At 72.3% G+C, this 55,497-nt stretch carries 54 protein-coding genes (1 of these 54 cut by a window edge); 30 read left to right on the forward strand and 24 right to left on the reverse strand.

Annotated features, from left to right (window positions below; translation table 11 throughout):
* Positions 1–212 precede the first annotated feature (212 nt).
* Entirely contained in the window at positions 213–1,457 is a 1,245-nt protein-coding gene (locus EV284_RS03040) for an NADH:flavin oxidoreductase/NADH oxidase family protein (protein WP_130329955.1), read from the reverse strand.
* Positions 1,458–1,553: 96 nt separating this feature from the next.
* Here EV284_RS03040 and EV284_RS03045 point away from each other — a divergent pair, with 96 nt between their 5' ends.
* The 4 genes from EV284_RS03045 (at position 1,554) to EV284_RS03060 (ending at position 5,715) form a co-directional block, all read left to right on the forward strand.
* Positions 1,554–2,138, forward strand: a complete 585-nt coding sequence (locus EV284_RS03045) for a TetR/AcrR family transcriptional regulator (RefSeq protein ID WP_130329957.1) — start codon at positions 1,554–1,556, stop codon at positions 2,136–2,138.
* A 96-nt stretch (positions 2,139–2,234) separates the two neighbouring features.
* The gene (locus tag EV284_RS03050; RefSeq protein WP_130329959.1) at positions 2,235–3,194 is read left to right on the forward strand and encodes an NAD(P)H-quinone oxidoreductase; all 960 of its coding nucleotides are present in this window, start codon (positions 2,235–2,237) and stop codon (positions 3,192–3,194) included.
* 207 nt (positions 3,195–3,401) lie between these two features.
* Positions 3,402–4,991, forward strand: coding sequence for a molybdopterin-dependent oxidoreductase (locus EV284_RS03055; RefSeq protein ID WP_130329961.1), 1,590 nt, complete (start codon positions 3,402–3,404; stop codon positions 4,989–4,991).
* Positions 4,992–5,073: 82 nt separating this feature from the next.
* Positions 5,074–5,715, forward strand: coding sequence for a fasciclin domain-containing protein (locus EV284_RS03060; protein WP_130329963.1), 642 nt, complete (start codon positions 5,074–5,076; stop codon positions 5,713–5,715).
* A 223-nt stretch (positions 5,716–5,938) separates the two neighbouring features.
* On the opposite strand, the gene EV284_RS03065 is transcribed toward EV284_RS03060, so the two are convergent.
* The 3 genes from EV284_RS03065 to EV284_RS32590 form a co-directional block, all read right to left on the reverse strand.
* Positions 5,939–6,667 (reverse strand): anti-sigma factor, encoded by a 729-nt coding sequence (locus EV284_RS03065; protein WP_130329965.1) that lies wholly within the window; start codon positions 6,665–6,667, stop codon positions 5,939–5,941.
* A complete protein-coding gene (locus EV284_RS03070; protein ID WP_130329967.1) occupies positions 6,664–7,233 on the reverse strand; it encodes a sigma-70 family RNA polymerase sigma factor in 570 nt (189 codons plus the stop codon). The genes EV284_RS03065 and EV284_RS03070 overlap by 4 nt, the downstream gene beginning before the upstream one ends.
* A 102-nt stretch (positions 7,234–7,335) precedes the next feature.
* Positions 7,336–7,752 carry an ATP-binding protein gene (locus tag EV284_RS32590; RefSeq protein ID WP_165425446.1) on the reverse strand — a complete coding sequence of 139 codons (417 nt, stop codon included), beginning with the start codon at positions 7,750–7,752 and terminating at the stop codon, positions 7,336–7,338.
* 173 nt (positions 7,753–7,925) lie between these two features.
* On the opposite strand from EV284_RS32590, the gene EV284_RS03080 reads away from it, so the two are divergent.
* Complete coding sequence (locus EV284_RS03080) at positions 7,926–8,249, forward strand: hypothetical protein (protein WP_165425447.1); 324 nt, start codon at positions 7,926–7,928, stop codon at positions 8,247–8,249.
* A 55-nt stretch (positions 8,250–8,304) separates the two neighbouring features.
* Here the strand turns inward: EV284_RS03080 and EV284_RS03085 are convergent, their stop codons facing one another.
* Positions 8,305–10,350 carry an MMPL family transporter gene (locus EV284_RS03085; RefSeq protein ID WP_130329973.1) on the reverse strand — a complete coding sequence of 682 codons (2,046 nt, stop codon included), beginning with the start codon at positions 10,348–10,350 and terminating at the stop codon, positions 8,305–8,307.
* Positions 10,351–10,586: 236 nt separating this feature from the next.
* Between EV284_RS03085 and EV284_RS03090 the strand changes: the two genes are divergently transcribed.
* From EV284_RS03090 to EV284_RS03100, 3 genes are all read left to right on the forward strand, one after another.
* Positions 10,587–11,162 (forward strand): cysteine hydrolase, encoded by a 576-nt coding sequence (locus tag EV284_RS03090; RefSeq protein WP_130329975.1) that lies wholly within the window; start codon positions 10,587–10,589, stop codon positions 11,160–11,162.
* A 59-nt stretch (positions 11,163–11,221) separates the two neighbouring features.
* The gene (locus EV284_RS03095; protein ID WP_130329977.1) at positions 11,222–12,025 is read left to right on the forward strand and encodes a maleylpyruvate isomerase family mycothiol-dependent enzyme; all 804 of its coding nucleotides are present in this window, start codon (positions 11,222–11,224) and stop codon (positions 12,023–12,025) included.
* 67 nt (positions 12,026–12,092) lie between these two features.
* A complete protein-coding gene (locus EV284_RS03100) occupies positions 12,093–12,308 on the forward strand; it encodes an antitoxin (RefSeq protein WP_130329979.1) in 216 nt (71 codons plus the stop codon).
* 90 nt (positions 12,309–12,398) lie between these two features.
* Here EV284_RS03100 and EV284_RS03105 read toward each other — a convergent pair whose 3' ends face one another.
* Entirely contained in the window at positions 12,399–13,670 is a 1,272-nt protein-coding gene (locus EV284_RS03105; RefSeq protein WP_130329981.1) for a hypothetical protein, read from the reverse strand.
* Positions 13,671–13,897: 227 nt separating this feature from the next.
* On the opposite strand from EV284_RS03105, the gene EV284_RS03110 reads away from it, so the two are divergent.
* A complete protein-coding gene (locus EV284_RS03110) occupies positions 13,898–14,209 on the forward strand; it encodes a hypothetical protein (RefSeq protein WP_130329983.1) in 312 nt (103 codons plus the stop codon).
* Here EV284_RS03110 and EV284_RS03115 read toward each other — a convergent pair.
* Positions 14,197–14,622 (reverse strand): nuclear transport factor 2 family protein, encoded by a 426-nt coding sequence (locus tag EV284_RS03115; protein ID WP_130329985.1) that lies wholly within the window; start codon positions 14,620–14,622, stop codon positions 14,197–14,199. The genes EV284_RS03110 and EV284_RS03115 overlap by 13 nt on opposite strands.
* A 371-nt stretch (positions 14,623–14,993) precedes the next feature.
* Between EV284_RS03115 and EV284_RS03120 the strand changes: the two genes are divergently transcribed.
* From EV284_RS03120 to EV284_RS03130, 3 genes are all read left to right on the forward strand, one after another.
* The gene (locus tag EV284_RS03120; protein ID WP_130329987.1) at positions 14,994–15,170 is read left to right on the forward strand and encodes a hypothetical protein; all 177 of its coding nucleotides are present in this window, start codon (positions 14,994–14,996) and stop codon (positions 15,168–15,170) included.
* Positions 15,171–15,289: 119 nt separating this feature from the next.
* Positions 15,290–16,876, forward strand: a complete 1,587-nt coding sequence (locus tag EV284_RS03125; protein WP_130329989.1) for an FMN-binding glutamate synthase family protein — start codon at positions 15,290–15,292, stop codon at positions 16,874–16,876.
* Positions 16,877–16,963: 87 nt separating this feature from the next.
* Positions 16,964–18,691, forward strand: a complete 1,728-nt coding sequence (locus EV284_RS03130) for a thiamine pyrophosphate-dependent enzyme (RefSeq protein ID WP_130329991.1) — start codon at positions 16,964–16,966, stop codon at positions 18,689–18,691.
* A gap of 48 nt (positions 18,692–18,739) precedes the next feature.
* Here the strand turns inward: EV284_RS03130 and EV284_RS03135 are convergent, their stop codons facing one another.
* From EV284_RS03135 to EV284_RS03150, 4 genes are all read right to left on the reverse strand, one after another.
* A complete protein-coding gene (locus tag EV284_RS03135; RefSeq protein ID WP_130329993.1) occupies positions 18,740–19,492 on the reverse strand; it encodes an alpha/beta hydrolase in 753 nt (250 codons plus the stop codon).
* A 236-nt stretch (positions 19,493–19,728) separates the two neighbouring features.
* Entirely contained in the window at positions 19,729–20,181 is a 453-nt protein-coding gene (locus EV284_RS03140) for an SRPBCC family protein (RefSeq protein ID WP_130329995.1), read from the reverse strand.
* Between the two features lie 62 nt (positions 20,182–20,243).
* Positions 20,244–20,480: a hypothetical protein gene (locus tag EV284_RS03145; protein WP_130329997.1), complete on the reverse strand. Its 237-nt coding sequence runs from the start codon at positions 20,478–20,480 to the stop codon at positions 20,244–20,246.
* Between the two features lie 279 nt (positions 20,481–20,759).
* Positions 20,760–20,930, reverse strand: coding sequence for a hypothetical protein (locus tag EV284_RS03150; RefSeq protein ID WP_030805403.1), 171 nt, complete (start codon positions 20,928–20,930; stop codon positions 20,760–20,762).
* A gap of 144 nt (positions 20,931–21,074) precedes the next feature.
* Between EV284_RS03150 and EV284_RS03155 the strand changes: the two genes are divergently transcribed.
* Complete coding sequence (locus EV284_RS03155; RefSeq protein WP_130329999.1) at positions 21,075–21,248, forward strand: CsbD family protein; 174 nt, start codon at positions 21,075–21,077, stop codon at positions 21,246–21,248.
* Positions 21,249–21,698: 450 nt separating this feature from the next.
* Entirely contained in the window at positions 21,699–24,677 is a 2,979-nt protein-coding gene (locus tag EV284_RS32595) for an ABC transporter substrate-binding protein (protein WP_165425448.1), read from the forward strand.
* Here the strand turns inward: EV284_RS32595 and EV284_RS03165 are convergent.
* The gene (locus EV284_RS03165; protein WP_130330001.1) at positions 24,674–25,051 is read right to left on the reverse strand and encodes a hypothetical protein; all 378 of its coding nucleotides are present in this window, start codon (positions 25,049–25,051) and stop codon (positions 24,674–24,676) included. The genes EV284_RS32595 and EV284_RS03165 overlap by 4 nt on opposite strands.
* A complete protein-coding gene (locus EV284_RS03170; protein ID WP_130330003.1) occupies positions 25,044–26,000 on the reverse strand; it encodes a MerR family transcriptional regulator in 957 nt (318 codons plus the stop codon). Before EV284_RS03170 ends, EV284_RS03165 begins: the two co-directional genes overlap by 8 nt.
* Before the next feature lie 87 nt (positions 26,001–26,087).
* Here EV284_RS03170 and EV284_RS03175 point away from each other — a divergent pair, with 87 nt between their 5' ends.
* From EV284_RS03175 to EV284_RS03185, 3 genes are all read left to right on the forward strand, one after another.
* The gene (locus tag EV284_RS03175) at positions 26,088–27,575 is read left to right on the forward strand and encodes an alpha/beta hydrolase (RefSeq protein ID WP_130330005.1); all 1,488 of its coding nucleotides are present in this window, start codon (positions 26,088–26,090) and stop codon (positions 27,573–27,575) included.
* A 307-nt stretch (positions 27,576–27,882) separates the two neighbouring features.
* Positions 27,883–30,003 carry a glycoside hydrolase family 6 protein gene (locus EV284_RS03180; RefSeq protein ID WP_130330007.1) on the forward strand — a complete coding sequence of 707 codons (2,121 nt, stop codon included), beginning with the start codon at positions 27,883–27,885 and terminating at the stop codon, positions 30,001–30,003.
* A 27-nt stretch (positions 30,004–30,030) separates the two neighbouring features.
* Positions 30,031–30,798 carry a glycoside hydrolase gene (locus EV284_RS03185; RefSeq protein ID WP_130330009.1) on the forward strand — a complete coding sequence of 256 codons (768 nt, stop codon included), beginning with the start codon at positions 30,031–30,033 and terminating at the stop codon, positions 30,796–30,798.
* An 81-nt stretch (positions 30,799–30,879) separates the two neighbouring features.
* Here the strand turns inward: EV284_RS03185 and EV284_RS03190 are convergent, their stop codons facing one another.
* Positions 30,880–31,302 carry a hypothetical protein gene (locus tag EV284_RS03190; protein ID WP_130330011.1) on the reverse strand — a complete coding sequence of 141 codons (423 nt, stop codon included), beginning with the start codon at positions 31,300–31,302 and terminating at the stop codon, positions 30,880–30,882.
* 230 nt (positions 31,303–31,532) lie between these two features.
* Here EV284_RS03190 and EV284_RS03195 point away from each other — a divergent pair, with 230 nt between their 5' ends.
* Together EV284_RS03195 and EV284_RS03200 are read left to right on the forward strand one after the other, a co-directional pair.
* Entirely contained in the window at positions 31,533–33,875 is a 2,343-nt protein-coding gene (locus tag EV284_RS03195; RefSeq protein WP_130330013.1) for a discoidin domain-containing protein, read from the forward strand.
* Between the two features lie 191 nt (positions 33,876–34,066).
* Positions 34,067–34,774: an ATP-grasp domain-containing protein gene (locus EV284_RS03200; RefSeq protein ID WP_242625595.1), complete on the forward strand. Its 708-nt coding sequence runs from the start codon at positions 34,067–34,069 to the stop codon at positions 34,772–34,774.
* A gap of 25 nt (positions 34,775–34,799) precedes the next feature.
* Here the strand turns inward: EV284_RS03200 and EV284_RS03205 are convergent, their stop codons facing one another.
* Positions 34,800–35,255, reverse strand: coding sequence for a MarR family transcriptional regulator (locus tag EV284_RS03205; protein ID WP_165425449.1), 456 nt, complete (start codon positions 35,253–35,255; stop codon positions 34,800–34,802).
* 55 nt (positions 35,256–35,310) lie between these two features.
* Here EV284_RS03205 and EV284_RS03210 point away from each other — a divergent pair, with 55 nt between their 5' ends.
* Positions 35,311–36,105, forward strand: coding sequence for an SDR family NAD(P)-dependent oxidoreductase (locus tag EV284_RS03210; RefSeq protein WP_130330017.1), 795 nt, complete (start codon positions 35,311–35,313; stop codon positions 36,103–36,105).
* A 56-nt stretch (positions 36,106–36,161) separates the two neighbouring features.
* On the opposite strand, the gene EV284_RS03215 is transcribed toward EV284_RS03210, so the two are convergent.
* The gene (locus EV284_RS03215) at positions 36,162–36,602 is read right to left on the reverse strand and encodes a VOC family protein (protein ID WP_130330019.1); all 441 of its coding nucleotides are present in this window, start codon (positions 36,600–36,602) and stop codon (positions 36,162–36,164) included.
* Positions 36,603–36,706: 104 nt separating this feature from the next.
* Positions 36,707–39,349, reverse strand: a complete 2,643-nt coding sequence (locus EV284_RS03220; protein WP_165425450.1) for a phosphatidylinositol-specific phospholipase C domain-containing protein — start codon at positions 39,347–39,349, stop codon at positions 36,707–36,709.
* A gap of 298 nt (positions 39,350–39,647) precedes the next feature.
* Here EV284_RS03220 and EV284_RS32925 point away from each other — a divergent pair, with 298 nt between their 5' ends.
* Positions 39,648–40,610: a helix-turn-helix transcriptional regulator gene (locus EV284_RS32925; protein ID WP_242625537.1), complete on the forward strand. Its 963-nt coding sequence runs from the start codon at positions 39,648–39,650 to the stop codon at positions 40,608–40,610.
* A 7-nt stretch (positions 40,611–40,617) separates the two neighbouring features.
* On the opposite strand, the gene EV284_RS03230 is transcribed toward EV284_RS32925, so the two are convergent.
* Positions 40,618–43,167: a hypothetical protein gene (locus EV284_RS03230; protein WP_130330023.1), complete on the reverse strand. Its 2,550-nt coding sequence runs from the start codon at positions 43,165–43,167 to the stop codon at positions 40,618–40,620.
* 147 nt (positions 43,168–43,314) lie between these two features.
* Here EV284_RS03230 and EV284_RS03235 point away from each other — a divergent pair, with 147 nt between their 5' ends.
* Positions 43,315–43,842, forward strand: coding sequence for a hypothetical protein (locus tag EV284_RS03235; protein WP_130330025.1), 528 nt, complete (start codon positions 43,315–43,317; stop codon positions 43,840–43,842).
* Positions 43,843–43,857: 15 nt separating this feature from the next.
* Here EV284_RS03235 and EV284_RS03240 read toward each other — a convergent pair whose 3' ends face one another.
* Both EV284_RS03240 and EV284_RS03245 read right to left on the reverse strand, forming a co-directional pair.
* On the reverse strand, positions 43,858–45,111 hold the full coding sequence (locus EV284_RS03240; RefSeq protein WP_130330027.1) for an acyl-CoA dehydrogenase family protein: 1,254 nt from the start codon (positions 45,109–45,111) through the stop codon (positions 43,858–43,860).
* A gap of 92 nt (positions 45,112–45,203) precedes the next feature.
* Positions 45,204–47,183, reverse strand: a complete 1,980-nt coding sequence (locus EV284_RS03245; protein WP_130330029.1) for a heavy metal translocating P-type ATPase — start codon at positions 47,181–47,183, stop codon at positions 45,204–45,206.
* A gap of 93 nt (positions 47,184–47,276) precedes the next feature.
* Between EV284_RS03245 and EV284_RS03250 the strand changes: the two genes are divergently transcribed.
* Positions 47,277–47,663: a metalloregulator ArsR/SmtB family transcription factor gene (locus EV284_RS03250; protein WP_130330031.1), complete on the forward strand. Its 387-nt coding sequence runs from the start codon at positions 47,277–47,279 to the stop codon at positions 47,661–47,663.
* Positions 47,664–47,666: 3 nt separating this feature from the next.
* Here EV284_RS03250 and EV284_RS03255 read toward each other — a convergent pair whose 3' ends face one another.
* Complete coding sequence (locus EV284_RS03255) at positions 47,667–48,830, reverse strand: aromatic acid exporter family protein (protein WP_130330033.1); 1,164 nt, start codon at positions 48,828–48,830, stop codon at positions 47,667–47,669.
* Between the two features lie 111 nt (positions 48,831–48,941).
* Between EV284_RS03255 and EV284_RS03260 the strand changes: the two genes are divergently transcribed.
* The gene (locus EV284_RS03260; RefSeq protein WP_130330035.1) at positions 48,942–49,325 is read left to right on the forward strand and encodes a hypothetical protein; all 384 of its coding nucleotides are present in this window, start codon (positions 48,942–48,944) and stop codon (positions 49,323–49,325) included.
* Positions 49,326–49,331: 6 nt separating this feature from the next.
* Here the strand turns inward: EV284_RS03260 and EV284_RS03265 are convergent, their stop codons facing one another.
* The gene (locus tag EV284_RS03265; protein ID WP_130330037.1) at positions 49,332–50,021 is read right to left on the reverse strand and encodes an HAD family hydrolase; all 690 of its coding nucleotides are present in this window, start codon (positions 50,019–50,021) and stop codon (positions 49,332–49,334) included.
* A gap of 210 nt (positions 50,022–50,231) precedes the next feature.
* On the opposite strand from EV284_RS03265, the gene EV284_RS03270 reads away from it, so the two are divergent.
* Together EV284_RS03270 and EV284_RS03275 are read left to right on the forward strand one after the other, a co-directional pair.
* Positions 50,232–50,888: a class I SAM-dependent methyltransferase gene (locus EV284_RS03270; protein WP_130330039.1), complete on the forward strand. Its 657-nt coding sequence runs from the start codon at positions 50,232–50,234 to the stop codon at positions 50,886–50,888.
* A gap of 169 nt (positions 50,889–51,057) precedes the next feature.
* Positions 51,058–51,402, forward strand: a complete 345-nt coding sequence (locus EV284_RS03275) for a DUF3140 domain-containing protein (RefSeq protein ID WP_130330041.1) — start codon at positions 51,058–51,060, stop codon at positions 51,400–51,402.
* 90 nt (positions 51,403–51,492) lie between these two features.
* On the opposite strand, the gene EV284_RS03280 is transcribed toward EV284_RS03275, so the two are convergent.
* A complete protein-coding gene (locus EV284_RS03280) occupies positions 51,493–52,188 on the reverse strand; it encodes a class I SAM-dependent methyltransferase (protein WP_130330043.1) in 696 nt (231 codons plus the stop codon).
* 79 nt (positions 52,189–52,267) lie between these two features.
* Complete coding sequence (locus tag EV284_RS03285) at positions 52,268–52,747, reverse strand: DUF4396 domain-containing protein (RefSeq protein ID WP_130330045.1); 480 nt, start codon at positions 52,745–52,747, stop codon at positions 52,268–52,270.
* Positions 52,748–52,928: 181 nt separating this feature from the next.
* On the opposite strand from EV284_RS03285, the gene EV284_RS03290 reads away from it, so the two are divergent.
* From EV284_RS03290 to EV284_RS03305, 4 genes are all read left to right on the forward strand, one after another.
* Positions 52,929–53,381: an SRPBCC family protein gene (locus tag EV284_RS03290; protein ID WP_130330047.1), complete on the forward strand. Its 453-nt coding sequence runs from the start codon at positions 52,929–52,931 to the stop codon at positions 53,379–53,381.
* 159 nt (positions 53,382–53,540) lie between these two features.
* Positions 53,541–54,548: an acyl-CoA dehydrogenase gene (locus tag EV284_RS03295; RefSeq protein WP_207228894.1), complete on the forward strand. Its 1,008-nt coding sequence runs from the start codon at positions 53,541–53,543 to the stop codon at positions 54,546–54,548.
* The gene (locus EV284_RS03300) at positions 54,545–55,306 is read left to right on the forward strand and encodes a PIG-L family deacetylase (protein WP_130330049.1); all 762 of its coding nucleotides are present in this window, start codon (positions 54,545–54,547) and stop codon (positions 55,304–55,306) included. Before EV284_RS03295 ends, EV284_RS03300 begins: the two co-directional genes overlap by 4 nt.
* Positions 55,303–55,497, forward strand: the beginning of a protein-coding gene (locus tag EV284_RS03305) for an SAM-dependent methyltransferase (protein ID WP_130330051.1). The gene runs 432 nt beyond the window's last position; the window shows 195 of its 627 coding nt (coding positions 1–195); its start codon is at positions 55,303–55,305; its stop codon lies off the right edge, out of view. Before EV284_RS03300 ends, EV284_RS03305 begins: the two co-directional genes overlap by 4 nt.

Raw genomic sequence — 55,497 nt, forward strand, 5'->3', positions numbered from 1 at the left:
CTCCCGCTCCGCGGTGATGGCCCCCCCCCCCCCCCCCCCCCCCCCCCCGGGGGGGCCCCCCCCCCCCCCCCCCCCGGGCGCCCCCCCCCCCCCCCCCCCCCCCCCCGCCCGCGCGGTGTGAGGTCCGACCGGAGCCGCGCGAGGTCCGACCCGAAAGGCACCCCGGGTACGCACGTACCTGGGGTGCCTTTGGGTGCCTTTCCGGCGTCGTGCTACGCGGCGCCCCGCGCCGTGCCCAGCCAGTCGCGGTAGCGGCGCAGCGCCCGGCGCTGCCTGCGCTGCTCGGCGATGAGGGCGACCGCCGGGTGGGTGCCCGGCGTGGGCCTGCTGCCGCGCGCGATCCGGCGCATCTGGTGGCGGACCTGTGCCATGCCCGCCGCGGAGGCGAGCGCCTTGTCCGACCAGGTGACCGGCCGGAGCTGCCGCTCGGCCTCGCCGCCGGCGCGCCAGCGCTCCGGCAGGTCCGGGGTGACGGCGAGGGCGGTGCCCATCCCGACGACCGCCACCCCGCTGTCGAGGACGCGCTCGGCGGTCTCGCGCCGGGTGATGCCACCGGTCAGCATCAGCGGCACCGGGCTGGACCCGACCAGCTCCCTCGCCAGGTCCAGGAAGTACGCCTCGCGGGCCTGGGTGCGCGCGTCGGCGGCCCGGCCGGACATCGCCGGGCTCTCGTAGCTGCCGCCGGACAGCTCGACCAGGTCGACCCCGAGCGGCGCGAGCATCTCGATCACCTGCCGCGCGTCGTCCGCGTCGAAGCCGCCGCGCTGGAAGTCGGCGGAGTTGAGCTTGACCGCCACCGCGAAGGAGGGGGACACGGCGGTTCGTACGGCGCGGACCACGTCCAGCAGCATCCGGGCCCGGTTCTCCAGCGAGCCGCCCCACCGGTCGGTGCGCTTGTTGACCAGGGGGGAGAGGAACTGCGAGAGCAGATAGCCGTGCGCCGCGTGCACCTCGACCCCGTCGAAGCCCGCCTGCTCGGCGCGCTGTGCGGTCACCGCGTACCGGGTGACCGTCTGCTCGATCTGCTCGGCGGTCATGGCGACCGGGCGCCCGAAGCGGCCACTGTGCCGGCCCAGGTCGACGCCGACCGCCGAGGGGCCCCATACGACGCCGGGCATGTCGGAGCCGATCTGGCGGCCGGGGTGGTTGATCTGCATCCAGATCGCCCCGCCCCCGGCCCGGCCGGCCTTCGCCCACTCGACGAACGGCTCCAGCGGCGCGGCCTCGTCGAGGACGACACCGGCCGGACCGGTCAGCGCCTCGGCGTGGACCATGACGTTGCCCGTGATCAGCAGTCCGGCGCCGCCCTCGGCCCAGCGCCGGTACAGCCCGAACAGCTCGGCTCCGGGCAACTGGCCGTCGGCCGCCATGTTCTCCTCCATGGCCGCCTTGGCGATCCGGTTGCGCAGTACCTGCCCGGAGCGCAGGGACAACGGCGAGAACAGTTCGCTGGTCATCCTGCTTTCCCCTCTCGATCTCCATCGCTTACTATGTGTACAGCGTTCACATTAAGTCAGAAATGTAAGCGCCGTAAACTTCAAGGGGTGTGACCTATGCCGCAAGCGAGCAGTTCGTATCACCACGGCGATCTGCGCGCGGCCTGTCTGCGTGCCGCGCGCGAACTGCTGGAGGAGGACGGCAGTGCCGGGCTGTCGCTGCGCGCGGTGGCCCGGCGGGCGGGTGTGTCGGCCACGGCCCCCTACCGCCACTACGCGGACCGCGACGCGCTGGTCTCCGCGGTGGCCGCCGAGGGGTACCGCGAACTCGCCGAGCACCTGGCGGCCGCCCACCCCGAGCCCCGGACCCCGGACGAGCTCGCGTCGGTCGCCGTCGCCTATGTGCGCTTCGCGCTGGACCGGCCCGCGATGTTCCGGGTGATGTTCGCGGAGCCGTGCGACCCGAACAGCGAGGAGCGGGTCGCGGCGACCGCCGCCATCTCCGAGTACGTCCGCGGCATCGTGCGCGCGGTCTTCCCCGGCGTCGACCCGGACGCGCTGTCGACCACGGTCTGGGCACTCGTCCACGGCCTGGCCTTCCTGCACCTCGACGGCAAGCTCGACTCCTCGGCACCGGAGGTGGTGGACGCGCAGGTCCGCGCGGCGGTCCAGGCGCTGTTCAGCGCGTCGGCGGCGCGATAGCGGCCGGACTCATGTTGACAGTGCACACACTCGCTGCCTAATGTGTGTGCTGTAAACATGCGGGTGGGGGGCCCGCGGTGCGATGAACGGAGCATCATGAAGGCAGTGTCGATCAAGGAGCCCGGCGGTCCCGAGGTCCTGGAGTGGGTGGACGTCGAGGACCCGGCGCCCGCGGCCGGTGAAGTCGTCGTCGACGTCGTCGCCAGCGCCCTCAACCGGGCCGACGTCATGCAGCGGTACGGTCTCTACCCCCTCCAGCCCGGCACCTCGCCGTACCCCGGTCTGGAGGTCTCGGGACGCGTCAGCGCCCTCGGTGACGGTGTCACCGGCTGGCAGGTGGGCGACGAGGTCTGCGCGCTGCTCACGGGCGGCGGCTACGCGCAGAAGGTCGCCGTCCCGGCCGGCCAACTGCTCCCCGTACCCCAGGGCATCGGCCTGGTCGAGGCGGCCGCCCTGCCCGAGGCGGTGGCGACGGTCTGGTCCAACATCGTCATGACCGCCCACCTCGCGAAGGGGGAGACCCTCCTCGTACACGGCGGCGCCGGCGGCGTCGGCACCTTCGCCGTCCAGATCGCCAAGGCGCTGGGCGCGCGGGTCGTCACCACGGTCGGCGGCCTCGAGAAGGCCGCCCGCGCGCGGGAGTTGGGGGCCGACGTCACGATCGACCACCGCACCGACGACTTCACCGAGCACGGTCCCTACGACGTGATCCTGGACGTCGTCGGCGGCAGCTACCTCGAACGCAACGTGCGCTCCCTCGCCCCCGACGGACGCCTGGTGCTCATCGGCCTCCAGGACGGCCTGGAGGCCGGCCTCAACCTGGCCGAGCTGGTCTTCAAGCGCCTCTCCGTGCACGGTACGACCCTGCGCACACGGTCCAGGGAGCAGAAGGCCGAGATCATCGCCCAGGTCCGGGACGAGGTCTGGCCGATGATCGAGAGCGGCGCCGTGGGACTCGTCATCGACCAGCGCCTGCCCATGTCCCGGGCCGCCGAGGCGCACCGGCTGATGGAGGCCGGCGGTCACGTCGGCAAGATCCTGCTGGTGAACGAGTAGCGCGGCGGAGCACGCCATGGACACTCACGTCGATCTCGGTGCCCTGCCCGACCGGCCCGGCCCGCGCGTGGTTCAGCGCCCCGACCTCCGGCCGGCCACAACAAGATGATCCGTCGCCGAACGCCCCCCGGATTGGTGTGAGATGCGTCTTCATCCGATCTGAGGAAGCCACCAATCCGGCCCCCCACGCGGCCCCGGATTCCCCGCGTGAGTGAGGAACAGAGCGACCCGAGGACAGCACCGGGGCCGGTGCGGACGGCGCTTGGCGCGCTGAGCGGCGTGCTCGCCGGTTTCGCCGCGCTGGCGGTGGCCGAACTGGCGGCGGCGGGGGTGCGGCCGCAGGCCGGTCCGGTGGTCGTGGTCGGCGGGGCCTCCATCGACCAGACCCCGGCGGCGGTCAAGGACTGGGCGATCCGTCACTTCGGCACCGACGACAAGCTGGTGCTCCAGCTCGGCATCCTCGTCGTCCTCGCGCTACTCGCCCTGGGGCTCGGCGCGTTGGCGGTACGCCGCCGGGTAGCCGGAGCGGCCGGTGTCCTCCTGTTCGGCGTCATCGGCGCGGTGGCCGCCCTCACCCGCCCGGACTCCCGAGGCTTCACGGACGCGTTGCCCAGCCTGATCGGGGCCGTTGCCGGGGCCCTGCTCCTGTACTTCCTGGCCGGACGCCTCGTCACCCCCGTACCGGTCCCTGACAGCGAGCCCGGCGACTGGGACCGGAGGGACTTCGTCATCGCGGCCACCGCCGCGGCCGCCGCGTCCGCCGTCGTGGGCGGGGTCGGCCGGACGCTGAGCGGCAACCGGGCCGGGGACGCCGTGGCCTCCCGCAAGCAGGTCGTCCTGCCCCGCCCCGGCTCACCCGCGCAGCCGACACCCGAGCGAGCTGCCCTGCGGGTCGGCGGCGTCAGTTCCTACGTCACCCCCAACAAGACCTTCTACCGCGTGGACACCGCCCTGGTGGTCCCCAAGGTCGACGCCACCGCCTGGCGACTGCGCCTCCACGGGAAGGGCGTGACCCGGCCGGCCACCTTCACCTTCGACGACCTGCTGCGCCGGCGGCTGATCGAGCGCACCATCACCCTGACCTGCGTCTCCAACGAGGTCGGCGGCCCGTACGTGGGCAACGCCCGCTGGACCGGCGTCCGCCTGGCCGACCTGCTCGCCGAATGCGGGGTCAGGCCTCCCTCGCACGGCGGGCCGGCCGACCAGCTGGTGGCCCGGTCGGTGGACGGCATGACCATCGGCACGCCCGTCGAGGACATCATGGACGGCCGCGACGCCATGCTCGCCGTCGGCATGAACGGCGAACCGCTCCCCTTCGAACACGGCTTCCCGGTACGCATGCTCGTTCCCGGCCTCTACGGCTACGTCTCCGCCTGCAAGTGGATCCAGGACATCGAGCTGACCACCTTCGACTCCTACGACCCGTACTGGGTCAAGCGCGGGTGGGCGCGGAAGGCGCCGGTCAAGACGCAGTCCCGGATCGACACCCCCAAGCCGTTCGCCCGGCCCAGATCCGGCACCGTGATGGTGGCCGGGGTCGCCTGGGCCCAGCACCGGGGCATCGACAAGGTCGAGGTGCGGGTGGACGACGGCCCCTGGCAGGAGGCCCACCTCGCCGCCGAGGACACCCGGGACACCTGGCGCCAGTGGTCCTTCCCGTGGCAGGCGACCAAGGGCTCCCACACCCTGACCGTGCGCGCCACCGACCGCACCGGAAGCGTGCAGACGGAGAAGCGCGCCCGGACCATCCCCGACGGCGCGAGCGGCTGGCACTCCGTCGTCGTGACCGCGGAGTGAGCCCCGGCCGGCTCCCCGCCCCCTGACCAACTCCCACTGTCCGGCAGCCCCTTGCTGCCTCTCAATAACAGGAGAAAACCCGATGAACGCTCGCATCCGCCGCACCACCGGTCTCGTCTCGGCCGCCGTCATGCTGCCCCTCGCGCTCAGCGCCTGCTCCGGCAGCGACAGCGACTCGGCCAAGTCCGACTCCAAGGCGTCGGCGTCCGCGTCGGCCCCGGAGAGCAGCGCGGGCATGAGCAGCATGGACCAGCCGTTCGGCCCGGCCTGTTCCTCGGTGCCGAAGAACGGCGCGGGTTCCTTCGACGGCATGGCCAAGGACCCGGTGGCCACGGCCGCCTCGAACAACCCGGCGCTGTCCACGCTGGTCACCGCGGTGAAGAAGGCCGGTCTGGTCGACACCCTCAACAACGCGCAGAACATCACGGTGTTCGCGCCGACCAACGACGCCTTCGACAAGATCCCGAAGGCCACCCTGGACAAGGTCCTCGCCGACAAGGCCCAGCTCACCAAGATCCTGACCTACCACGTCGTCGGCCAGAAGCTCGCGCCGAAGGACCTGGAGAAGGGCTCCTTCGACACCCTGGAGAAGTCGAAGGTCATGACCTCCGGCATGGGCGAGTCGTACACCGTCAACGACTCCTCGAAGGTGGTCTGCGGCAACGTCAAGACCGCCAACGCCAACGTGTACATCGTCGACACCGTCCTGATGCCCAAGAGCTGACCCGGCGGACCCGCTCCCGCCCAGGCCGCCGACGGCCTGGGCGGGTCTTCCGCCCTCCCGAGCCCGACAGGGGGAACCTGTTGACCACGACCGACGAGGGGTGTCCGACGAGCGCGCGCGACGACGTACTGCGCCGAATCGCCGTCACCCGCCAAGTCGGCGCGCGGCGCGGCCTGTTCGTCAGGTTCGCCCGGTGCCGTGCGGTCCGGCGCGACGCCGCGCCTCAGAGCTGAACCACCCCCAGCGGCGCGGTTGTCGGCTGCTGTGAACCTCCCGCCGGCTCCACCGTGATCCCGACGGCCGTCGCCCGCCCGAGGGGGCCCAGCAGGACCCGGCCCTGACGGCCTCCGGTGCCGGAGAGCAGGCCGCCGGAGCGGAAGGTGGTGCCGTTGTCGGCGTACCAGAGCTGGTACACCTTCCCCTCGCCGAGGGCCGGCAGGCCGGCGGCGACGAAGGCCGCCTTCTGCTTCTGCCGGGACACGACCACGCTCGCCCGTGCTCCGTTGCTCAGCTCACCGGAGCGCACGCTCGCGTCCGGGGCGGTCACCACGTCGGCGAGCGAGGCGGTACGCCGCTCCTGCTCCTGCGCCGTGCGCCGGGCGTCCCGCGCCTCCTCGTGCTGCCACCAGGCGAGCGACCCGCCCGCGACGGCCGCCGCGAGGCAGGCGGCGAGCGCCCAGGGGAGCAGCCGCCGGGCACGGCTCGGCCGCGCAGGCGGTGCCTCCTGCCGGATGTCCCGGATGCCGGACAGCACGCGGGAGCGGGCCGCGTCGTCCGGGGGCAGCGAGACGGCCTCGGCGAGTCCGACCACCGCCTCCATGAGCTGCGCGGCCTCCTCCCGGCAGGCCGCGCAGGCCGCGAGGTGGTTCTCGAAGGCGGCGCGTTCGCCGGGGGGCAGCGCGTCGAGCACATAGGCGCCGACCGCGTCGTGATCACCCGGAGCCGTGCTCATCCGCCGGCCTCCAGACACTGCCGCAGCCGGTGCAGCCCGGTGCGCATGCGGGTCTTCACCGTGCCGGGCGGCTTGCTCAGCGCGCGGGCGACCTCGTCGTACGTCAGGCCCTCGTAGTACGCAAGCACCAGCGGCACCCGCAGGCTCCGGCTCAGCGCGGCCAGGCAGCGGTAGAGCCTGCGCTGCTCGTCGCGGTCCTGCACCAGCTCGGCCACCATGTCGAAGGGGCGCTCGCTGCCGCACTCGGCCACCCTGCGGTCCCGGTCGGACGCGGCCTGCGCCGAGCGGACCCGGTCGACCGCGCGGTGATGCGCCAGGGCGAACACCCACGCCTTGGCCGAAGCGCGCTCAGGACGGAAACGGGCCGCCGTACGCCACACCTCCAGCATGACCTCCTGCGCTACCTCCTCCGCCTGCGAGGCGTCGCGCACGACGCGCAGGGCCAGGCCCCGCACGGAGCCGGACAGGCTGTCGTACAGCAGGGTGAACGCCTCCTCGCTGCCGTGCGCGGTCGCCGTCAGCCAGCCGTCGAGACGGCGGTCGTCGGCGGACCTGTCCCTGGGCACCGGTGTCCTCCCTCCCCTCGTCCTCGCACTCCTTCCTGTCCAGCCTGGGTGTCGGGAGCCGTCCCCGCGCCCGGTGGACGCCCGCCTGCGGCCGTTCGAGTGCTATCCGTCCGGGGGGTCCAGCACGGCCCAGACGGTGTGTCCGTCAAGGGTCGGCTCGTCGCCCCAGCGGCTGGCCAGGGCGTCGACCAGGAAGAGTCCCCGGCCGGACTCCTCCAGCGTGAAGGACGGATGCCGCCACCGGGCCCGGACCAGGGTGGTGTCGAAGCTCGGCCCCGCGTCGGTCACCTCGATGCGCAGCGCCGGCCCGCCGGGGGACCGCCGACGCAGCGTGCACGCCACCCGGACGGGCGGCCTGCCGTGCCGCACCGCGTTGGAGACCAGCTCGCTGACCACCACCGAGGCGTCGTCGGTGAACTCCGCGGCCTGCCAGCGGGCCAGGTGGTCGCACAGATCGCCGCGTACCGCCTCCGCGGGGCCGGCGGAGTCGTAGCCGAGACGGCGGGAATCGCGCTTCATGACGAACACCTTCTGTGGCCTTTCAGGTAATTCGTCACGGAACGCGCCTCGGATGGGTGTCCGGTAGGACGGGGAGGGACTTCTGCGGAAGGTGTGAAACAGGGCAAACCGTGGCGCTCTCCGCTCCGAATCAAGGACATGAACGCTTCGAGACCTGAGGGGAGGTGTACTCAATGCGCACTCTCGACGTGAGGCGGGCCGCTGTCCTCGCGGCGGCCGCAGCGATGCTGGCCGGCGGTGCCGCCGTCGGCACGGCGGGCACCGCGTCGGCATCCGTACCCGGGTCGGCGCCGGCCTCCCACAGCCGGCACCACGGCGACCGGGGGCCGGGCCACCACGGCTACGACCACCGCCACCATGACCGCTACGGCCACGACGGCTACGGCCACGACCGCTACGGCCACGACGGCTGGGGCAACTCGCACCACCGCTGGCACAACCACTGGCACGACGGCTGGTGGGGCGACGGCTGGTGGCACTCGGGCTACTGGTACTGATCCGGAACGCGGTGGGGCCGGCCCATGAGCGGGGGCCGGCCTCACCGTTCCGCTGTCAGACCGAGGCCGGCTCCGGCTGCGACCGCTGCTCGCCCACGTTGCCCAGGCGCCTGGCCGGCGGCGGCTTCGTCGGCCACCACAGCCAGGGCCCCATGTCCAGGGTGAAGGCCGGGACGAGGAACGGGCGGACGAACAGGGTGTCGAGCAGCACGCCCACCGCGACGATGACGCCGATCTGCGCGAGGTAGCGCAGCGGCATCACGGTCAGGGTGGCGAAGGTGACGGCGAGCACGACCCCCGCCGAGCTGATGGCGTTCCCGGTGGCCCGCAGTCCCCTGAGCGTCCCGACGCGCTGTCCCGCGAGCAGGGACTCCCGGCGGACGCGGTGCATGAGGAAGATGTTGTAGTCCACCCCGAGCGCGATCAGGAACACGAACGAGAACAGCACCAGGGACGGCTCCGTCGCGGTCGAACCGAAGGCGATATCGAAGATCACCGCTGAGATGCCGAGCGCCGCGAGGAAGTTCGCCACGGCCACGACGACGAGCACCACCGGCAGCGCCAGGCTCCGCAACAGCCCCAGCAGGAGCAGCAGCACGATCACCAGGACGGCGGGCAGTACGCGGGTGCGGTCCCGCTCGGCCGCCCGCTGCATGTCGTACACCTGCGCCGGATAGCCCCCGACCCGGGCCCGGCCGTCCGTGTCCGCGCGCAGGCGGGCGATCGTCTCCTGGGCGCGGCGGCTGTCCGGGGCGCTGTCGAGGGTGGCCGCGATCGTCGTACGGGGCCGGGTGGTGACGACCTCGGCGCGGGCGACCCCCGGTGTCCCCGCCACCCGCTCCCGCACCCCTGCGGCGCCCTCGGCGCCGGTCACCACGATGGCCGGGCTGCCGGTGCCCGCCGGGAAGTGCGCCGCCAAGGCCGACTGGGCGCGTACCGAGGGTGCCCGCGCCGTGAGCGCCTCGCCCAGCGGAAGGCCGCCGGGAGCCAGGAGTACGGCCAGGGCGGCGCAGCCCGCGAGCAGCGCGCAGCCCACCGTCCACACCGCACGCGCCCGCCGCTCCACCAGGGCGGTGACCAGGGACCAGCCGCGCCCGCCGGCCCGGCCGGAGTGCGGACCCCGCGGCCAGAACATCGCGCGCGGGCCGAGCAGTACCGCGGCCGGGACGAAGGTCAGCGCGGCCGGCACGCAGCAGGCCATCGCCACGGCACCGGCGAGCGCGAGGGAGTGGTTGGCGGGGAGGGCGCTGAGGAGGAGGGCGACCATGGCGCAGGCAACCGTCGCCGCACTCGCCGCGATGGGCGCCCAACTCGCCCGCCACGCCGTCCGCATGGCCGCCGGAGGCGACATCTCCGGGGCGTGTTCGTGGTACCGCGCCAGCAGGAGCAGGCCGTAGTCCGTGGTCGCGCCGATGACCAGCACGGACAAGATGCCCTGCACCTGCCCGTCGACCGTCAGCACGCCCCAGCTCCGCAGCGCGTACAGCACCGCACTGCACAGGGTCAGCGCTACGACCCCGGAAGCGGCCACGACGAGGGGCAGCAGGACACTCCGGTGGACGAGGAAGAGGATGGCGGCGACGGCGGCCAGCGCGATGACCAGCAACTGGCCGTCGACGCCCGCGAAGGAGGACTCCAGGTCGGCTTGCCCCGCGGCCGGTCCCGCCAGCCGGACCCTGCTGTCCGGCAGTGACCCGGCGGCCCTGCGGACGCGCTCCAGGGAGGGGCCGAGCCCCGCGTCGGCCGCCTCGGCGAGGGTGACGACGCAGACGAGGGAGCGGCCGTCGGCCGAAGACGTCACCGCGCCGGGCGAGCCGACCGGGCGGGGCAGCCCGGTGAGGGCCCGCCGCGCTGCCCGGGCGCTGAGCCGCTTGGCAGAGGTGGCCTCCCAGACGATCACGACCGGTGGCCCCCCGGCCGGCCCGCCGGCCTCCCTGGCCACCCGGCTCGACTCCGCCGACGCGGGCAGCGTCATCGCCGGCCGACGCGCCGCCTCCGACGCCAGGCGACCGGGGAAGGCGGCCGTGCACACCGCCACCACCAGCCACGCGGCCACGACGAACACCGGAAACCGTGCCACCACGAACTGCCGGCCGGACAAACGCACTACCTCACCTCACGCGTAGGGACGGTTCCGAGGCCCGCGCTCCGACACGGCACCGCCCGCATCCATGGATGCTCGACTCGTTCGCGGGTGATCCGGTGCCGCCACCCCGCACGGATCGGTGAAAGCAGCCCGATTACCTCCATCGGCGGAGCGGGGGCACCCCTCGCGGCCCTCACTCGACGGGTGCGACGATGAGCGCTCCTGGCTCCCTACCGCGGAGGACGGCGGGCATGACGAGCAGTGCGCTCCTGGTGATGGACGTCCAGCGGGACGTGGTGGCCCTCGCCGACGACGGCTCCGGCTATCTGCCGCGCCTGCGCCGGGCGATCGACGCTGCGCGGGCCTCCGGCATTCCCGTGATCTACGTGGTGATGGGGCTGCGGCCCGGCGATCCCGAGGTCGGCCCGCGCAGCAAGGTGATGGCCGGCGTCCTGCGCGCCGGGCTGTTCACCGAGGGGGCTCCCGGCTCCGAGATCCATCCCGACATCGCGCCCCGGCAAGGGGATGTCGTGGTCACCAAGCGGCGGGGGAGCGCCTTCTCGGGGAGCGACCTCGACCTGGTCCTCAGGGCCCGGGGCGTCGACAGCCTCGTACTCACGGGCATCGCCACCAGCGCCGTGGTGCTGTCCACCCTGTGGCACGCGGTCGATCTGGACCTCGGCGTGACCGTCCTGTCGGACGGCTGCCTCGACACCGATCCCGAAGTCCACCGGATGCTCGTCGAGCGCCTGTTCCCGCAGTGGGCGGACGTGGTCACCGTCGAGGACTGGCTCAGCGCGATCGAAGCGCCCCGCCCCTTGTCCTGAACAGGTGGGTCTGGTTTCGTACCGCATGATCATCCAGACCTGAGGAGAGCGGGCGCGGCATGGAGACGAGCAGCGGGGACACCCTGCCGGCGGGACTCGGCCGGGCGATACGGGAGACGGCCCGGGCCGTCGCCGCGCTGCTGGACGGTGCGACCGATCCGGCCGCGCCCGTACCGGGGCTGGAGTGGACCGTGGGGGAGACCGCCGCCCACCTCGCCCTGGCCAACGGCCTGATGGCCGACCTCGCGGCCGGTCACGACCGTCCCTACGGCGACGGCACCCCGCAGAGCCTCGCCGCGGCCAACGCGCGCAGTCTCACCGCGTTCCCGGAGCGTGGGGCGGAACCGCTGGCCGCGATGATCGTGGAGCAGGCGGAGGCGTTCCTGGCGGCGGTGGAGGGGACCGACTTGGACCGGACGCTCATGACGCCACTGGGCCCCATGACCAGGGACGTGCTCGCCTCCTATCTGCTGACCCACATGCTGGGGCACGGCTGGGACCTCGCGCGCGGGGTGGGCCGGCCGCACATGATCGACCGGACCCGCGTGGGGCTGTGCCTGCCGTTCCTGAAGACGGCGATGCCGCGTGTCGCGGTCGCGCCGTCCGGGCTGACGGCCCGTTACACCCTCCGGGTGCGGGGCGGCGAGACCTTCGGGGTCGCCTTCGCCGAGGGGGCCGTCGAGGTCCTCCCCGGCCCGCCGGAGCGCTCCGAGTGCACCATCCTCACCGAGCCGGTCACCTTCCTCCTCATCGCGCTGGGCCGTGTGGGCCCCTGGCAGGCCATGGCGCGCGCCGGCGTACTCGCGTGGGGCCGCAAGCCCTGGCTCGCGCCCCGCTTCCCCACGCTGTTCCAAGCGCCCTGATTCAGGGGGTAATCGACGGGTAGGCGTAGCCGGGAACGACGCACGCACCAACTGCGGGAGGCTGCCCATGAGCAAGTTCGGGGATCTGGCGAACAAGGCCAAGGACCTGGCCAAGGGCCACCCTGACCAGGCCGACAAGGGCGTGGAGAGTGTCGAACGGCTGATCGACGAGCGTACGGGCGGCAAGTACGACACCCAGACCGACAAGGCCGCCGACGCGGTCCGCCGCTCCTACGGCGGCAGCGAAGCCCCGCGCGGCCCGGAGGGCACCCCGGAACGCTGACGGCCCCGCGAGGCCGTACGGGAACACGGAGGGCGGGAGACGCGACACGCGTCTCCCGCCCTCTTCCTGGCTGTGCCTACCGGGGCTTCGTCACCCCCCGCCCATGAGCCATCCCCACGCCCGCGGGTCCCGCTCGAGCCAGGAACAGAGCACGTCCAGGGTCTCGTACAGCGGGAACGAGACGCGAGCGGCGTTGTCCTGGACATAGTCACGGATCGTGGCGACGAAGTGCCGCGCCCCGCCGTCCGGGTCGAACTCGATGCTGAAATGGTCCCGGTGGTAGCGGTGCTCTATGCCTCTGACCTGCTCTCGCACGTCACCGAGCCGGGCCACACCGAAGAACTGGGGCTTGCCTCCCCAGTTGGTCACGCGCGTGTAGCGCAGTACGCGGACGTCGCCCGAGCCGACCCGTTCGCTGCGGCGCAGTCCGAGTTCCTCCGACATCTCGCGCAGCATGGCACTCTTGACCACTCCGAGCAGGTCCGGGCCGGCCTGCAGATCGGCCCAGTCCATGGAGCCACTGCCCGACGGCGCGAGCATCCCCGCGTTGGTCGTGTTCCTCTCCCCCTGCAGGGTCAGTACGACCCTGCCGCTCGACGACACCGCCACCACGTCGACCCCGAGATGGTTGGAGCACCTGCTGTACCGCAGGCGCGGGATCAGGCCGTTCCGCAGAAGAACGGCGTCACCTTGCACCAGCTCGTGTCGGCGTTGCCGCTCACGCAGCACCTTCTCCCCGAGGAGGTTCGTGACCGTGTGCGCGGAGTACCGCGTCCTCTGCACGCGCACCACATCCGCCTCCGCGACGAGATCGTCGTGAAGACGGATCTTGTCGTCATCGAAGTCCAGCTGGACACGCACCAGTTGGCGTGCCTCCTCACACTCGGCGGGAACGTTCCACAGGCCCGGTTCGATCTCCACGGGGATGACCGGGTCGTCGCGCAGACGGGCGTCCAGTTCCTCGCTGTGTACCGAGGAGTGGCCCTGGAAGCGGAGGCGGCTCCAGCCGTCGTAGGGCGCGGAGTACGAGGCGTCGAAAGGCTTCGCGCGGGCGTCGAAGTAGATCCGCGACACCCTGACCCAGTCCTCGCCGACCTGCGCGACTATGCCGATGACAGACAGCACGATGCCGGCCAGCCCGAGCGTGAGCGCGAGCATCGAGCCGGCGTCGAGGCCGACCAGGCTGATGACGAGCCCTACGACACCCAGGAGGAGCAGGGTTCCGTGCAGTGCCGACAGCCGGCCGAGTCGCCCCATGACGATACGGACCGCGTACGGCATACGTGCCCGCACGGCGCGCTGGTCGGGAAGCACCATCACGTCGACCTCTTCCTCGGAGCAGACCGCGGGTGAATTCCTCACTGCCACCAGGAACTCTATTCCGTGGACGTCGAGTTGGCGGGCGATCTCGAACGCACGGTGGCCGGAGCCGAGGGGGGCGGACCAGCGGAGCGCATGCCTGGCCGGGAACACGGCCCGCCCCGCCGACATCTCTCCGAGCCGGTGAACCGGTCACCGCGCCGGCGCGTGCGCGCTGCCGCAGGCATGCCGCCTCGCCCCCGGCCCCCCGACCGGTGAGAATCGGCCGCATGGCAAAGGAACCGCCCGAGAAGACGCCCGACGGGCACTTCGTCGTCATCGACGGCCGGCGCTGGCGGGCGACGGACCCCGACATCCCGGAGGACGTCGCCGCTCGGCTGCGGCGGCATCTCATGGCCGGGCGACGGGGGGTGCGGGACGCCGAGGACGGCGAGGCCGAGCGGGTGGCGCGGGGCCGGGTGCACGGAGCCAAGGTGGCGCTGGGGGAGCGGGGGGTGCCCTGGTGGGAGGAGTCGGGGGAGGCGAGGCGGCGACGGTGGGAGGAGGGACTGGCCCGGCTCGACGCCGATCATCCGGAGTGATGGGACTCCGCGTGGACGAAGAACTCCGCCACGCCCTCGGGGTTCTTCGTGTAGACGTCGATCTCCCGCACCAGGCCGTCCTCGACGCGGAGCACCTCGACCAGGGTCAGCGGGTACTCCTCGCCGGAGGAGCGGGCCCTCAGCGTGCCGGTGAGGCGGCCGACGATACCCGCCGGGCCCTCGAAGACGTCCGCGCCGGTGATGGTCATGTCCGCGTGGGCCGTCATCCCGCCCAGGACGGCCTCCGCGAACGCCTCGCGGCCCCGGTGCACACCCCCGTAGGGCAGCCGGTTCGGTTCGTCGATGGTCACGTCGGGGGCCAGCCGGGCGAGGACCCCCCTGATGTCGCCCTCCCTGAGCGCGGCGTACAGCGCTCGCACGACGTCCGCCGGGCTCTCGTTCCGGTCGCTCATCTCGTCACACCCTCCACTCGGAAAACAGGTACATCGACTCCTGCCCGCAGGACCGGGGACCTCCACAGAGTTCCGGCAAGGTTGGTTCCTACGGTGCAGGCCCTGATCGACATGACCGGACGGGTACGGGACGGGGCGGCCGGAACGCCGGTCCGACCCCTGCCTTCCGCGACCTTGCCCGCGCGAAGTCCGGCGGCTCCGGCTCGCAGGACCAACGTGCCCTGCACGATGCGAGGTTGACGGAGCCTCAGCCAAGCGGAGGCGGTGAAGCGTGCGCGAAGGCCGGGCGGCGAAAGGGTGAGTGGCGCACCCCTTCACGGGCATCCGGTCAGTGTTCCGGAAGACCTCACTCATCCGAAAGGGAGCACATCGTGCTGGCCATCATCTCGGCGGTCCTGTTCTTCATCGCCTTCCTGATCAACGCGGCGGACATCTCCACCAACGACACCTTCAGCTCGACCAACGTCATGCTGATCGGCCTCGCCCTGCTGGCCCTGCATGTCGCCGGCATCGGCGCCGGCTGGAGCGCCCGCGGCCGCAGACACTGAAGCCGCGGTGCCGAGCAGCCGAGGAAGCGAGCGGCTGCTCGGCGCGGCCGGGCCGCACTCATGTGCGTTCCTTACCCGGCCCCTGCATGAGAGGCGCGGCAGCGGTTACCGGGAAGCACATGGTGCGTTTCGGAGCGGTGGGTCTCCTTCTGATCGGCGCGGCGGCCGCGGTGTCCGCCGCCGTCCTCGTGTCCCCCTGGTGGTGGTCCGCCGCCGTCGTCCTCGCGGCCCTGGGCCTGCTGGGCAGCTACGACCTGCTCCAGCGCGGCCACACGGTACTGCGCAACTACCCGGTCATCGGCCATGCCCGCTACCTGCTCGAAGCGATCCGCCCGGAGCTCCAGCAGTACTTCGTCGAGCGGAACTTCGACGGCCGCCCCTACGACCGCGACACCCGCAGCATCGTGTACGAGCGGGCCAAGGGCATCGACGCCGAGGAGCCCTTCGGCAGCGAACGCGACATGTACCAGCGGGGCCACGAGTTCCTGGTGCCGTCGATGGCCCCGGTCGACACCCCCGACACGCCGCCCAGGGTCCGGATCGGCGGCCCCGACTGCGCCCAGCCTTACGACATGGCGCTGCTCAACGTCTCCGCGATGAGCTTCGGCTCCCTCTCCGCCAACGCGGTCCTCGCCCTCAACACCGGTGCGGCGCGGGGCGGTTTCGCCCACGACACCGGCGAGGGCGGCCTCTCCGAGTACCACCTGCGCCCCGGCGGCGACCTCGTGTGGGAGATCGGTACCGGTTATTTCGGCTGCCGCACCAAGGACGGCGGCTTCGACGCGGAGCAGTTCGCCGAGAAGGCCGCGCACCCTGCCGTCAAGTGCGTCTCGCTCAAGCTGTCCCAGGGCGCCAAGCCCGGCATCGGCGGCGTCCTGCCCGGTGACAAGGTCAACGCCGAGATAGCCGGGGTACGCGGGGTCCCGCGGGGGGAGACGGTGATCTCACCGCCGTACCACCGCGAGTTCCACACGCCCCGCGAGTTGGTCGGGTTCCTGGCCAGGATGCGCGAGCTGTCGGGCGGCAAGCCGGTCGGGTTCAAGCTCTGCCCCGGCTCGCGCACCCAGTTCCTCGCGGTCTGCAAGGCGATGCTGGCCGAGGGCATCACCCCCGACTTCATCGTGGTCGACGGCGCCGAGGGCGGTACCGGCGCCGCGCCGCTGGAGTTCGCCGACCACCTCGGTATGCCGCTCACCGAGGGGCTGATCACCGTCCACAACGCCCTCACCGGCGCCGGGCTGCGCGACCGCGTCCGGGTCGGCGCCAGCGGCAAGGTCGCCACCGGCTCGGACCTGGTCAAGCGGCTGCTCATGGGTGCCGACTACACCAACGCGGCGCGCAGCATGATGTTCGCCCTCGGCTGCATCCAGGCCCAGCGCTGCCACACCAACCGCTGCCCCACCGGCGTCACCACCCAGGACCCGCGCCGCGCCCGCGCCCTGGACGTCCCCGACAAGTCCGACCGGGTCCGCCGCTACCAGGAGGCGACCGTCCGCAGCGCCCAGCAGATCATGGCCGCGATGGGCGTCACCGACCCGGCGGACCTGCGCCCGGAGATGCTGCGCCGCCGCGACACCCCGACCGGCGACTTCCGCTCCTACGCCGCGCTCTACGACTGGCTGGCCCCCGGTGAGCTGACCTGCCAGCCCCCGGCCGGCTGGGCGGCCGACTGGAAAGCCGCCGACCCGGACCGTTTCACCGGCTGAACCGCAGGCACCCGTACGGGTACGGCGGCACACCGTCCGCCGTACAGCAGCAGCGGGCCTCGAGGGCCCGCGGAGAGGACGCACCCCATGGCCCGCACCGTCGCCCGTCTCGTCGTCGACACGCTGGAGGAACTCGGCGTACGCCAGGTGTTCGGCGTCGTCGGCGACGCGCTCAACCCGTTCACCGACGCCATCCGCGCCTCCGACGCGGTGTCCTGGGTGGGCTGCCGGCACGAGGAGGCGGCGGCCTTCGCGGCCGGTGCCCAGTCCCAGCTCACCGACACGCTCGGGGTCTGCATGGGCACGGTCGGTCCCGGCTCGGTCCACCTCCTGAACGGCCTGTACGACGCCGCGAAGAGCGGTACGCCGGTCCTCGCCATCGCGGGCCAGGTCCCGCAGGCGGAGATCGGCACCGACTACTTCCAGGAGGTCGACAACGACCTGCTCTTCAAGGACGTCGCCGTCTTCCGCGCCACCGTGACCTCGCCCGCGCAGCTTCCCGCGCTGCTGGAGGTCGCCGTGCGCACAGCCGTCGGCCGGCGCGGGGTCGCGGTGCTCACCGTGCCCGGGGACGTCGGCGACCTGGAGGTGCCGGACGACCGGCCGGTCCGGCTGTCGCTGACCGGCTCGGCCAACCGGCCGGACGACCCCGCGCTGGACGAGGCAGCCTCAGTGATCGACGACGGCGGCAAGGTCACCCTGCTCGTCGGCCGGGGAGCCCGCGGCTGCCGCGAGGAGGTGCTCGCCCTGGCCGAGCGGCTGGCCGCGCCGATGGTGATCACCCTCAAGGCCAAGGAAGGCTTCGAGGGCGACAACCCCTACCAGGTCGGCCAGACCGGCCTCATCGGCAACCCGGCCGCCGCCCACGCGATGGACCACGCCGACACCCTGGTACTGCTCGGCACCGACTTCCCGTACCGCGACTGGTACCCGGAGGGGAAGAAGGTGATCCAGGTCGACCGGGTCGCCGAGCACATCGGGCGCCGCGTCCCGGTGGACGTCGGGCTCGCGGCGGACGTCGGCCCGACCGTGCGCGGGCTGCTGGAGCGCGTCGGGCAGCGCACGGACCGGGGCCATCTCGACTCGGCGCGCGAGAAGTTCACCAAGTGGCAGGACGGCCAGCGGGAGCTCGCCTCGCCCGGCCATGACCGGGGGCTGATCGGCAAGGTCCGCTCCAAGTTCGACAACCGCTCCCACCTCGTACGGCCCGAGGCGCTGGCCGCGGCCGTGGACGCCGTCGCGGACGAGGACGCCGTCTTCACCTCCGACACGGGCATGGCCACGGTGTGGCTGTCCCGGTTCGTGGAGATGCGCGGCGACCGCCGACTGCTCGGCTCCTACAACCTGGGCTCGATGGCCAACGCCATGCCGCAGGCGATCGGCGCGCAGATGCTCGACAGGGACCGGCAGGTCGTCGCCTTCTGCGGCGACGGCGGGCTGTCCATGCTGCTGGGCGACCTGATGACCATCCGCACCGAGCAACTGCCGGTCAAGCTCGTCGTCTTCGACAACCAGCGCCTCGGCATGGTCAAGCTGGAGCAGGAGCAGGCCGGGCTGCCGGAGTTCGGCACGGTCCTCGACAACCCGGACTTCGCCGCCGTCGCCCAGGCCCTCGGCATCACCGGCATCCGGGTCACCCGGCCCGAGGACCTGACCGACGCGGTGAAGCGCGCCTTCGCCGAGCCGGGGCCCGTCCTGCTGGACGTGCTCACCAACCCCGACGAGATCGCCGTACCCGGCAAGACGACCGTCCAGCAGGGCTGGGGGTTCGCCATCGCCAAGGTCAAGGAGAACCTGTCGAGTTCGAGCCGGTAGACACGTGCCCTACGGGGGCGCCCGGTGTGCACACCGGGCGCCCCCGTCTCACGGTCGGGCCGGCGAGAGGTGGCGGGCGAAGAAGCGGGTCGCGCTGTCGGCCTCGACCAACTGCCAGGCGACCTGCTCACCCGCGTTGGCGTGCAGCGACTTCTCCGCCGAGGCGAAGGCGTCGAACAGGGCGAGGCTCGCCTCGCGCGGAATGCGCCCGCTGTCCCAGTGCATGGCGAACTCGACCGGGACGGTGATCCGCCTCGCCGCCTCGAACAGGGCGTCCGGCCAGGTCATGCCGAAGACCGCCGCCGTGATCCTGGGCTCGGCCGCCACCAGCGGCATTCCGATCGCCATGCCCAGACCGAAGCCGACGTAGCCGACCGGCCCGCCGGTGCCGATCTCCGGGAGCTCCTGGAGGGCGTCGAGCGTCGCCCGGTACTCGGGCACCGCCTGCTCGGCCAGCCGGACGTTGTACGGGACGACGACCGGCGCCTCCGGTGCGCCCGCCCCCTGGGCCCGGCGCAGTGCGGCGACGTCCTGCTCGTCCTGCGCGGAACGCGGCCGGTCGCCGTGGCCGGGGGCGTCGAGGACGGCCGCGTGGAAGCCGCACCGGGTCACGAGGAGGCGGGCGCGGCCCACCATCGCGCGGTGCCGCTTGGCCGCGCCGCCGCCGTGGCCCATCAGGACCAGGGGTGCGGGACCGGCGGAGGCGGGGGACCAGAGGACGCCGGGGACGTCGCCCACGGCGAAGTCGCGTTCGCGGACGCCGTCCGAGGACGACTCGGTGGTGAATCGCGGAGAGTTCATGGTGGTGCCTTTCGGGAGTGCCTGGGTGTGGAGGCGCTCCCGGCGACACCTACGTCGGTCGCCGGCCGTGACGCGAAAGGGGGAGCACCCACGTCGATACAGCGTTCATGGGTCTCACCTCCTCGGGCGGTGTCACGGTCGACTGCAAGCTACCCGGCCGGTCATGACCGGGTCCAGCGTTTTTCGCGGTGCGGGGCGGGCTCGCACGAGCCCGCCCCGCACCGGCGAAACCGTGCTCAGACCTCGCCGCGCCACTCGCCGGTGGCGGTACCGCCCCGCTCCTCGATGAAGGACTTGAACCGCTTGAGGTCGCCGGTGGCCTGGCGCTTGACGAAGCCCAGCTTGTCCCCGACCTTCTCGGTCAGCCCCTCCGGGTCGTAGTCGAGCTGGAGCATGACCTTCGTCGTGCCGTCGTCCAGGCGGTGGAACGTGACCACCCCGGCCTGGCGGGCCTCCCCGCCGATGCTGGTCCAGGCGACCCGCTCGTCGGGGATCTGCTCGGTGATCTCCGCGTCGAACTCGCGCTCGACCCCGGCGATCCTCGTCTTCCAGTGGAGGAGGGACTCCGTGCGCTGTTCGATGCGCTCGACGCCGTCCATGAACTGGGGGAAGTCCTCGAACTGGGTCCACTGGTTGTAGGCGTCCCGTACGGGGACGTTGACCTCGATGGACTCTTCCACGTGCGACATGCCGTTTCTCCTTGGCTGTAGCCGGTACCGGCGTGGCCGGTGTCGCTGCCTTGCCCGCGCGGTCAGCGGCCGAAGGAGACGACGGTGCGCTCGTACTGGCTCAGTGCCTGGCCGAGGCCGAACCAGGTGGCGGGCCAGGTGGCGACGAATATGCCCCACCGGTCGGCCCGGTCCAGACCCTTGCCCTCGACCGTGCGCGAGGTGAACCAGGACGCGATGGACAGGCCGATGGCCGCGCAGGCGACGGTGTTGGCGTGCTCGCTGCGCAGACCCTTGTCGTACAGGAACTTGATGATCATGACTCTCCCTCACGGGCTCGACGACACCTGATCCACGTTCCGGGGCGGCCGTGACGGGCGCACGCGGTGCGGGGCAATGGGGTGACATCGCCGGGGGAGGAGGCGCGGTGGACGCGGGTCGGCCCCGCGGGGGCAGGAGGTGCAGGGTTCCCCTGCGGGCCCCCGAAGGGCCGACGTTCTCCTCGTACCCCGCCAAGCGCGGCGATACGCACCTTCCCGGACACGGCGAAGTGGCCCGGCCGAATCCGGCCGGACCACTTCACCGCACGGGGCGTGTCTCTACCAGCGGTACCAACGGCCCTTGCGGCCGCCACTGCCCGCGGGGCGCACGATGAAGCCGAGCACCCACACGATGAGCACGATCACCGCGATCCACCACAGTGCCTTGAGCGCGAAGCCCGCACCGAAAAGAATCAGAGCCAGAAGAAGAACCAGAAGCAGGGGAACCATGTTTATCAACCTCCTGACCGCCGAATGCCCGCATCCTCGCCGCACACACATATGAATTGCATCCGGTTCACAGGGTTTACAAGCGGCGGACGCGGTCATCCGCCTTCTCGTCAGGCAACAGCGGCACAGCGAAAGGTGAGCGGCATGAGCGCCGGCGAGAAGGCCAAGGCCACGACCGAGCAGGCGAGCGGCAAGGTCAAGGAGGCCGCGGGCCGCGGGGTGGGCAACGAGAAGCTGACCACCGAGGGCCGCGCCGAGCAGGCCACGGGCGACGCCCGCCAGGCCAAGGAGAAGCTGAAGGACGCCGCCAAGGACTGAATCCGCGGCGCGTTCCGGAGGAACGGCGTGCGGCGGGACCCGTACCGATGAGGTGCGAGGTCTCGCCGCACGCCGTTCCTTCGTGCCCGGTCATTCTTCGAATCGTTGCCTATTCGTCATCAAGCGCCGTGCGAAATCGTGACACCCTCCTTTTCGCGCTCGCGGGATTTCCCCCTGGAAATTCCCCTCGGGGGCCCGTGGAGAGAACTCGGACGAGGAGCGGCAGGCGCGCTCCGCGGCATCCCGTCGCGCGCCACGGGCCGCACGCCGGCCCTCCTTCACCGCGGTGAGAACGAGGCATGGCCGGCCTCGCACCCTGGCCCCGGATGCCCGTCCCGCTGCGGGCTGGTCACATTTGTGCCACTCTCCCTCCCCCGGCGCACCGGCTGGGCAGACTTCACACCACTCCTTGTCCGAAAGGAGTGCCAAGTCGACCGTGAGGAGCACGAGTTGGTGACCCGTCTGGGCAGCGCAGACAGCCGACGGCACTACGCGACCACTCCGCGTCTCATCGAGATGCTGGACGCGATCTTCCAGGCGTTCCGACGCCGCAGCCCCATGGCGCTGCCGGAATTCGTGCTGTACGCGGACGGCGGATCACCGCAGGGCGACGAGGCGGTACGCGGCAGCCTCGCCGAGCTGCGGCAGGAACTCCGGTCCAGGGGCGTGCCGTTCGCCGCCGTCCGGCAGTCCGCGCTCCTCGACCCCACCGACGGCGGCAGTCCCATGGTGCGCGCCCTGCGGGTCGTCCAGGCGCTCGGCGGCAATCGCGCCCGGTCCGGGAGCGAGCCGTACGTGGAGCCGCACGCCTGGCGCGGCGGCGGACGCCAGTACGGCCAGTACACCTTCCCGCGCAGCGAGCTGCTCCTCGCCATAGAGAACGTCGTGCGGGAGGCCGGCCCCGACGCCGAGCCGGACGAACTGCTGCACGGGCTGAACCGCACCGGCTGGCGGCCCGGCGGCATCCAGTGGACGGCCAGGCTGCGCGACGCCGTCACCGATGCCTCCCGTACCGTCCCCGCCCTGCTCATCGCGGTCGTCGCGGTACTCATCACCGACAAGCCCTGGTACGTGACGCTGCTGTTCCTCGCCGTGGTGATGGCCGCGCTGCTCGCCCTGAGCATCCTGCCGGGACGCGCGCCGGTGTTCCTCGGGCTGCGCCGCGAGATCCGCTGGTTCCTCAGCACCACCTACCTCAACCAGGGCCCGCGCGCCGACCGCGGCGAGGGTCTCACCTGGCGCCTGCTGCGGCTCTGGCCGCCGGGTACGGTACGCCAGCGGGTCGGCGCCGTGGCGCGGGACATCCAGGACGGCGGTCTCCTCGACGAGCACCGCACCGGCAGCGGCGACGAGGACGCCCAGCGCCGCCACCTCCAGCTGCGGGTGCACGCCCTGCGCGAGGACCTGCGCGACGCGCACCGCGCCTGGTCACTGGACCTGCGCGGACGCAAGCGCCCCACCCCGCCGGTGCTCGTCCTCCCCGACGCCACCCCCGACAACGGCCTGATCGAACTCCTGCGCGCCATCAGCGACATCCGCAGCATCCGCAGCGAACTCGACCCCCTGCTCGTCATCGCCGCCGTACGGCACGCGGACATCGCCCTGCTGCAGCGCAGCTACGCGGCCGAGCCCGCCGCGAGCCACCTCAACGGCTCGGGCGCCGACCTGCCCGCCTGGTACGCGAGCTGGAACCGCGCCCGCCGCGTCAGCCAGTCGCCCAGCCTGGAGGGCCGGACCCTGCCGTGGGTGCTGCGGGTGCCGCTGCCGGAGGGGCTGCTGCTCCACCCCGACCTCGGCGTCGGCTCCCCGCGCCGCTCCCGGCTCTCCACCGGGCGCCCCCGCTGGACCTGGCTGTGGTCACTGCCCGCCCTCGCCCTCGTCCTCGCGGCCACCGTGCTCGGCCTCGGTGTCCGCGACCACCGGCTGGCCAGCGAGTACTGCTCCAGCGACCTGCGCGGCGCCAACCAGGACACCCGCCGGGTGGAGACGCCGGGCGGCAAGGGCCCCGAGTGCGTCGGCGTGGCGACGGGAGGAGTCACCTTCCCGGTCGCGCGGCAGCTCCAGGAACTGATCCGCGAGGAGAACGCGTCGATCGGCAACAGCGACTACGTCACACTGGTCTACGCGGGTCCACTCAGCGGACCCGACCCGGAAGGCAAGAACGACGACCAACTGGTCAAGGGCTTCGAGGAGTTGCGCGGCGCCTACATCGCCCAGCACGCCAACAACGCCTCCCAGCCGGTGAAGCTTCGCCTGCTGGTCGCCAACGGCGGTACGGACATGGCCAGTCAGGCCACGATGGCCGAGCGGATCGTGGACGTGGCACGGCGCGACCGCACGATCGTCGGCGTGGTCGGCATCGGCCGTGACATGACCGACACCGACAAGGTGCTGGAGACCCTGCGCAAGGCCGAACTCCCCGTCGTCTCCGGCACCAACTCCGGCACCTGGCTGCTGGACAAGCCCAACTTCTTCAACCTGGCCGCCACGGACCAGTGGCAGGTGCGGCAACTCAGGCTGCTGGCCGAGCAGCTGCGCGCCCCCGGCACCCACGGATACGGCACCGCCGGCCGCGCCGTCGTCCTCGGCCGCAGCCCCGTCACCCACGACCGGTACACCCGCGAGCAGATGGACCACGGCGCCCGGATGCTCACCGACGTGGGCTACCGGGTCGACCGGCTGGAACGGTACGAACTGAGCAACGGGCGCCCGGTCCTCGGCCGCCAGGTCGACCAGATCTGCCAGGAGGGCGAAGTGCCCCGCGTCGTCTACTTCGCGGGCCGCACCGAGGACGTCAACGCCCTGATGGACGGCATCACCTCCGAGCCCGGCTGCAACGGCAAGCAGATCGCGGTCCTCGCCGGGGACGACCTCTCCCAGGCGGGCTTCGACTCCGAGCGCAGCAGCGTCGCCGCCAACGTCACCCTCTACCACCTCGTCCTCACCGCCCCCGGCACCAAGAACCAGGGCACCATCTTCGTCAACAACCTGCGCAAACTCGGACCCCAGCAGGAGAAGATCCTCGGCCTGAGCGCGGCGACCCCGCAGACCGACAGTGCCCTCAGCGACGGGCAGACGATGCTCATGCACGACGCCACCGAGGTGCTCTACCGGGCCGCGACCGGGGACGGACAGCCGCGCGGGCGGGCCGAGGCATGGTCCGGCCTGCTGCGCACGAACATCGACAACCTCGCCACCGGCCGCATCGACTTCACCGCCGTCACCCAGGACGACGCCCACGACCAGGGCCTCGAACCGGGAACCCGCGACAACTACGCCATCTCCCTGGTCCGCGTCGCCAACACCGGCGGCGCCCACTACGACCGCACCGTCCTCTGCTCCCGCCGCGCGGGCGACCGGCTCCCCCTGACGGAGCAGGAGTGCGACGTGGCCCGCAAGGCCCCGTCGTCCCCCCAGCCCCGCCCCTAGGGACCCGCAGGAGGGAGCGGTTGCCGCCAGTCGCCCAGCTCGGTGACGAGGAATCGCCGGGCCGGCGAACGTACGTCGTCCCACACCGGGTCCGTGGTCAGCTCGTCGGCCCAGAGCCCGGTGTGCGGCACGTCCGCGATGTCCCGAAGCAGTCGCACGATGTCCTCCGCGTCGGACAGGGTGCCGGGCTCACCGGCCCCGCGCGCCACGAGCCCCTCCCAGACCCGGCAGAGCAGCAGCACCTCCTCGACCACCGCACCCGTCTCCACCGCCTGCCCGCCCAGCCACGCCAGCTGATCCACGGGATCGGCCGCGAGGAGGGTCATGAAGCGCAGGGCCCAGGTGCGCGTACGCGCGTCGCCGAGGTCATTCACGGGAGCACGACCGCCCTTCCCCCGGGGTCCCGGCGGTGCTGGTGAGCGCCTCGCGCAGCCACGCCTCGGCGGCCCCCGGTGTGGGCTCCGGTGGGGCGCCGGGCGGAGTCGCCAGCTCGGACACCACGTCCCAGTAGTGGTCGAGGCGGGGCTCGTCGGCGAGGACACCGGTCAGCCGTCGCCGGAACGCCGGACTGTCACGGCCGCCCCCGGCTTCCGCCCAGGCCGCCACGAACCGGTCCAGGGCCTCGCCCCCGGCCGGGGCATGCCCGGCCCGCAGCCCGGGGGCGGCGAGGTCGTACGCCTCCCTGAGCCCGGAGTAGAGGACGGCGGGACGGAAACCGTCGTCGAACCGCTTCGGCGCGGGCGGCCGGTCCGAAAGGCCCGGCGGGCAGGGCGCCGTGACGATCGCCCGCAACCGCCCGAAGGCCAGTACGTGCGCCGGGGTGGGGTCGTGGGACGGTGCGGGTACCGCGGTGTCGACGATCCCGGCCAGCAGGGGTGCCGGCAACCGGGCCGGGAAGAGCCACCGGCGCCAGAAGCGGGCGAGGACGTCGGTGTCGGGTGGCAGGCCCATGGCGCCGATGAGGTCCAGCCGCCGGGCACGCTCCTGCGGTGAGCAGTCCGTCAGGAGGTGGAGCGCGGCCTCCCGCCAGCGCAGCGAGGTGAGCCGGGGCCGCAGTTCGCGCAGGCGGTCCGCGACCAGTGCCTCCAGCGCGTCGTCCCGCTCCAGCGCCCGGCCCACGTCCGGTACGGGGAGGTCGAGGGTGCGCAGCGAGCGGATCATCCGCAGTCGGCCCAGCGCTTCCGGCCCGTAGCGGCGGTGGCCCCCGGAGCTGCGGCCGCTCTCGGGCAGCAGTCCCTGGTCGGAGTAGAAGCGGACGGTCTTCACGGTGACGCCCGCCCGCGCGGCGAGTTCCCCGATGCTCCACGAAGTACTGCCGCTCACGCCTTGAACCTCCTCCAGGGGGAGTTCCTACGGTAGCGGCGCGCGGCCGGGTACAGGGTCGCGCCCAACCAGTGGGAGGAGTAGGGGATGACAGCGGACCGAGGGACCGAGGCAGCGTTCGTCCTGGTGCCGGAGGCGCACACGGGGGACTGGGTGTGGGAGCAGGTGGCGGCGGTGCTGCGGCGAGCCGGGGCGCGGGTGTTCTGCGCGGCGTCGGCCGGGGCCGGTTCTGCTCCCACGGCCGACCTGGAGACGCACATCGCGGAGGTGATCCGCCAGGTGGAGGAGGCGGGGGAGCGCGTGGTGCTGGTCGGACACGGCTACGGACTGCTCCCGGCTCTGGGCGCCGCCGACCGGCGCCGGGACCGGGTGCTCCGGGTCGTCCACCTGGACGCGGCCGGACTGCCCGAGGACGGCGACAGCGCTCTTGACGTACTCCCCGCCCTGCCGCGCCCCCCGGGCGGCAGGGCCGAGGTGCCGCCGCCGGCACGCGAGGAGTGGCACCGGCTGGGCAGCACCGACGGGCTCACCCCTGCCGCACTCGACCAGCTCGCCGCGCGGGCCCTCCCGCAGCCCGCCGCCACTCTCACCCAGCCGCTACGGCTCTCCGAGAGCGCCGCCCGCATCCCGAGGACCGGTGTCCTGTGCCCGGCCGGCGGCTCGACCATCGACCGGCTGCGCTGGATGGCGTCTCTCGGCGACCCGCGTCTCAGCCTGCTCACCGCGCCGGGCAACACCTTCCTCGAAGTACCCACCGGGCACTGGCCGATGCTGTCCGAGCCGGACCTGCTGGCCAAGGCCCTGCGCCAGGCGGCGGCGGGTGAGGGGGAGAGCCTCGCACTGCCCCCGGGCCAGGTACCCGACCACCTCCGGCCGTTCGTCCTCGATGTGCCGGACCGGCCACGGGAGCGCAGGGAGCGCGTCGACCTGTATCCGCCCGACGGCCACGAGCCCCGGCCCGCGGTGGTGTTCGTGCACGGCGGCCCGCTGCCCTCCGGTATCCGGCCGACCCCGCGAGACTGGCCGACCTTCACCGGGTACGCCGCACTCGCCGCCCGGCTGGGCGCGGTCGGCGTCACGTTGGACCACCGGTTGCACACGCCCGCCGACCTCCCCCGCGCCGCGGACGATGTGTCCGCAGCGGTCGATCTCGTCCGCGCGCATCCCCGGGTCGACGGTGACCGGGTGGCCCTCTGGTTCTTCTCCGGCGGCGGCCCCCTGTCGGCGCCCTGGCTGTCGGCACCGCCGCCGTGGCTGCGGTGCCTCGCGCTCAACTACCCCCTGCTGGAACCGATTCCCGGTCACGGCACGGACGGCGACCGGTTCCGTCCGGCGGCGGCGGTGCGCGGTGCGGGCAACCTGCCGGTCGTGCTCACCCGCGTCGGGCTGGAAGACCCGATGCTCGACGCGACCGTGGAGCGCTTCCTGGGCGCCGCCGGGGAGTGCGGCGCCGAGGTGGAGGTCATCGCCGCCCCGCACTGCCGGCACGGCTTCGAGACGCTGGACCACACCGCCGAGGCGCGTGCCGTCGTACGGGAGGCGATGGAGCGGGTGCTCGGCGATCTCGACGCCTGATCCGCATCTCCGGGGGACGCCGCGTTCACCATCCGCTGCCTCCTCCCCGCCGGGGGACGTCGGACGGTACAGGCAGGAAGTCCTTGCGAGGTGGCGCAGGAGACCATCGCCGCACCCGAGCCCGCGCGGGGCCCCGGAAGGGCCAAGTAAGCCTCCGTAGACGCGAGTTAGAGCACCAGGTGTTGACAGTCGGGTGTGACGGTCGCACGGTGGGAGCGCTCCCAAGGTAGGTGCCCGGTCCAGTGCCGGGCACCGTCAGCGCGATGCCGTACCCCCACCCGCTCACCGTGACCTTCAGGAGACCCGCATGTCCTCCCGCAGAGCCGCACACCCGTACGCCCCGAGACACGTGGCCGTGCCGGCCGCCGCCGCACTTCTCGCCGCGCTCTCCCTGAGCGCCGTGCCACAGCCCGCCTCCGCCGCCGCCAAGCTGGACAATCCCTACGTGGGCGCCAAGCCCTACGTGAACCCCGACTGGTCGGCCAAGGCCGCCGCGGAGCCCGGTGGTTCGGCGGTGTCGGATCAGCCGACCTTCGTGTGGCTGGACCGGATCGCCGCGATCAGGGGCACCTCGGAGGCCCGCGGCCTCAAGGCCCACCTCGACGCGGCGAAGGCGCAGGGCGCCAACCTCGTCCAGCTCGTGATCTACGACCTGCCGGGCCGGGACTGCGCCGCCCTGGCCTCCAACGGCGAGCTGGCCGCCGACGACCTCGCCCGCTACCAGAGCGACTACATCGACCCGATCGCGGCCGTCCTGGCCGACCCGGCCTACGCGAGCCTGCGCATCGTCAACCTCATCGAACCCGATTCGCTGCCCAACCTCGTCACCAACGCCGGCGGCACCGCGGGCTCCACGCCCCAGTGCGCCACGATGAAGGCCAACGGCAACTACGAGAAGGGCGTCGGCTACGCCCTGCACACGCTCGGCGCGCTGCCCAACGCCTACAACTACATCGACGCGGGACACCACGGCTGGCTCGGCTGGGACTCCAACCTGGTCCCGTCGGCACAGGAGTTCAAGAAGGCCGCCACCACCAACGGCGCCAGCGTGCGCGACGTGACCGGCTTCATCGTCAACACGGCCAACTACTCGCCCACCCGCGAGCCCTACGTCAAGATCACCGACACGGTCAACGGCACCACCGTGCGCCAGTCGAAGTGGATCGACTGGAACCAGTACGACGACGAGACGACGTTCGCGCAGGGGCTGCGGTCCACGCTCGTCGCCCAGGGCTTCGACAGCGGCATCGGCATGCTGATCGACACCTCCCGCAACGGCTGGGGCGGCTCCGCGCGTCCGGCCGGTCCCGGCCCCTCGACCAGCGTGGACGCCTACGTCGACGGCGGCCGGATCGACCGGCGCATCCATGCCGGGAACTGGTGCAACCAGAGCGGTGCCGGCCTCGGCGAACGCCCGGCGACCGCGCCCGACACGGGCATCGACGCCTATGTCTGGGCCAAGCCGCCGGGCGAGTCCGACGGCGCCAGCCAGCCCCTCGACAACGACGAGGGCAAGGGCTTCGACCGGATGTGCGACCCGACGTACGCCGGGAACGGACGCAACGGCAACAACCCGACCGGGGCGCTGCCGGACTCGCCGCTGGCCGGGCACTGGTTCTCGGTGGGATTCCGGCAGCTGCTCGCCAACGCCTATCCCCCGGTGGGCGGTTCGGGTGGCGGAAGCGACACGCAGGCGCCGTCCGCGCCCACCGGCCTCGCCGTCTCCGCGACCACGGCCGACAGCGTCTCCCTCACCTGGCGGGCGGCGACCGACAACACCGGGGTGACCGGGTACGACGTCTACCGCGCCGGCACCAAGGCAGGCAGCGTCACCGGTACCTCGTACACCGACACGGGCCTGGCCGCCGCCACCGCCTACACGTACACCGTCAAGGCCAGGGACGCGGCCGGGAACGTCTCGGCGGCTTCGGCCGCCGTCTCCGCCACCACCAAGGCGTCGGGTGGGGGAGGGGGGCCGACCGGGCTCAAGGCGCAGTACAAGAACAACGACTCCTCGGCCTCCGACAACCAGTTGCGGCCCGGCATCCAGCTCGTCAACTCCGGCTCCGGCGCCGTCGATCTGTCCAAGGTGACGGTCCGCTACTGGTTCACCGGCGAGTCGGCCTCGGCCGGCTTCCAGACGTGGTGCGACTACGCCCAGCCCGGTTGCTCCACCGTGAGGACGGCTGTCACGACGCTCCCGGTGGCCCGCACCGGGGCCGACCACACCCTCGACGTCACCTTCACCTCCGGCTCGCTGGCCGCGGGCGCGAGTACCGGTGATCTCCAGCTGCGGCTCGCCAAGGCGGACTGGTCGAACTTCGACGAGACCGACGACTACAGCCGGGGCACCGGCACCTCCTACGCCGACGCTCCCAAGGTCACCGTCTACGTCAACGGCACGCTCGCCTGGGGCGTCGAGCCGTAGGCACCCACGTACCTCCGGAAGGACCCCATGTACGCGAACCTCCGCACGTTACGCCCCCTCGCGGCCGCCTTCGTCCTGGCCGCCGGTCCGGTCACCGCCCTCACCGCCGCCACCGGCCCCGCGCAGGCGGACGCCCAGGTCTGCGACCAGTTCGGCTCGGTCACCACGCCCGGCGGCTACGTCGTGCAGAACAACGCCTGGGGCACCTCCGCCCCGCAGTGCGTGACCCAGTCCGGAAACGGCTTCCGGCTCACCCGCGCCGACGGCTCCGTGCCCACCAACGGCGCTCCGAAGTCGTACCCCTCGATCTTCGCGGGCTGCCACTACACCAACTGTTCGCCAGGCACGAAGCTCCCCAAGCGGCTCGGGAGCATCGGCGGCGTGCCGACCGGCATCGCCTACCAGTACGTCGGCGGCGCGGTGTACGACGCCGCTTACGACATCTGGCTGGACCCGACGCCGAAGACGGACGGCGTCAACAAGACCGAGATCATGATCTGGCTCAACCGGACCGGCCCCGTCCAGCCGATCGGCTCCCGGACCGGCACCGCATCCCTGGCCGGGCAGACCTGGGACGTGTGGCGGGGCGGCAACGGCCAGAACGACGTGATCTCGTACGTCGCCCACTCGTCCCTGACGGGTCTCCACTTCGACATCAAGCACTTCATCGACCACACCGTCGCGCAGGGCCTCGCCACCCCGGACTGGTACCTCACCAGTGTTCAGGCAGGCTTCGAACCCTGGGAGAACGGAGCGGGGTTGGCGGTCACCGACTTCTCGGTGGCCGTGAACTGACGGTGCGCGCCGGGACGGGGACCACCGTCCCGGCGCGCCCGCGGCGCATGGCCGGGTGATCAGCTCGGGTGGGGAGCCGCCTCACCCCTGACCGGGGGGCGCCCACGGTTTCGGAACGGGCGGCGGGGCCTGCAGAGCGCCACGGAGCGACTCCTTGAGGGTCTTCGGCGGCGCCTCCTTCTCCTCCTGGGAGTGCATGAGACGGGCCGTCGTGACGCGTATGCGGGCCTCGCGGTGGCGCTGCCGCACGATCACCACCCACGCCCCGTCCTGGGAGAGCAGCGCGTGGCGGGCCGGCTCGTCCCCCGGCCTGGCGTGCCGGGCAATGGTGCCAGGTATGTAGCGCAGAGCCGCGTCCTCCGCCGCCGCGAGGGCCTGGGCCTCGCCGCCCTCGATGGGATGGGTGCCCGTCAGCATCCAGCGGTGCAGCTTCAGTCGGCTGCCGTCGACGTACTCCGTCACTCGCGTGTCCTCCTCGATGAGGACGTACCACTCAGCAGTCATGCGGGGGACCCAGCCGATTTCTTCCAAGGACGCTCTTGAGCAGCGCCAGGACGACGTGTCCCGCGCGGCTCGGCCATCCTGCCATGGGGATCAACGGCCTGGGCGGCCTGGGAACAGTCGAGAATCTGCGTCGTCCTGTAACAATCTTGCGCAGCTTCATGGACTTCATTTCCGTACGCTCCTAGCTTTCTTGCGTCCGCTCACCCCACGAGCCCTGAGGACGCACACCCATGACTGCACCCCCGAACGGCAGATCCCCGCGCCGGACCCTGGCGGCGACCGTGTCCATGGCGCTGGCCGCGGCCGGCACGCTCGTCGCCGTGGCCCTCGCGCCCGAAGCCCACGCGGCCGGAGTGCCGGCGCCGTCCCCGGTCGGCATATCCGGCCGGGGCGCGAGCGTCCCGTTCAAGGAACAGGAGGCCGAGTACGCGGCGACCAACGGCACCCTCATCGGCCCGGACCGCCTCTACGGCCACCTCCCCTCCGAGGCGTCCGGCCGGCAGGCGGTGACCCTGGACGCGCCCGGCGAGTACGTCGAGTTCACCCTGACCGCGCCGGCCAACGCGATGTCGTTCCGCTACTCGCTGCCCGACAACGCGGCCGGCACCGGGCGCGACGCCAGCCTCGACCTGAAGATCGACGGCAACCAGCTCAAGTCCGTCCCGGTGACATCCAAGTACGGCTGGTACTACGGGGGTTATCCCTTCAACAACAACCCCGGCGACTCCAACCCCCACCACTTCTACGACGAGACCCGTACCCTGCTCGGCTCGACCCTGCCGACCGGAACCAAGGTGCGCCTGCAGGTGTCGTCCACCAGCGCCTCGCCGACGTTCACCATCGACCTCGCCGACTTCGAGCAGGTGGGCGCGCCCGTCGGCAAGCCGTCCGGCGCGCTGGACGTGGTGAGCGACTTCGGCGCCGACCCGACCGGCGCGGCCGACTCCACCGCCAAGATCCAGGCGGCGGTCGACGCCGGCAAGGCGCAGGGCAGGGCGGTCTACCTACCCCAGGGCACTTTCCAGGTGCGGGACCACATAGTGGTCGATCAGGTGACCCTGGCGGGCGCCGGCCCCTGGTACAGCGTCCTCACCGGCCGCGACCCGGTGAACCGGGCGAAGGCCGTGGGCGTGTACGGCAAGTACGCCAATCAGGGCGGCAGCAAGAACGTCACGCTCAAGGACTTCGCCATCATCGGGGACATCCGCGAGCGCGTCGACGACGACCAGGTCAACGCCATCGGGGGCGCGCTGTCCAACTCCACCGTCGACAACGTGTGGCTGCAGCACACCAAGTGCGGGGCCTGGCTGGACGGCCCCATGGACAACTTCACCCTCAAGAACAGCCGCATCCTGGACCAGACCGCGGACGGCGTGAACTTCCACATGGGTGTCACCAACTCCACGGTGACCAACACGTTCGTCCGCAACACGGGTGACGACGGACTCGCCATGTGGGCGGAGAACATCCCGAACGTCAAGAACAAGTTCACCTACAACACGGTGATCCTGCCCGTCCTCGCCAACAACATCGTCACCTACGGCGGCAAGGACATCACCATCTCCGACAACGTGATGGCCGACACCGTCACCAACGGCGGCGGTCTGCACGTGGCCAACCGGTATCCCGGTGTCAACTCCGGTCAGGGTACGGCCGTCTCCGGTACCACGACAGCGGCCCGCAACACCCTGATCCGGGCCGGGAACAGCGACTACAACTGGCAGTTCGGGGTGGGCGCGGTCTGGTTCAGCGGGCTCAACGAGGCCCTGGACGCCACGGTGAACATCACCGACACCGAGATCCTCGACAGCTCCTACGCCGCGATCATGAACATCGAGGGCGCGACGAAGGGGCTGCACTTCGAGAACGTCCGGATCGACGGCACCGGCACCTACGCCCTGCAGATCCAGGCGCCCGGCAACGCCTCGTTCACCAATGTCACGGCCACCCACATCGCCCAGTCCAACCCCATCCACAACTGCGTGGGCTCCGGCTTCGTCATCACCCGCGGCACCGGCAACAGCGGCTGGTACGCCGACCCGCCCGCCTGCACCGGCACCTGGCCCGACCCGAAGTGGACGAACGGGGGAGTGCCCGGCGGCGGCCCCACCACCCCGCCGACCGACCCGCCCACCGGCCCTCCGACCGACCCGACCCTCAACCTCGCCAAGGGCCGCCCGGTCACCGAGACGAGCCACACCGACGTCTACCCCGCGACCAAGGCCGTGGACGGCGACGCCAACACCTACTGGGAGAGCGCCAACAACGCCTTCCCGCAGTCCCTCACCGTCGACCTCGGCGCGGCCAAGGCGGTCAAGCGCGTCGTCCTCAAGCTGCCCCCGGCAACGGCGTGGGCCACCCGCACCCAGACGCTGAGCGTGCTCGGCAGCACGGACAACTCCACCTTCACCACGCTGAAGCCGTCGGCGGGCTACACCTTCGACCCGTCCAGCGGGAACACGGCGACCATCTCGCTCGGCGGCACCGCGACCCGCTACCTCCGCGTGACCGTCACGGGCAACACGGGCTGGCCCGCGGCCCAGCTCTCCGAACTGGAGGCGTACACCGGCTGACCGGCCAGCGGACACGGGGCGGGCGGGGGCGCGGTGCCCCGCCCGCCCGCATGCCCGGCCGTATGCCGGTGGACTGCCGGGCCGGCGCGGTGGCATCGTCATCGACCGTGACGAAGCAGGGTTTTCTGGCGTTGGCGCCGCAGTACACCAGCACATCCGAGCTGCTCTCGGCGGCGGCGCGGCGGCGGGGGATGGAGGTGGAGGTACTCGGGGGCGCCCCCACGGTCGGGCGAGGCGCCCACTACTACGGGGGCCCCGGCTTCGCGGCGCGCGTAGCGGACGACCTCGGGATCGCGCTCCTGGAACCGTCCGACGACTGGCTGGCGACCCTGCCGTACGCGTACACGGGGCGACACATCGCCATGTCGACTCTGAGCGAGGCGCGCCGCCTGTCCCGGCCGGCCTTCGTGAAGCCCCCCAGGGAGAAGAGCTTCCCGGCCGCGGTCCATCCCACCGGCGCCGGCCTCCCGCCCGGTCCGGACGGCCCGGTACTGATCAGCGAGGTCGTGACCTGGGCGGCGGAGTTCCGCCTGTACGTCCTGGACGGCGAGGTCCGTACGGGCTCGCAGTACTCCACCTTCGGCCGCCTCGACGCCGAGCCCCTGGAGGGCCACCGGCACGAAGCCGCCGTCCGCGAGTTCGCGGCCGGACTCCTCGCAGCGTGCGGCGACGGCCTGCCCGGCGCGGTGGTGGTGGACGTCGGCCGCCTGGCCGCCCCCGACTCCGGCGCCGAGTGGGCTGTGGTCGAGGCGAACATGGCCTGGTTCAGCAATTGCTACGCCGCCGACCCCGACCGCGCCCTGGACGTCGTCCTGCGCTCCGCCGGCCCGCGGACGGCGCTGGCCGGCCGGGACCGCCGGTTCTGCCGCCACATCGAGGACGCCGCGCCTGCGGGCTGAAGCACCTGTTCCCCTACCGCGACCGTCAGTCGTTCCGACGTGAACCCGGCACGGCCTCGGCGATGGTGTCGACGGCGGCCCAGAAGGTCTCCCGGTTCGCCCCGGCGCGAGCCAGAAGCGCTTCGCGGACGGCGCGGGCGTGCGCGGTCCGGGCGGCGGCCAGCGCGCTGCGGCCGGCGTCCGTGGCGAGGATGACGCGACGCCCGCCCGGGCTGTCCGCCCGGCTCAGCAGACCGCGTTCGGCCATGCGCGAGAGCTGACGCGACAGTCGTGCCCGCTGCCAGTCGAGCAAGAGCCCCAGCTCGTGCTGCGGCATACGGCCGCCGCCGTTCTCGATCAGTCTCGACAGGATCGAGAAGTCCGGCACGGACAGGCCGGAGGCGCTGTGGATCTCGTGCGCCACGGCAGCGTTGACGGCCTCGTTGGCGCGCTTCCAGGCGATCCAGCGCGCCATTTCGGCGTCGTCGAGCGGTGCGGTCATGCGCTCACCGTACGCCCCTGTTTCCATGTAAACACACGAGGCGTAGGCTGTTTACATGGAAACAGAGGAGCGCGCACGCCACGTCCTCATCACGGGCGGCAGCGCGGGGATCGGGCTGGGCCTGGCCCGCCGCTACCTGGAGGCCGGCCACCGTGTCCTGGTCACCGGGCGCGGCGCCGAGAGGCTGGCCGCCGTCTCCGAGGAACTGCCCGGTCTGGAGACCTTCGCCAACGACATCGCCGATCCCGGGCAACGCGAGCAACTGGCCGCCCACGTACGGCAGGTCATGCCGGACCTGGACGTCGTGATCAGCAACGCCGGAATCCAGCGGCGGGTCGGGATCGCGGCGGACGACGGCCCCTGGGCCGAGGCGCAGCACGAGATCGACGTCCTGCTCGCCGGCCCCGTCCACCTCGCCCGCCTCCTCACCCCGCACCTCCTGGGCCACGGCCGGCCGAGCGTCTACGTCAACGTCACCTCCGGCGGCGCCTTCCTGCCCCAGCCCTTCGCGCCGCTCTACAGCGCGGCCAAGGCGGCCCTGCACAGCTACACGGTGAACCTGCGCCACGCGCTGCGGGCCACGCCGTGCCGGGTGGTGGAACTGGTCCCCCCGGCCGTGGCCACCGGGCTCGCCGGTCCCGGCCCGAACCACGGCGCCGATCCGGACGAGTTCTGCGACACGGTCTTCCCCCTGCTCGACGGCTCGCACCCCGTCGTCGGGTACGGCCCCACCGCGCACCCGGACTTCACCGACCGCGTCGCCGCCGAACACCGCGCCTTCGAGGCGGCAGCGCCCCGCTTCGACGTACCGCTCCACCGGCCGGACGGCACCGTGGGGGCGGCTCACTGAGCGAGGGGGCCTCCTCGTCGTCCTCCCGGTTCCCGCTCTTCGTCAGGGAGTGCGGGTCAGCCCAGTTGCTCGGCCAGGCCGACGATGACCCCCTCGGGGCCCCGGAGGTAGCAGAGCAGATAGCTGTCCTCGAACCGGGCGATCTCGCCGACGAGTTCACCGCCGTGCGGGCGCAGGCGGGCCACGGTGTCCTCGATGTCGTCGACGGCGAACATGACGCGGTGCGTGCCCAGGATGTTGTGCGGCCGGTCGCGCGGCCCGCCGTCGATCACCTCGGGGCTGCGGTACCTGGCCAGCTCCAGCCGGCTGTGGCCGTCCGGGGTCCGCAGCATCGCGATGTCGCAGTGGACGCCGTCGAGTCCGGTGCACTGGTCGGCGAAGCCGCCCCGCACCTCCCCCCGGCCCTCCAGCTCCATGCCGAGTTCCGTGAAGAACGCGACGGCGGCGTCCATGTCCTCCACCACGATGCCGACATTGTCCATCCGCTGAATCGCCACGCTGCCTTCTTTCCTCTGCCAGGACCGAGCCGACTCGTGACCGAGCGCCCCACCCGGAACGTATCCCCGGATGGAGCACCCGGCCCAGACGGCGCACCCGGTGGCTAGCCGGGGACCACCGTGTCGCTCATGCTCGGCTTCCCCTCGCCCGACGCGTTCCAGGCGCACAGCAGGATCACGTACTCGTGGCCCGCCGTGACCCCGGTGACCTTGGCGGAGCGGGCGGAGGCCGGGTAACCGATGATCCGGGAGTGGTTCGCCGGGGTGCTCTTGTCGTAGACCCACACCGCGTACCGGACGATCGAGCCGCTGTGGGAGTCGGCAGGCGCGGACCAGCGCACGTCGATCGAGCCCGCGCCGGCCGTCGCGGTGAGCCCAGGAGGCCGTCCCGCCGTCGTCGGCGCCGCCTTGCCCCGGACCGCGGAGGACCACGAGGAACGGTTGGCCGCGCCGTCACCGGCGACCGCGCGGGCCCGTACCTCGTAGGTGTGGCCGTCGTAGGGCTGGTCGGTGAACTGCCAGGACATGTCGTAGCGCGGGGCGTTCACGCCGGGCACCACGTCCTGCCAATCGGCGTTCGCGTCGCTGGTGACGTCCCGCCACTGCACGTCGTAGGTGTGCGCCCCGAACACCTTGTCCCAGGTGGCGGTGACGCCCTGCTGGGTGCCGTCGAACTCCATTCCGGACGGTGTGGCGAGTGACCGGCCGGGGACGCTGTCCGGCACGTCGGGCGCGGCCGCGCCGATGCCGAACTCCTTGTGCAGCACGGCTCCGAACGCCTGGGCGACGCGGTACTCACCGAGCGCGTTGGGGTGCAGCCCGTCGTAGGTGGTGGCGCAGGTCGTCGCCTCCGGGTCGCAGCCCATGGCCTTGTCCAGGTCGGCCAGCTCCACCGGCGAGGCGCTGGTGCTCCACCCGGGAGCCGCCTCGGCCAGGGCCGCGTTGTAGTCGCTGATGCGCTGGGGGAGGTGGGGGTTCGCATCCCCCAGGGTGGTGCGCTGGGGGACGTTGGCCAGGACGATCCGGACGTCCGGATTGGCCGCCCGCGCGTTGTCCACGAACTTCTTCATGGTGGCGACCAGGTCGGCGCCCGCGCCGTACCAGCCGATGTCGTTGAAGCCCAGCTCGACCAGGAGCAGGTCGGGCGTCCTGCCCTTGGCCTTCAGCTCCCGCATCACCGGCTCGACGGTGGGTACGGCCCGGGCCAGTGAGCGTCCCCAGAGGGCGTAGTGCGCCGAGCCGCCGGCGGAGAACCCGGCGTTCACGTCCCCGGCGTACTCGCCCTGGACGCGCGGGTCGCCCGGACCGGGCTCCGTGGGTTCGCCGCCGCCGCTCTCGCCCAGCACCGGCGGCTGCGGCGGCTCGGCGTCGGCCTGCTGCACGGTGCCCCGGTACGGTCCGACGAAGGTGACCGGCCACTTCTCGCTCCGGGCCCAGTCCCCCAGCCGGTAGCGCCAGGTGTGGTCGCCCTCGTAGCCGTGGCTGATGGAGTCGCCGACCACCATGACGTCACGGATGTCGGTGTGGGTCGCGGAGTTGCGGGCGATGATCTCGTCGATGAGTTTCCCGCCGGGGAAGTCCATCATCATGATGCCCATGCGGTCCAGGCCGGACCGCCCGCCGAACCGGTCGTCCCGCCCGGCGTAGAACTCCGGGCACCGGTCCTTCTCCCCGCGCAGGCACTGGATGAGGAAGTTGTTCACACCGGTCGCCGTCGGGGTGCCGCCCGCCACGGTGTAGGGGTGGACACCGGCTCCGGAGCCGCTGGTGTAGTTCAGGTACAGCGCGTCCTGCTCGTACGCGTGGTCCTTCTCGCCGGGCCGGCTGGCGTCCCAGGTGCCGTTGGCCCGGCGCAGGTGCGCGCGGACCTTCTCCCACTTGTCGTCGATGTCGCTGATGGTGGACAGCTCGAAGTCGTCCTGCACGTAGTCCTCGTTGGAGCCGCCGGCCGGGTAGGGCTGTGCGAGGCCGTAGCCGTCGAAGATACCGCCGCTGGTGTTCCGGTAGCCGAGGAGCACGACCTTGCCGCGCACCTCACCGAGCGTCGGGACGCGGCCCGACTGGCTCCCGCCCGTGACCGAGGGGCCCCAGAACAGATCGCGCCAGGCGGTCGAGGGGGTGCTCTCCTCACCGTCGCCTGTGTACGAGCGGCCGTCCAGGTAGGAGTCGAAGATCCGCTTGCGCCACTCGTCGGTGCCGAAACCGTCGGCGTCCTTGCAGGAGAAGGTGGAGCCGGTGCACTCCGCCTTCAGGTTCATCAGGACGGTTTCACCGGGGTGGTCGCTCAGGAAGTCTTGGGTCGCCGTCAGCACGTCGGTGAAGTTGGCGTACTGGTAGGTGGCGCCGTGGTGGACGGTGAACTTCAGTCCCTCGTCGCCCTTGTCGACCCGGACCCGGATGTCGAGCGCCCGGATTCCGGCGTCGAACTGGGTGGTCAGGGTCTTCGCGCTGAAGCCGTGGTTCTCCTGGGTCTGGGTGATGCTGGTGACGATGCCCGAGCACTGGCCCGTGTCCGGGTCCGGGGTGTCGCCGCAGAGCGCGAGGCTGTCATGGGTGCCGGGCACCGAGAGCCAGGCGAGGTCGGTCCCGTCGGGGACGTGTGACATCCAGTCGGTGTTGGCCGCGGAGGCTTCGGTGATGCTGCTGTAGTAGTCGTTCGCCCGGGCGGGGCCGGCGGAGAGGAAGACGCCGGAGACGGACAGCAGCAGGGTGAGGAGCACACCGAGGACGGTGCTTCTCGCCACCATCGCCGGCCGGGGTCTCACGGATCTTCGGAACGAGCGGGTCTGGGGTATGACGGTGATCATTTCCATCCTGGGCGGATCGGTCGGCCGGGTCCGCGCGGGCGCGCGAGAGTCGTCCGGCGAGATGTGTGATGATCCCCTTGTCGGGCTCGCCGGTTGGTGAACGCAGCCTGCCCGGGGCGTCCGTCCCGGGGCCAGCCCGGCCGGCCGTTCCGGGACGCCGGGACGTTTCGCATCCCCTGAGCAGGCAGGATGCGGCCGCGTGGGACACGGGGTGGGACGTGTGGGTGGGGTGGGGACGGTGAGGGGCGCCGATACGGCGGCCGGGCTGGGCGAGATGCTGCGCTCGCTGAAGGAGCGCACGGGCCTCAGCTACGGCGCTCTCGCGGGCCGGCTGCACCTGAGTACCTCGACGTTGCACCGCTACTGCACGGGTGACTCCGTGCCGGCCGAGTTCGCCCCGGTGGAACGCTTCGGCCGGATCTGCGGGGCGGACCCCGAGGAACTGCGGGAGCTGCACCGGCGGTGGGCGGTGGCGGACGAGGGGCGGCGCGGCAGGGTGGTGAGCCCGTCCGGGGCCGCGGTGGTGCCGGTGCCCGCGCCGGTACCGGTGGCCGAGGGTCCGCCCACTGCCGCGGCGCCGGCGCCGCGAGCACGCCAACTCCTCTCACGCTACGCCCTGTTCGGGGCCGCCGTGGTGGCTCTCAGTACCTCCGGGGCGCTGGCCATCGACCGTTTCCGCGCCGAGTCGGTACCGGCCGAGACGGTCCCGGCCGTCGTGGTGCCCGACCCGTCGGCCGGGGCGGTCGGGGCGGCCGGCGGGAGCGTCCCCCTCTCGGCGGCCGTCGTCCCGGCCGAGGACAACTGCCCCCGCACGCACGCAAGTCGGCCAGGCGCCACCACGTTCCGGGTGAAGGTGCGGAGCACGGCCCAGGGTCCCGTGACCATGGCCGGCCTCGGGGTCCGGGTCCTGTCCGCCGAGACCCCGCCCGCCGGAGCCGCCTACGCGGACTGCGGACGCGCCGACGCACGGCACCCGTTCGCCGTGGACCTGGACGCGGCCGGCCCCCGGGCGGTGAGCCCGGGACGCGGCCTCCCGTACACGGTGTCCACCGGGACCCCCCTGGTCCTCGACGTCACCGCACGGACGGCGAGGAGCGAGGTGCGCTGGTACCTGGAACTGAGCTGGACCCAGGGCACCCGCTCCGGCACGCTACGGATCGACGACGGCGGCCACCCGTTCCGTACCGGAGCGGTGGAGTAGCGCGCCCTCAGGTGCGGACCGTCAGGTACTGCCAGCCACCCCAAGTGCTCACGTTGGTCGTGTCCTTGGAGCTCCGGACGTACTCCGAGCGCACCCGGAACCTCTGGCTGACCGCGTTCGACAGGCTCAGCCGCGACGACACGGCGCTCTTGGAGCCGAGCGTGAAGCAGGCCGAGGTGTCGAGCGTGTGCCAGGCACCGCTGTAGAGCCGCTGGGCCTGGAACTTCACGCACTGGCCGGACTTGTCGGGCGACACGGTCGTGGTCACCGTCGGCCGTGTCGTGCGGTGGTAGACGCGGTAGGTGGTGCCGCTGTACGTGGTGCTCGTGTAATAGCCGCTCAGCGCCTGTGCGACCTTCACCTGACCGCTCACGGCACGGGTGGCCGCGGCCGGGGCGTAGCGGTAGTCACCGGCGAAGGACGCGGTGAACGTCGTGTTGCGGGTGAGCTTGTAGGTGGTCCTCAGGTTGCCCTTGCTGTCCACAGTGCCCGTCTTGACCAGCGTCTTCCCGCCACCGGCGGGCGTCGCCCACAGCGAGACCGTGCGGCCGTTGTACGTGGTGCCCAGGCGGGCGGTGACAGTGGCCGTCGCGCCGTAGGCGTAGGTCGAGGCGTCGGCGGCCACGGACAGGCTCGTCGTGGCGCGCGAGACCTGGACCGTCGCGGAGGCGGTGGCGGCCTGGTGGCCCCCGTCGCCCGCGTAGTCGACCGTGTACGTGTTGGCGCCGCCGGTCGACGGGGTGTCCTTGACGGTGATCGAGCCGTCGGTGGCCACGGGAGCCTTCCACGTCACGGGAGTCGTGGTGTGCGCCGCGTCCGTGCGGGTCACGGTGACCGTCCCGCCGCCGCCGTACGGGCCGTCGCCCAGGCGGGCGTCGAAGCTCAGCGCGGCGCCGCGCGTGGCGGTCGCGGGGGCCTTCAGAGTGAGGGCCGGGGCGTAGGGGGAGATGACGGTGCTGATGTCGTTCGCGCCCGGCTGGTGCGTGGTGTCGCCCTCGAACGACAGGCTGTAGGTGAACGGTCCGGCCGTACCCGGGTCGTCGGTGACCGCGAACTCGCCGGTGGCGGGGTCCAGCGGGGCGGCCGGGAGCGGCGTCGACTCGTGGGTGTCCTCGTTCGTCCGGGTCACCCGGACCGCGGTGCCCTGGTCGAAGGGGCCCCGGCTCAGGTCGGTCGTCACCGTGCCGGTGAAGGCCACCTTGTGCGGTGCCGCCGAGCTGAACTCCGGGTACGGGACGCTGGTCCCGATCCTGGACACCCACACCTTCAGCGAGGTGGTCGCGGGCCGGTGCGTGGCGTCGCCCGCGTACGACACCTCGTAGCTGTAACCGCCCTCGCCCTGGCGGGTGTCGGCGATGGCGAACGAGCCGTCCGCGCCCACCGTGGCGTCGGGCAGTTCGGTGCCGTCGCGGGTGACCTTCAGCGTGGCGCCGGCCGGCACGAAGCCGTGGCCGCCCACGGTTCCGTTCACCGTGAAGCGCTGGGCCGGGATCGCGTACGGTGAAGGGGAGTTGAGGGTGAGTTGGGTGGCCGTGAGCTTTGCGTCGCCGAGGACGTCGAGGGCGTAGGAGCCGTCGGCGCGGGTGACGGCGTAGAGCGTGCGGCCGTCGGTGCCCCAGGCGAGGCCGTCGGGGGCGACGGCACCGGAGGGGAAGGTGAAGTGGTTCTCGGCGATCGAGTCGCCCCCGTAGACGTAGGCGCCCGCGCCCGAGCCCGCGGGGGCGCCCAGGGCGATCGTGCCGTCGGAGTCGACCGCGACGGCGTCGGGGGAGGAGTTCACGCCGCCGGTGTAGTACCCGTGGGGCGTGGCGTCGCCGAGGTCCGCCGTGCTGTACACGTACACGGACGCCGACTGCGGAACGAGCAGTCTCGTGCCGTCCGCGGTGACCTTGACCGGGCCCGTCGCGGTGCCGCCGAGGCCCATGTCGGCCTTGGGGGAGGGGGTCCCGGAGGAGACGTCGTAGGTGGCGACGAGGGTGGTGTAGGGCTGGGCGCCCTGGACCGCGAGCACTCCGCCGCCGGTGCTGAGGAGGGGGGCCGCGGGCCAGTGCGGCATGCCGGGCTGCGGGGTCGGCGCGGGCGCGGCGGGGTCCAGCGAGCCGACGGTGCCCTTGCCGTCGGCGTCCGTGTAGCTGTACCAGACCTTGCCGCCGGCCATGGCGACGGAGACCGGGGCGCTGTCGGTGCCGGTGTCGACGCGGCCGGTCTCGGTGAGCGTCGCCGTGTCGATGACGGCGATCGCGTCGCCGTCGCTCAGGGCCGCGTACAGAGTCCCGCCGTCGGCGGACAGGGCCAGGCCGTCGGCGCCCTGCTCGCCGTCGACGGTGCCCACGGGGTTGCCGGACAGGTCGGTCACCACGATGCCGGTCGTGCCGGCGCCCTGGCTGAAGAAGAGGTGCTGGTGCGCACCGTCGACCACCATGTGGGCGTAGTGCGACAGGGGCAACGCGTTCGCTCCGTCGGCCCGGGCGAGGGGGCCGGTGAGGCCGACGGTGGCGGTGGTCAGCGCCGCGACGACGGATATCGCCGCCGCGAGCGAGACCTGCTTGAGGCGCATGGTGCTCCTGGGGAAGGGGGGGGCAGGCAGCCGGACGCTCGTGAGACCGCTGACCTGTCCTTTTGGTTGTACGCCGACAGACCGGGGCGCTCGCCGGGGGCGGACGGCGGTCGGCTACGCTGCGCGTCCGTGCATGGAGGGGGAGCGATGTTCAGCAGGCGGTTGGCGGTGGCCGGAGTGACGGCGTTGGTCATGGCGGGTCTGGGCGGCTGCTCGGGCGACACGGGGGGAACGCACACGAGCGCCGGGAACCACGTCCGCACCGTGGACGACGTCCCCAGCCCCTCCCCGGACACGGTGTCCGGCCTGCGCGACGAGGTACGGCACGTCTCCGCCGTGACCACCAGGGCCACCCGCCCGCACCTGGTACGCCGCTGCGCCGACGCGACCCGCCGCGTCACCCACACCCGCCGCACCGGCTCGGGCAAACGGCGCTCCGTACGCACCTGGTACACCACCGAGCACTACCAGCGCTGCCGAAAGGTCCGTCAGGGCACCGAGTCGTACCGGCGCGTGACCCGGCCCGAGCGCTGGTGCGTACGCCTGGACGACGTCGGCGGCAAGCGCTCCCGTGACGACATCTGGTACCGGGTCACCCGCACCACGTACGGCGACGCCTCCGCCGCGCACGACCACGCCCGCCTGGAGTTCAGCCCGCTGGGCACCGGCTGCTGACGAGCTGGGTGCGCGTCAGACGAAGGCGCTGATCCCCGTCGCCGCCCGGCCCACGATCAGGGAGTTCATGTCGCGGGTGCCCTCGTAGGAGTAGAGGGCCTCGGCGTCGGCCCAGAAGCGGGCGACCTCGTGGTCCAGGAGGATGCCGTTGCCCCCGAGGAGTTCACGGGCGTGGGCGACGACCTCGCGGGTGCGCGTGGTGCTGAACATCTTCGCCATGGACGCCTGCTGGTCGGTGAGCCGCCCGGCGTCCTGGAGCTGCGCCGCGCGTACGTTCATGGTCTGGCAGGCGGTGATGTCGGCCAGCATGCGGGCGAGCTGGTCCTGGACCAGTTGGAACGCGGCGATCGGCTTGCCGAACTGCTCGCGCTCCAGGGTGTAGGCGCGCGCGGCCTCGTACGCGCCCATGGCGCAGCCCACCGCGTTCCAGGAGACCCCGAGCCGGGTGGCGCGCAGCACCTTCGCGGTGTCCCTGAAGGAGTTCGCCTCCTGGAGCCGGTCCGCCTCCGGCACCCGTACGTCGCGCAGCTCGATCTCGGCGTTCTGCACGGTGCGCAGCGAGACCTTGCCGTCGATGCGGCGCGGGGTGAAGCCCTCGGCGCCCTGCTGCACCACGAAGCCCTTGACCTCGCCGTCCGCCTCGTCCTTCGCCCAGACGATCACCAGGTCGGCGAAGGTGGCGTTGCCGATCCACTTCTTGCGCCCGTTCAGCACCCAGGTGTCGCCCTCGCGCCGGGCGGTGGTGGTCAGCCCGCGGGAGGTGCCGGAGCCGACGCCGGGCTCGGTCAGGGCGAACGCGGCCAGCCGCTCCCAGCGCAGCATCTCCGGTATCCACCGCTGCTTCTGGTCCTCGGAGCCGCACTCCATGACCGAGGCGATGCCGAGGCCGCTGTGGACGCCGTGGAACGTGGCGAACGAGGGGTCGACGCGGGAGAGCTCCATGCTCACGAGCCCGGCCACCAGGGCGCCCCGGCCGGGCGATCCGTAACCCTCGAACTGGAGCCCCGCGATGCCGAGTCCGGGCAACTGCGGGATCAGCTCGTGCGGGAACTCGCCGCGCTCCCAGTAGTCGTCCGCGATGGGGGCGAGGTTCTTGCGCGCCCAGTCCCGCACCGTCGCCAGCAGCTCCTGGTCCTCGGGGCCGACCGTCTCGCGTACGTGGTAGAAGTCGGCCTCCACGGCCGCCGGGTCCGCCTCGTGGACCGTGACGGCCGGCCACTCGTGCTCCTGGCCCTGCCCGGCGTGGTCACGCTGCTGCTGTCCGGTCATGACGACCCCTCTTCTTCCCAAGTCGCGCACGGATCATGGGTGGTGGATATGCGTGCTGCTCACCGGTGCCCGCGATGCCGTACGCGTAGACCTCACCGAAGATCCCGAGTGACCGAGTCCACAGGGTGGTTCGTGGGCCACGCCCGCTCGCGGAGCAGGCGGAGGCCGTTGAGGCCGACGATCACGGTGGAGCCTTCGTGGCCGGCCACGCCGAGGGGGAGCGGGAGGGTGCCGGCCAGGTCCCAGACCACCAGGGCGGTGATGAACACGGCGGCGATGACCAGGTTCTGGATCACCAGGCGCCGGGCGGCGCGGGAGAGCCGTACGACGGCGGGGATGGCGACGAGTTCGTCGCGGACGACCACGGCGTCCGCGGTCTCCAGCGCCAGGTCGGACCCGGCGCGCCCCATGGCGACGCCGGTGTGGGCGGCGGCGAGCGCGGGGGCGTCGTTGACGCCGTCGCCTACCACCAGCACCTTGCGGCCGGCCCGCGCCATCTCCCGCACCGCCCCCGCCTTGTCCTGGGGGAGGAGCCCGGCGCGTACGTCGGTGATGCCGGCCTCGGCGGCCAGGGCCCGTGCCGCCGGTTCGTTGTCGCCGGTCAGCAACACCGGGGCGGCCGCGGTCAGCCGGGCCAGCGCGTGGACGGCGGAACCGGCTTCGTCGCGCAGCCGGTCCGCGACACCGAGTACGCCCACGGGGACGCCGTCGACGGTGACCACCACGGCCGTACGGTCCTGCTCCTCCAGGCGTGCGGCCACGGCCGCGCTCGTACCGTCCAGGAGGCGGGCCGGCCTGCGGACCACCACCGTGCGCCCCGCCACCTTCGCGCACACCCCGGTGCCGGGCGTGGAGGCGAAGTCCGTCACCGGCGGCAGGGGCAGCCGCCGGTCGCGGGCGGCGTCCACGATCGCACGGGCCAAGGGGTGTTCGCTGGGGTGCTCGGCGGCGGCCGCGAGCCGCAGCAGCTCCTCCTCGGTCAGCCCGGAGGCGGCCAGGGGGCGGATGTCGGTGACGCGCGGGGTGCCCTCGGTCAGCGTGCCGGTCTTGTCCAGCGCCACGGCGTCGATCTGGCCCAGGCGTTCCATCACCACGGCCGACTTGACCAGCACGCCGTGGCGTCCGGCGTTGGCGATCGCGGACAGCAGCGGCGGCATGGTGGAGAGGACCACCGCACACGGTGAGGCGACGATCATGAAGGTCATCGCCCGCAGCAGCGCCGGCTGGACGGTGTCGCCGAAGGCGAGGGGCACGGCGAAGACGGCGAGGGTCGCGGCCACCATGCCGAGCGAGTAGCGCCGCTCGATCTTCTCGATGAACAGCTGGGTGGGCGCCTTGGTCCCGGACGCCTCCTCGACCATCCGCACGATCCGGGCGATCACCGAGTCCGACGGGTCCCGCTCGACACGGATCCGCAGGGAGCCGGTGCCGTTGACGGTACCGGCGAACACCTCGTCCCCGACCCGCTTCGCCACCGGCAGCGGTTCGCCGGTGATGGTCGCCTGGTCCACATCGCTCGTACCGTCGGTCACCCGGCCGTCCGCGCCGACCCGCTCACCGGGCCGGACCAGGACGGTGTCCCCGACCGAGAGGTGCCCGGCGCCGACCGTCTCCTCCGAGCCGTCCGGCAGGAGCCGGGTGGCGGTGGCGGGGGCGAGATCGAGGAGTCCACGCACCGAGTCGGCGGTGCGCGCCGTGGCGACCGCCTCCAGAGCTCCGGAGGTGGCGAAGATGACGATCAGCAGCGCGCCGTCGAGGACCTGCCCGATCGCGGCGGCCCCGAGAGCGGCCACCACCATCAGCAGGTCCACGTCCAGCGTCCGGTCCCTCAGGGCCTTCAGCCCCGCCCAGCCCGGCTCCCAGCCGCCGGTCACGTAGGTCGCGGCGAACAGCGTCCCCCACAGCCACGCCGGACCGTGCAGCAGGTGGACCGGCAAAGCCACGAGGAACAGCACCAGGGCGGCGAGAGCCCAGCGCGCCTCCGGCAACGCCAGGACGCGGGTACGGCGCCGGGGCCGGCCGGCGGCCCGCGCGACGGGAGCGGAGGACGCACGGTCCAGGCCAGAAGACACGACAGAACAACCCTTCACGGGCGGAGCGGACTATCCGTCCACCATACAGGAACAGTTGAACAGGTCTTCACATGTCGTCGTTATGATGGACGCATGGGCCACGGACGCGTCACCAGCAGCACCGCCAGCACCCGCGAACGCCTCGACGCGGTCGGCACCGCCGACGTCGCCGCCACCCTCCAGGCCCTCGCCACCCCGTCCCGGCTCCACATCCTGGCCCGGCTCCAGGAGGGCCCCTGCGCGGTCGGCGACCTCGCCAAGGCCGTCGGCATGGAGACCTCGGCCTGCTCCCACCAACTCCGGCTGCTGCGCAACCTCGGCCTGGTCACCGGCGAGCGCCAGGGCCGCTCCATCGTCTACTCGCTCTACGACAGCCACGTGGCCGAACTCCTCGACCAGGCCCTCTTCCACGTCGAGCACCTGCGCCTGGGCGTCCGCGACACCCCCGCCTCCCTCGGGGAGCCTGCCGCGGCCGAGTGAGGGCTACGACTCCGCGGCGGTGTCCTTGAGGGCGTCGCAGGTGTTCTGGAACTCCTCCATCAGCCGGGTGGCCTCCACGACGAGGACGCCGTAGGGGCGTGAGGCGTCCGAGAGGGGCAGCTCGTTGTCCTGGGCGGCGCCGAGCACCTTCTGCAGGGCCTCCTGGGCGATCGTCGCCAGCCGGCACATCTCCTGGGCCTGCTCGGTCAGCGTGTCGCTGTCGAGCTCGGCGATGACGTGCGCGATGTCGCGCAGACTGGCGGCGAACTCCGCGTACGCCTTGAGGGCGGGGGCGTAGGTGTACGTGTCCTCCGTCTCGCGCCAGCGGCCGAGGCTCCGGGTCAGCGAACCGAGCTGGTAGACCGCCCGTTCCAGCGCGTCGACACTCCGCCGGTAGCGGTCGAAGCCCAGGTAGCCGCGGTGGGCGGGCAGGAAGCGGCGGGGGTTGAGGGGGAGGCTGCTCTCCGCCGTGTCCAGACCCGCGCGGGCCTGCCCCACCGCGTGCTGCGCCCTCTCGCCGGCCCGGCGCCACTTGGCGGCCCGGTCCGCGTCCACGTCTCCGGTGCCCAGGCCGTCGGCCATGTCGTCCAGCAGGGTCTCCAGCCGCCCGGCCAGCACCTGGAGCCCGTGCTCCGCGCTGCGGTACCGCAGCGGGGGCGCGATGCAGAGGTTCACGAGCACGCCCAGCCCGCATCCGATGAGGACGAGCAGGATGATCTGCCCGAGCTGGTTCACCTTGTCGGCGGTGGTGGTCGCGGTGGCGTACGTGGAAAAGGCGAAGAAGGCCGCCGTGGCGACCTGGGAGCGCTGCTCGCCCAGGGCCGGCCACCGGCCGATGCACAGGGCGATGACGGCGACCAGGACGAAGGCGAACAGGTCCGGCCCGGCGAGGAACCCGATGGCCGCCTGGACGGCCACGCCGACGGTGACCGCCGCCGTGTAGCGAAGCGCCTGCCACACGGACTTGTAGACCGTGGCATTCATGATCAGCACGGCGGAGAAGGGCGCGAAGGCGGGCGACGCCGCGTTCAGCAGGTCGTACGCGATCCACCACGCCAGCGTCGCCGCCAGCGCGCTCTTGCCGACCAGGAGCGCCGTGTTGCGCTCGTGCCCCGGCGTGCTCCACGCCCGCTTCACCCACGCGGTACAGCTCCGCAACCACTCCATGTGCTTCGCCTCGACCCTTGCTCACTACATCCGTCCAGGTGGAGCGGATACCCCGTGCGCGGGGGGTATGCGGATGGCGGCCGTCACACCGGGGACGGATAGCGTTCCGGGATGACGTCAGCACCGCGCCGCTTCCCGCCGTATCCGATCCATGGTGTACGGGTACTGCACACGAAGCAGAACTGCGCCCCGCAGTTCGCGGCGATCGAGGTGGATTTCGAACCCGCCAAGGAGGGATTCGCCTTCGAGGTGGCCCGGGATCTCACGGTGGACTACGAGCCCGCCGACGCCCTGCCGCGCTTCTTCGCGGCTGCCGCCCTGGGAATCGAGGAGCAGTTGCGCCTGCCCGAGCACGGACTCGTGGTCGCCGTCCGGGTGGTGCTGCGCCGCGCCCGCGCCGATACGTTCGGCTCGCACGAACGGGCGTTCAAGATCGCGGGCCACCTCGCCGGCCGCCAGGCCGTGGCACGTACGGAGGGCGCGGCCGACGAGTGACGCGCTTCAGGGGCGGCGCCCCAGCGGGCTCTGGGCGAGGGAGGCGAGCAGCGCGTCCGGGTCGTCGTACAGCACGTCCGCGCCGGCCTTCTCCAGGTCCTCGCGAGGGATCCCGCCGCACAGCAGGCCCACGCAGGTGACCCCGGCCCGGCTGCCCGCCTGCATGTCCCACACGGTGTCCCCGACGAACACCGATCGCTCCGGTGTCGCCCCGGCCAGCCTCAGTGCCTGCTCGACCGGCTCGGGAGCGGGCTTGCCCTGGGAGACGTCGTCGGCACTCGCCATGCCGCTGATCGCCTCGTCGGCGTCGAGCGCGGTCCGCAGCGCGGACAACTCCTGGCCGCCCGCCGAGGTGGCCAGGACGACCTTCCACCCGTCGTCCGCCAGCCGCCGCAGCAGCCGCCCGGCCTCCGGCAGCGCCCTCAGCCGCCCGAAGTACTGCCCGTACAGCGTCTTGTGCGCCGCACTGAGCGCCTCCGCCTCCTCGCGCGCCCGGTCCGCGCCCAGCAGATGGGCCACGAGATCACTCGAACCGAGACCGATGGCCCGGTGGATCGCCTGCGACGGCACATCGTGCCCCGCCTGCCGCAAGGCCTCCCACCACGCCGCGACATGAAGGTAGTTGGTGTCCACGAGAGTGCCGTCCACATCGAACACGGCGGCGCGGGCCGCGTCCTCGGCGTCGGTGGGGGGCATGGAACGCACATCCTCTCGTCACATCTGCTGTCCGCGTCGCCCGGCCCGCACCCACGCGCGGCGGCCACCGGCCCGGCATCCACACCGGGTACCCGCTTTCCGCTGGGTGACCGCGTGGCGCCGGGAAAGATCACCCCGGCCGGATTCGCCGCGGTGACCTTTGCCGCGGAACACGGCCCGCGCACCGCAGCGACTTGATGGACTGGAGCGGTGAAGATCCTGTCGCCCCGTGTCCTGCGGACTCTCGAACGGTTCAACGCCGCTCATCCCTGGGATCACAACGCCCACTACCACCGCTGGATCCTGCGACGGTTGCCGAGGCGCTTCGACCGCGCCCTGGATGCCGGTTCCGGCAGCGGCGATCTTGCGAGGCTCCTGGCCGGACGAGCCGCCACGGTGCAGGCCGTCGACACCGATCCGGTGATCACCGACCAGGCCCGGAAGCTGACTCCGTCCGGGCTCCCCGTCACCTACACCGTCGCGGATGCGATGGCCGAGCTTCCGGCGGGCCCCTACGACGTCATCACGTGCGTCGCAACGATCCACCACCTGCCGTTCACTCAGGCGCTCACCCGGTTCCGCCGTCATCTGGCGCCGGGCGGGACCCTGGTGATCGTCGGCCTCTTCCGCGCCCAGACCCCTGTGGACCACCTGCTCGGTGGGGTCGCCATTCCGGCCAACATCGCCGTGGGCTGGCTGAAGAACACGGGACGCTTCTCGAAGAGGCCCGTCTCCATGACGGCCCCCACTCGCTCAGCGGAGATGACCTTCGGCGAAATCGTCCGGGAAGTCAGGTGTGTCCTGCCGGGCGCACGGCTGCGGCGGCGGTTGTTCTGGCGCTACACGCTCGTATGGAATCGGCCTTGAGCGGCCCTGCCCCGGGAGCACTGGCCGGACACGGGTCCGAGTCATGGAACGCCGGGCTTCCCGCAGGGCGTCGTTCGGACCACACGGTTCACGCAGAGATCCGCTTGTGCCGTCGCACATACGGCGTCACCGCCGTGCGTCCCCCTCCGGCCCGCGTGAGGATGCTGGCATGGCCGCCCAGGAGCAGGACGACAGGAAGAGCACCATCACCGCGTTCAACGAGGCGGTGAACATGACGCCGGCGGAGTTGGAGAAGTGGCTCGGGACCGACGAGTCGAACGGGGCCGGGCAGCACGGCGGCGACGACGGGGAGAGCGTGGGGCACGCCTCCGGTCGCCGCATCGTCGATCTGCTGCGCACCAGGAAGAGCGACCTCTCCGACGACGACCTCGCCCACATGCGCAAGGTCGTCGGCTATGTGCACCGGCACATCGAGCAGCGTCCCGATGGTGATGTCTCCGACACCAAATGGCGTCACTCCCTGATGAACTGGGGACACGACCCGCTCAAGTGACGGCAACGGACGACGATGATTTGCCTCCTTGGCCGGCGCGGCGCCCGGGACCCCGGCCTGCCCGGCAAGCCGGCCCTGTTTCGCCACCGGTCATCGCGGTCCGGTTCCGTGGCCGCGTGCGGCCGAGGTGGCGTCCGCCCTCGGCGGCTTGCGGGCCAGCAGGCAGGCGTGCGGTCGGTAGACCCGTCCGCCGGGCTCCTGCTCCAGCCTCGCGGTGACGAAGAGTCCGGCCTGCTCCAACAGGCCGGCCACGCGCTCCAGGGGCAGGAGATACGACTCGTAGGACACCGGACGGCCGTACCCCCGCGTCGGCTCCAGCCGCTCGTCGCCGACGTAGTCACCCCAGAGCAGGTACCCGCCGGGCGCGAGCGTGCGGTGGAACTCGGCGAACACCGCCGGCAGCCACCGTGGGGGCGTGTGATGGGTGGAGTACCAGGCCAGGATGCCGCCCAGCTCCTCGTCCCCCATGTCCAGCGCGGTCATCGAGCCCTCGCTGAACCGCAGGTCCGGATGGGCGTGCCGGGCCAACTCGACCATCCTGGGCGAGAGATCGACGCCGAAGGCGGACACTCCCAGCCCGGCCAGGTACGCCGTCACCCGGCCGGGGCCGCACCCGAGGTCCGCGACCGGCCCCGCCCCGGCCGTCCGCACGAGTTCGGCGAACCCCGCCAGCATCGCGCGGGACAGCGGGTCCATCGCGGCGGGCGGCGGGACGCGTTCGACGTAATCGACGGCGACCATGTCGTACGAGTCACGGACAGCGGTCAGATAGGAGGGCTCGGCCACGCGGCCGACCCTAGCCCGCCGCCACCGTCGAGTCGGCCCTGTCGGAGCGAGTTCCGCCGCGCGGCTCCAGGGTCGTTCGTCAGTGGTGCTGGTGTACGACGGCGTGGCCCTTGCCGCGGGTGATCATCCACCGGTTGACGGGAGTGGTCAGGACGAAGGCGACGGCCAGTGAGGCCGTCAGCGAGACCCAGAACAGTGCCTGCGTCAGTCCGGCGTCCATGGCGCCCGGGACCCCGACCATGACGGTGTTGTCGATCAGTTCCATCACGGCGATGGACACCGTGTCCGCGGCCAGAGCGACCTTGAGGGCCTGGGGGAGCGGAAGGCCGGCGCGCAGTACGCCCCGCATGGTCAGCGCGTAGCCGAAGACGAAGGCGAGCGCGATGGAGAGGACGACCGTGGCCGCGTTGTGCAGACCGGCGGCGGTGCCGATCACCATGCCGAGGACCTCGCCGATGGCGCAGCCCGTCAGGCAGTGCAGCGTCGCGCGGGCGGCGGTACGCCAGGAGGCACCCGAGCCCGGGTGCGCGTCCTGATGCCGGTGTGCGGGGTGGTCCATCGTCGGCTCCTCTCGCCGTGTCGGTCACCGATAGACAACATACCCCCTGGGGGTATTTCGGTCGAGCGCTGCGAGGAGGGAGTGGTCTACGAGTACTACATGCCGCGATCCGGGCAAGAGGAAGGAGATCAACGTCAACCCGACCGGCCCCGCAAGGCCGGCTCATGCCGAGGAGGAGTGCATGTCGAAGGTGGAAGAGTCCATCGAGGTCCGCGTCCCCGTGACGGACGCCTACAACCAGTGGACCCAGTTCGAGGACTTTCCCCGGTTCATGGACGGAGTCGAGCGCATCGAGCAGCGCACCGACACCCTCACCCACTGGAAGACGAGCATCGGCGGAGTGGAGCGGGAGTTCGACGCCGAGATCACCGAGCAGATCCCCGACGAGCGGGTCGCCTGGACCAGCGTCGGCGGGGAGGCCCGGCAGGCCGGAGTCGTCACGTTCCACCGCATCGACGACGGCACGACCAAGGTCATGCTCCAGCTCGACTACGCCCCGGAAAGCCTGACCGAGAAGGTCGGGGACAAGCTGGGCTTCGTCAAGCGCCAGGCCACCGGTGACCTCAAGCGCTTCAAGGAGTTCATCGAGAAGCGGGGTGGCGCCGCCACCGGCCAGTGGCGCGGCGAGGTCTGAGCCCGCGTCGACGGCGAGGAGGGGCGGGTCCGCGCATCAGCCGGGCCCGCCCTCGCCCCGCCCGGACGCGACTGGCGACCTCACCGGCCGCCACGCAGTATCGAGTCGTCGTCCCCGGACCGGGTCCGGCACCGGACGAACGAGCAAGGAGTGCCCCTCATGCACGATGCGCTTCCCCCGCCCGCCGAGGCGTTCGTCCGGTACGCCGACGCGCTGGCGGCCGGGAAGGCGGACTGCCCGCTGCCCGGCGGCGGCAGTACCGCCGCCCGGTTCGACACGCTGGCAGGGCTCGCCCGTGAGGACCTGTGCACGGCCCGCCTGGCGGAAGGACATCTGGACGCCGTGGCGATCCGCGCCGAGCTGGAGGGAGAGCCGGTGCGCCCCGGCGAGTACTGGGGCGTGTGGGCGGCCGAACCGCCCGGCTCCGGACTGACCGCCACCCGTACGGCGGACGGCTGGCTGCTCGACGGGATCAAGCAGTACTGCTCCGGCGCCCACACCTGCACGCACGCCCTGGTCACCGCGCTCGCCGACGACGGACGCCGGCTCTTCGCGGTGCGCACCGGCATCCCCGGTGACGCGCGGCCCGCGCCCGCTGACGGTCCCGGCTGCCGGCCGGTACCCGGGACGTGGCAGGCGGTCGGCATGACAGGCAGCGACAGCCCGGACGTGCGTTTCAGCGCGGTGCCCGCCACCCCGGTGGGCGGGGTGGAGGCGTACGTGCGCCGCCCCGGCTTCCACCACGGCGGTGTGGGCGTGGCGGCCTGCTGGTACGGCGGGGCCCAGGCCGTGGCCCGCGTCCTGTTCGAGCGGGCCGGGCGGCGCGCCGACCCCTTCACCGACGCGCACGCCGGCGCGGTCGACCTGCGGCTGCACACGGCCGGGACGGCGCTGGCGCGGGCGGCCGAGGAGATCGACGCCGACCCGCTGGACAAGGCCGACACCGCCGCGCTGCGCGCCCTGCGGGTACGGGCCCTCCTGGCCGAGGTGTGTGCCGAGGTGCTGGACCGGGTGGGCCGGGCGACCGGCGCGGGGCCGCTGTGCCACGACGAGCGGCACGCGCGGGCCGCGGCCGACCTGGCCGTCTACGTACGCCAGCACCACGCCGAACGGGATCTGGCCGCTCTGGGCGCCCTGGTGTGCCGCGGTGACGGAGCCGGCCGATGAGCGCCGCGGCCGAGGGTTACGCCGACCCGATCCAGGCCCCCGGCACCGACGAGCGGGAGTGGCGCGCGTGGGGCGGCTGGGAACGGATGCCGGAATGCGCGCTGCCGACGGAGGGACGGGTCGTCGTGGTGGCGGCGCACCCGGACGACGAGGTGCTGGGCGCGGGCGGAACCCTCGCCCTGCTGGCGGCCGCCGGGGTCGCGCTGACCGTGGTGTCCGTCACCGACGGAGAAGGCTCCCACCCCGGCTCCACCCAGGTGACCCCCGACCGGCTCGCAGAGCTGCGCGCCGGTGAACTGCGCGACGCGCTGAAGGAGTTGGGGGCGGAGCAGGCGGAGATCGTGCGGCTTCGGCTGCCCGACACCGGGGTGGCCCGGCATGAGGACCGCCTGGCGGACGAACTGGCCGCCCTGCTGCCGGACGCCGCGCTCTGCCTCGCACCGTGGACACAGGACGCCCACAGTGATCACGAGGCGGCGGGGCGCGCCGCGCTGGCCGCCTCCCGTGCGGTGTCGGTGCCGTGCCGGCTGTACCCGGTGTGGCTGTGGCACTGGGCGCGCCCGGGAGACGCCCGGGTTCCCTGGGGACAGGCCGCCCGGATCGTGCTGCCGCCCGGCGTCCAGGCCCGCAAGCGTGCCGCGGTCGACCGCTTCGTCACCCAGATCCGGCCGCTCGGTGACGCGCCGCAGGACGCCGCGGTGCTGCCTCCGGAGGAGGTGGCCCACCATCTGCGCGGCTGGGAGGTGGTGTTCGGATGACCCGGCCCCGTACCCCCGACGCGTACTTCGACGGCATGTACCGTGCCGCCCGGGACCCGTGGCGGCTGACCGAGCGCTGGTACGAACGGCGCAAGTACGACCTCACCGTGGCCACCCTCCCGATGGCCCGCTACCGGCGCGCCTTCGAGCCGGGCTGCTCCGTCGGCGAGCTGACCGTCCGCCTGGCGGAA

It is taken from the genome of Streptomyces sp. BK022 (genome assembly GCF_004217355.1).
Lineage (GTDB): Bacteria > Actinomycetota > Actinomycetes > Streptomycetales > Streptomycetaceae > Streptomyces > Streptomyces griseoluteus.

Bases quoted from the DNA above. Each gene is read 5' to 3' on its own strand.
- EV284_RS03135 (WP_130329993.1), bottom strand. From the start codon at position 19,492: ATGAACTCTCCGCGATTCACCACCGAGTCGTCCTCGGACGGCGTCCGC.
- EV284_RS03220 (WP_165425450.1), bottom strand. From the start codon at position 39,349: ATGGTGGCGAGAAGCACCGTCCTCGGTGTGCTCCTCACCCTGCTGCTG.
- EV284_RS03110 (WP_130329983.1), top strand. From the start codon at position 13,898: ATGGCAAAGGAACCGCCCGAGAAGACGCCCGACGGGCACTTCGTCGTC.
- EV284_RS03080 (WP_165425447.1), top strand. From the start codon at position 7,926: ATGCGCACTCTCGACGTGAGGCGGGCCGCTGTCCTCGCGGCGGCCGCA.
- EV284_RS03260 (WP_130330035.1), top strand. From the start codon at position 48,942: ATGACGTCAGCACCGCGCCGCTTCCCGCCGTATCCGATCCATGGTGTA.
- EV284_RS03045 (WP_130329957.1), top strand. From the start codon at position 1,554: ATGCCGCAAGCGAGCAGTTCGTATCACCACGGCGATCTGCGCGCGGCC.
- EV284_RS03195 (WP_130330013.1), top strand. From the start codon at position 31,533: ATGACTGCACCCCCGAACGGCAGATCCCCGCGCCGGACCCTGGCGGCG.
- EV284_RS03050 (WP_130329959.1), top strand. From the start codon at position 2,235: ATGAAGGCAGTGTCGATCAAGGAGCCCGGCGGTCCCGAGGTCCTGGAG.
- EV284_RS32590 (WP_165425446.1), bottom strand. From the start codon at position 7,752: ATGAAGCGCGATTCCCGCCGTCTCGGCTACGACTCCGCCGGCCCCGCG.
- EV284_RS03290 (WP_130330047.1), top strand. From the start codon at position 52,929: ATGTCGAAGGTGGAAGAGTCCATCGAGGTCCGCGTCCCCGTGACGGAC.
- EV284_RS03125 (WP_130329989.1), top strand. From the start codon at position 15,290: ATGGTGCGTTTCGGAGCGGTGGGTCTCCTTCTGATCGGCGCGGCGGCC.
- EV284_RS03090 (WP_130329975.1), top strand. From the start codon at position 10,587: ATGACGAGCAGTGCGCTCCTGGTGATGGACGTCCAGCGGGACGTGGTG.
- EV284_RS03100 (WP_130329979.1), top strand. From the start codon at position 12,093: ATGAGCAAGTTCGGGGATCTGGCGAACAAGGCCAAGGACCTGGCCAAG.
- EV284_RS03130 (WP_130329991.1), top strand. From the start codon at position 16,964: ATGGCCCGCACCGTCGCCCGTCTCGTCGTCGACACGCTGGAGGAACTC.
- EV284_RS03235 (WP_130330025.1), top strand. From the start codon at position 43,315: ATGTTCAGCAGGCGGTTGGCGGTGGCCGGAGTGACGGCGTTGGTCATG.
- EV284_RS03240 (WP_130330027.1), bottom strand. From the start codon at position 45,111: ATGACCGGACAGCAGCAGCGTGACCACGCCGGGCAGGGCCAGGAGCAC.
- EV284_RS03230 (WP_130330023.1), bottom strand. From the start codon at position 43,167: ATGCGCCTCAAGCAGGTCTCGCTCGCGGCGGCGATATCCGTCGTCGCG.
- EV284_RS03190 (WP_130330011.1), bottom strand. From the start codon at position 31,302: ATGACTGCTGAGTGGTACGTCCTCATCGAGGAGGACACGCGAGTGACG.
- EV284_RS03065 (WP_130329965.1), bottom strand. From the start codon at position 6,667: ATGAGCACGGCTCCGGGTGATCACGACGCGGTCGGCGCCTATGTGCTC.
- EV284_RS03150 (WP_030805403.1), bottom strand. From the start codon at position 20,930: ATGGTTCCCCTGCTTCTGGTTCTTCTTCTGGCTCTGATTCTTTTCGGT.
- EV284_RS03265 (WP_130330037.1), bottom strand. From the start codon at position 50,021: ATGCCCCCCACCGACGCCGAGGACGCGGCCCGCGCCGCCGTGTTCGAT.
- EV284_RS03145 (WP_130329997.1), bottom strand. From the start codon at position 20,480: ATGATCATCAAGTTCCTGTACGACAAGGGTCTGCGCAGCGAGCACGCC.
- EV284_RS03095 (WP_130329977.1), top strand. From the start codon at position 11,222: ATGGAGACGAGCAGCGGGGACACCCTGCCGGCGGGACTCGGCCGGGCG.
- EV284_RS03200 (WP_242625595.1), top strand. From the start codon at position 34,067: ATGGAGGTGGAGGTACTCGGGGGCGCCCCCACGGTCGGGCGAGGCGCC.
- EV284_RS03300 (WP_130330049.1), top strand. From the start codon at position 54,545: ATGAGCGCCGCGGCCGAGGGTTACGCCGACCCGATCCAGGCCCCCGGC.
- EV284_RS03175 (WP_130330005.1), top strand. From the start codon at position 26,088: ATGACAGCGGACCGAGGGACCGAGGCAGCGTTCGTCCTGGTGCCGGAG.
- EV284_RS03185 (WP_130330009.1), top strand. From the start codon at position 30,031: ATGTACGCGAACCTCCGCACGTTACGCCCCCTCGCGGCCGCCTTCGTC.
- EV284_RS03155 (WP_130329999.1), top strand. From the start codon at position 21,075: ATGAGCGCCGGCGAGAAGGCCAAGGCCACGACCGAGCAGGCGAGCGGC.
- EV284_RS03115 (WP_130329985.1), bottom strand. From the start codon at position 14,622: ATGAGCGACCGGAACGAGAGCCCGGCGGACGTCGTGCGAGCGCTGTAC.
- EV284_RS03295 (WP_207228894.1), top strand. From the start codon at position 53,541: ATGCACGATGCGCTTCCCCCGCCCGCCGAGGCGTTCGTCCGGTACGCC.
- EV284_RS03205 (WP_165425449.1), bottom strand. From the start codon at position 35,255: ATGACCGCACCGCTCGACGACGCCGAAATGGCGCGCTGGATCGCCTGG.
- EV284_RS03060 (WP_130329963.1), top strand. From the start codon at position 5,074: ATGAACGCTCGCATCCGCCGCACCACCGGTCTCGTCTCGGCCGCCGTC.
- EV284_RS03210 (WP_130330017.1), top strand. From the start codon at position 35,311: ATGGAAACAGAGGAGCGCGCACGCCACGTCCTCATCACGGGCGGCAGC.
- EV284_RS03140 (WP_130329995.1), bottom strand. From the start codon at position 20,181: ATGTCGCACGTGGAAGAGTCCATCGAGGTCAACGTCCCCGTACGGGAC.
- EV284_RS03180 (WP_130330007.1), top strand. From the start codon at position 27,883: ATGTCCTCCCGCAGAGCCGCACACCCGTACGCCCCGAGACACGTGGCC.
- EV284_RS03040 (WP_130329955.1), bottom strand. From the start codon at position 1,457: ATGACCAGCGAACTGTTCTCGCCGTTGTCCCTGCGCTCCGGGCAGGTA.
- EV284_RS03255 (WP_130330033.1), bottom strand. From the start codon at position 48,830: ATGGAGTGGTTGCGGAGCTGTACCGCGTGGGTGAAGCGGGCGTGGAGC.
- EV284_RS03275 (WP_130330041.1), top strand. From the start codon at position 51,058: ATGGCCGCCCAGGAGCAGGACGACAGGAAGAGCACCATCACCGCGTTC.
- EV284_RS03285 (WP_130330045.1), bottom strand. From the start codon at position 52,747: ATGGACCACCCCGCACACCGGCATCAGGACGCGCACCCGGGCTCGGGT.
- EV284_RS03250 (WP_130330031.1), top strand. From the start codon at position 47,277: ATGGGCCACGGACGCGTCACCAGCAGCACCGCCAGCACCCGCGAACGC.